48 protein-coding genes, 1 rRNA gene and 1 pseudogene (1 of these 50 running past the window's edge) are annotated in these 57,671 nt (G+C 43.5%); 24 read left to right on the plus strand and 26 right to left on the minus strand.

Annotated elements, in window-relative coordinates:
* Positions 1-98: ribosomal RNA gene (locus QK890_RS18080) — 16S ribosomal RNA — on the minus strand; the annotation flags it as partial.
* A gap of 1,713 nt (positions 99-1,811) precedes the next feature.
* Between QK890_RS18080 and QK890_RS18085 the strand changes: the two genes are divergently transcribed.
* The 6 genes from QK890_RS18085 to QK890_RS18110 all read left to right on the plus strand — a co-directional run bounded on the left by QK890_RS18085 (position 1,812) and on the right by QK890_RS18110 (position 11,073).
* A complete protein-coding gene (locus QK890_RS18085) occupies positions 1,812-2,309 on the plus strand; it encodes an RNA polymerase sigma-70 factor (RefSeq protein WP_005821941.1) in 498 nt (165 codons plus the stop codon).
* Positions 2,310-2,382: 73 nt separating this feature from the next.
* Positions 2,383-3,351, plus strand: a complete 969-nt coding sequence (locus QK890_RS18090; protein WP_367627495.1) for a FecR family protein — start codon at positions 2,383-2,385, stop codon at positions 3,349-3,351.
* A 184-nt stretch (positions 3,352-3,535) separates the two neighbouring features.
* Positions 3,536-6,976: a TonB-dependent receptor gene (locus tag QK890_RS18095; protein ID WP_367627496.1), complete on the plus strand. Its 3,441-nt coding sequence runs from the start codon at positions 3,536-3,538 to the stop codon at positions 6,974-6,976.
* A 22-nt stretch (positions 6,977-6,998) separates the two neighbouring features.
* Positions 6,999-8,618 (plus strand): RagB/SusD family nutrient uptake outer membrane protein, encoded by a 1,620-nt coding sequence (locus QK890_RS18100; RefSeq protein WP_367627497.1) that lies wholly within the window; start codon positions 6,999-7,001, stop codon positions 8,616-8,618.
* A gap of 36 nt (positions 8,619-8,654) precedes the next feature.
* Positions 8,655-9,029, plus strand: a complete 375-nt coding sequence (locus QK890_RS18105; protein ID WP_367627498.1) for a hypothetical protein — start codon at positions 8,655-8,657, stop codon at positions 9,027-9,029.
* A gap of 7 nt (positions 9,030-9,036) precedes the next feature.
* Positions 9,037-11,073: a BNR-repeat neuraminidase N-terminal domain-containing protein gene (locus QK890_RS18110; RefSeq protein WP_250717078.1), complete on the plus strand. Its 2,037-nt coding sequence runs from the start codon at positions 9,037-9,039 to the stop codon at positions 11,071-11,073.
* A 95-nt stretch (positions 11,074-11,168) separates the two neighbouring features.
* On the opposite strand, the gene QK890_RS18115 is transcribed toward QK890_RS18110, so the two are convergent.
* From QK890_RS18115 to mdh, 4 genes are all read right to left on the minus strand, one after another.
* A complete protein-coding gene (locus tag QK890_RS18115) occupies positions 11,169-13,358 on the minus strand; it encodes a M56 family metallopeptidase (protein ID WP_367627499.1) in 2,190 nt (729 codons plus the stop codon).
* Between the two features lie 3 nt (positions 13,359-13,361).
* Positions 13,362-13,736 (minus strand): BlaI/MecI/CopY family transcriptional regulator, encoded by a 375-nt coding sequence (locus QK890_RS18120; protein ID WP_005782501.1) that lies wholly within the window; start codon positions 13,734-13,736, stop codon positions 13,362-13,364.
* A 234-nt stretch (positions 13,737-13,970) separates the two neighbouring features.
* On the minus strand, positions 13,971-17,252 hold the full coding sequence (locus QK890_RS18125; protein ID WP_367627500.1) for a S41 family peptidase: 3,282 nt from the start codon (positions 17,250-17,252) through the stop codon (positions 13,971-13,973).
* A 103-nt stretch (positions 17,253-17,355) separates the two neighbouring features.
* Complete coding sequence (gene mdh, locus QK890_RS18130) at positions 17,356-18,297, minus strand: malate dehydrogenase (RefSeq protein ID WP_005782497.1); 942 nt, start codon at positions 18,295-18,297, stop codon at positions 17,356-17,358.
* Between the two features lie 186 nt (positions 18,298-18,483).
* Here mdh and QK890_RS18135 point away from each other — a divergent pair, with 186 nt between their 5' ends.
* A complete protein-coding gene (locus QK890_RS18135; protein ID WP_005782494.1) occupies positions 18,484-19,356 on the plus strand; it encodes a hypothetical protein in 873 nt (290 codons plus the stop codon).
* Between the two features lie 124 nt (positions 19,357-19,480).
* On the opposite strand, the gene QK890_RS18140 is transcribed toward QK890_RS18135, so the two are convergent.
* The 3 genes from QK890_RS18140 to QK890_RS18150 are packed head-to-tail and all read right to left on the minus strand — an operon-like array spanning position 19,481 to position 23,564.
* Positions 19,481-20,422, minus strand: coding sequence for a FecR family protein (locus tag QK890_RS18140; RefSeq protein ID WP_220576117.1), 942 nt, complete (start codon positions 20,420-20,422; stop codon positions 19,481-19,483).
* Positions 20,403-20,957, minus strand: coding sequence for an RNA polymerase sigma-70 factor (locus QK890_RS18145; protein WP_220576116.1), 555 nt, complete (start codon positions 20,955-20,957; stop codon positions 20,403-20,405). The genes QK890_RS18140 and QK890_RS18145 overlap by 20 nt, the downstream gene beginning before the upstream one ends.
* A gap of 39 nt (positions 20,958-20,996) precedes the next feature.
* A complete protein-coding gene (locus tag QK890_RS18150) occupies positions 20,997-23,564 on the minus strand; it encodes an outer membrane beta-barrel protein (RefSeq protein ID WP_220576115.1) in 2,568 nt (855 codons plus the stop codon).
* A gap of 132 nt (positions 23,565-23,696) precedes the next feature.
* Here QK890_RS18150 and QK890_RS18155 point away from each other — a divergent pair, with 132 nt between their 5' ends.
* The 14 genes and pseudogenes from QK890_RS18155 to QK890_RS18220 all read left to right on the plus strand — a co-directional run bounded on the left by QK890_RS18155 (position 23,697) and on the right by QK890_RS18220 (position 40,405).
* Positions 23,697-23,882, plus strand: coding sequence for a transposase (locus QK890_RS18155; protein WP_186993680.1), 186 nt, complete (start codon positions 23,697-23,699; stop codon positions 23,880-23,882).
* A 22-nt stretch (positions 23,883-23,904) separates the two neighbouring features.
* Positions 23,905-24,205: pseudogene (locus QK890_RS18160) on the plus strand (transposase).
* 408 nt (positions 24,206-24,613) lie between these two features.
* A complete protein-coding gene (locus QK890_RS18165) occupies positions 24,614-26,125 on the plus strand; it encodes a hypothetical protein (protein WP_233481204.1) in 1,512 nt (503 codons plus the stop codon).
* Between the two features lie 170 nt (positions 26,126-26,295).
* Positions 26,296-26,661 (plus strand): hypothetical protein, encoded by a 366-nt coding sequence (locus tag QK890_RS18170; RefSeq protein WP_005811130.1) that lies wholly within the window; start codon positions 26,296-26,298, stop codon positions 26,659-26,661.
* Between the two features lie 891 nt (positions 26,662-27,552).
* A complete protein-coding gene (locus QK890_RS18175) occupies positions 27,553-29,007 on the plus strand; it encodes a TolC family protein (RefSeq protein ID WP_367627501.1) in 1,455 nt (484 codons plus the stop codon).
* A 61-nt stretch (positions 29,008-29,068) separates the two neighbouring features.
* Positions 29,069-30,061 (plus strand): HlyD family secretion protein, encoded by a 993-nt coding sequence (locus tag QK890_RS18180; RefSeq protein ID WP_005782476.1) that lies wholly within the window; start codon positions 29,069-29,071, stop codon positions 30,059-30,061.
* Complete coding sequence (locus QK890_RS18185) at positions 30,058-31,239, plus strand: ABC transporter permease (RefSeq protein ID WP_005782473.1); 1,182 nt, start codon at positions 30,058-30,060, stop codon at positions 31,237-31,239. Before QK890_RS18180 ends, QK890_RS18185 begins: the two co-directional genes overlap by 4 nt.
* Entirely contained in the window at positions 31,239-32,489 is a 1,251-nt protein-coding gene (locus QK890_RS18190) for an ABC transporter permease (protein ID WP_005821957.1), read from the plus strand. Before QK890_RS18185 ends, QK890_RS18190 begins: the two co-directional genes overlap by 1 nt.
* Positions 32,490-32,661: 172 nt before the next feature.
* Positions 32,662-34,611, plus strand: a complete 1,950-nt coding sequence (locus tag QK890_RS18195; RefSeq protein ID WP_022011314.1) for a glycoside hydrolase family 97 protein — start codon at positions 32,662-32,664, stop codon at positions 34,609-34,611.
* Positions 34,612-34,734: 123 nt separating this feature from the next.
* Complete coding sequence (locus QK890_RS18200; RefSeq protein ID WP_080715638.1) at positions 34,735-35,442, plus strand: SGNH/GDSL hydrolase family protein; 708 nt, start codon at positions 34,735-34,737, stop codon at positions 35,440-35,442.
* A gap of 17 nt (positions 35,443-35,459) precedes the next feature.
* Positions 35,460-36,209, plus strand: coding sequence for an SGNH/GDSL hydrolase family protein (locus QK890_RS18205; RefSeq protein ID WP_005821960.1), 750 nt, complete (start codon positions 35,460-35,462; stop codon positions 36,207-36,209).
* A 147-nt stretch (positions 36,210-36,356) separates the two neighbouring features.
* On the plus strand, positions 36,357-36,722 hold the full coding sequence (locus tag QK890_RS18210) for a BlaI/MecI/CopY family transcriptional regulator (protein WP_005782465.1): 366 nt from the start codon (positions 36,357-36,359) through the stop codon (positions 36,720-36,722).
* 20 nt (positions 36,723-36,742) lie between these two features.
* Positions 36,743-38,464 carry a M56 family metallopeptidase gene (locus tag QK890_RS18215; protein ID WP_032531440.1) on the plus strand — a complete coding sequence of 574 codons (1,722 nt, stop codon included), beginning with the start codon at positions 36,743-36,745 and terminating at the stop codon, positions 38,462-38,464.
* 39 nt (positions 38,465-38,503) lie between these two features.
* Entirely contained in the window at positions 38,504-40,405 is a 1,902-nt protein-coding gene (locus QK890_RS18220) for a thioredoxin domain-containing protein (RefSeq protein ID WP_367627502.1), read from the plus strand.
* A gap of 90 nt (positions 40,406-40,495) precedes the next feature.
* Here the strand turns inward: QK890_RS18220 and QK890_RS18225 are convergent, their stop codons facing one another.
* The 8 genes from QK890_RS18225 to mnmA are packed head-to-tail and all read right to left on the minus strand — an operon-like array spanning position 40,496 to position 48,198.
* Positions 40,496-41,602 carry an Mrp/NBP35 family ATP-binding protein gene (locus QK890_RS18225; protein ID WP_005782459.1) on the minus strand — a complete coding sequence of 369 codons (1,107 nt, stop codon included), beginning with the start codon at positions 41,600-41,602 and terminating at the stop codon, positions 40,496-40,498.
* 8 nt (positions 41,603-41,610) lie between these two features.
* Complete coding sequence (gene trmB / locus QK890_RS18230) at positions 41,611-42,369, minus strand: tRNA (guanosine(46)-N7)-methyltransferase TrmB (protein ID WP_220654661.1); 759 nt, start codon at positions 42,367-42,369, stop codon at positions 41,611-41,613.
* A gap of 9 nt (positions 42,370-42,378) precedes the next feature.
* Positions 42,379-43,185, minus strand: coding sequence for an MBL fold metallo-hydrolase (locus QK890_RS18235; protein ID WP_005782455.1), 807 nt, complete (start codon positions 43,183-43,185; stop codon positions 42,379-42,381).
* 11 nt (positions 43,186-43,196) lie between these two features.
* Complete coding sequence (locus tag QK890_RS18240) at positions 43,197-44,216, minus strand: branched-chain amino acid aminotransferase (protein WP_005782453.1); 1,020 nt, start codon at positions 44,214-44,216, stop codon at positions 43,197-43,199.
* A 45-nt stretch (positions 44,217-44,261) separates the two neighbouring features.
* Entirely contained in the window at positions 44,262-44,474 is a 213-nt protein-coding gene (gene xseB, locus QK890_RS18245; protein WP_005782452.1) for an exodeoxyribonuclease VII small subunit, read from the minus strand.
* 8 nt (positions 44,475-44,482) lie between these two features.
* Positions 44,483-45,727 carry an exodeoxyribonuclease VII large subunit gene (xseA, locus tag QK890_RS18250; protein WP_032542426.1) on the minus strand — a complete coding sequence of 415 codons (1,245 nt, stop codon included), beginning with the start codon at positions 45,725-45,727 and terminating at the stop codon, positions 44,483-44,485.
* 3 nt (positions 45,728-45,730) lie between these two features.
* Entirely contained in the window at positions 45,731-47,086 is a 1,356-nt protein-coding gene (locus tag QK890_RS18255) for a S8 family serine peptidase (protein WP_005811149.1), read from the minus strand.
* 23 nt (positions 47,087-47,109) lie between these two features.
* Entirely contained in the window at positions 47,110-48,198 is a 1,089-nt protein-coding gene (mnmA, locus tag QK890_RS18260; RefSeq protein ID WP_122200420.1) for a tRNA 2-thiouridine(34) synthase MnmA, read from the minus strand.
* Between the two features lie 1,030 nt (positions 48,199-49,228).
* Between mnmA and QK890_RS18265 the strand changes: the two genes are divergently transcribed.
* Positions 49,229-50,089, plus strand: a complete 861-nt coding sequence (locus QK890_RS18265; RefSeq protein WP_367627503.1) for a hypothetical protein — start codon at positions 49,229-49,231, stop codon at positions 50,087-50,089.
* On the opposite strand, the gene QK890_RS18270 is transcribed toward QK890_RS18265, so the two are convergent.
* The 4 genes from QK890_RS18270 to QK890_RS18285 form a co-directional block, all read right to left on the minus strand.
* Positions 50,086-51,051, minus strand: a complete 966-nt coding sequence (locus QK890_RS18270) for a metallophosphoesterase family protein (RefSeq protein ID WP_367627504.1) — start codon at positions 51,049-51,051, stop codon at positions 50,086-50,088. The genes QK890_RS18265 and QK890_RS18270 overlap by 4 nt on opposite strands.
* Positions 51,052-51,125: 74 nt before the next feature.
* Complete coding sequence (gene ispF / locus QK890_RS18275; RefSeq protein WP_005782445.1) at positions 51,126-51,605, minus strand: 2-C-methyl-D-erythritol 2,4-cyclodiphosphate synthase; 480 nt, start codon at positions 51,603-51,605, stop codon at positions 51,126-51,128.
* A gap of 39 nt (positions 51,606-51,644) precedes the next feature.
* Positions 51,645-52,259, minus strand: a complete 615-nt coding sequence (locus QK890_RS18280; protein ID WP_032541021.1) for a fumarylacetoacetate hydrolase family protein — start codon at positions 52,257-52,259, stop codon at positions 51,645-51,647.
* A 3-nt stretch (positions 52,260-52,262) separates the two neighbouring features.
* On the minus strand, positions 52,263-52,925 hold the full coding sequence (locus QK890_RS18285; protein ID WP_005811161.1) for a redox-sensing transcriptional repressor Rex: 663 nt from the start codon (positions 52,923-52,925) through the stop codon (positions 52,263-52,265).
* Between the two features lie 176 nt (positions 52,926-53,101).
* Here QK890_RS18285 and QK890_RS18290 point away from each other — a divergent pair, with 176 nt between their 5' ends.
* On the plus strand, positions 53,102-53,452 hold the full coding sequence (locus QK890_RS18290) for a translation initiation factor (protein ID WP_005782442.1): 351 nt from the start codon (positions 53,102-53,104) through the stop codon (positions 53,450-53,452).
* Positions 53,453-53,588: 136 nt separating this feature from the next.
* On the opposite strand, the gene tsf is transcribed toward QK890_RS18290, so the two are convergent.
* From tsf to rplM, 4 genes are all read right to left on the minus strand, one after another.
* The gene (gene tsf, locus QK890_RS18295) at positions 53,589-54,581 is read right to left on the minus strand and encodes a translation elongation factor Ts (RefSeq protein WP_032531434.1); all 993 of its coding nucleotides are present in this window, start codon (positions 54,579-54,581) and stop codon (positions 53,589-53,591) included.
* A gap of 122 nt (positions 54,582-54,703) precedes the next feature.
* On the minus strand, positions 54,704-55,540 hold the full coding sequence (gene rpsB, locus QK890_RS18300) for a 30S ribosomal protein S2 (RefSeq protein ID WP_005782438.1): 837 nt from the start codon (positions 55,538-55,540) through the stop codon (positions 54,704-54,706).
* A 117-nt stretch (positions 55,541-55,657) separates the two neighbouring features.
* Entirely contained in the window at positions 55,658-56,044 is a 387-nt protein-coding gene (rpsI, locus tag QK890_RS18305; RefSeq protein ID WP_005782436.1) for a 30S ribosomal protein S9, read from the minus strand.
* A 6-nt stretch (positions 56,045-56,050) separates the two neighbouring features.
* On the minus strand, positions 56,051-56,512 hold the full coding sequence (gene rplM, locus QK890_RS18310; protein WP_005782434.1) for a 50S ribosomal protein L13: 462 nt from the start codon (positions 56,510-56,512) through the stop codon (positions 56,051-56,053).
* Positions 56,513-56,530: 18 nt separating this feature from the next.
* Between rplM and QK890_RS18315 the strand changes: the two genes are divergently transcribed.
* Positions 56,531-56,767 carry a hypothetical protein gene (locus tag QK890_RS18315; RefSeq protein WP_005811169.1) on the plus strand — a complete coding sequence of 79 codons (237 nt, stop codon included), beginning with the start codon at positions 56,531-56,533 and terminating at the stop codon, positions 56,765-56,767.
* An 82-nt stretch (positions 56,768-56,849) separates the two neighbouring features.
* Here QK890_RS18315 and QK890_RS18320 read toward each other — a convergent pair whose 3' ends face one another.
* Positions 56,850-57,338: a DUF4488 domain-containing protein gene (locus QK890_RS18320; RefSeq protein ID WP_005782431.1), complete on the minus strand. Its 489-nt coding sequence runs from the start codon at positions 57,336-57,338 to the stop codon at positions 56,850-56,852.
* A gap of 157 nt (positions 57,339-57,495) precedes the next feature.
* On the minus strand, positions 57,496-57,671 hold the end of the coding sequence (gene asnS, locus QK890_RS18325) for an asparagine--tRNA ligase (protein WP_005782430.1). Its footprint extends 1,228 nt past the window's final position; 176 of the gene's 1,404 nt are visible here — the last part of the coding sequence; the start codon falls outside the window, past its right edge; it ends in the stop codon at positions 57,496-57,498.

Raw genomic sequence — 57,671 nt, forward strand, 5'->3', positions numbered from 1 at the left:
AGCAAAGAAAGCAAGCTTTCTTCCTGATGCCCCTCGACTTGCATGTGTTAAGCCTGTAGCTAGCGTTCATCCTGAGCCAGGATCAAACTCTTCATTGTAAAAGTATTGTTATATATCCCAATAAGGGACAATATTAGCTCTGTTCAGGATGTCGAAAATTTATTGACGGTCATTTTTCATATACCTATATAATAAGTATTGACGGTTCTAAATTTACTTGTACTACTTGTATTGTTTATCAATTTTTCAAAGAACTCTTCTTTCGATTGCGCTTCGTTTCAAAAGCGGGTGCAAAGGTAAAAGGTTTATTTTAAAACACCAAATGTTTTTGGAAGTTTTTTTTTAAAATGTTTTCCCGGTCTGTTCTCTGGCTCTCTTAGCGAAAGGGAAAGGCACCGGAATAAACGCCTTTTATCGCGAATCGGACTGCAAAGATAACGAATTTTAATATTAAACTCCAAAGAAAAAGGAGATTATTTTTGTTGTTCGTTAAGGCAATCAATACGCACTTGCAACATGTCAATTTCAATCGGCTCTCCGTCTCTTGGAAAGCGGGTGCAAAAGTACGCGATTTACCAATACAAGGCAAATATATAAGGAAGTTTTTTTGAATAAAAATATAAATTTAGATGTAAAGGACTGAGGGAGAGGTAGGTTTTAAAACATACTTTTAAAAGAGGGGGAAAGGGAGAGCAAAGGGGGACACATTATTATAATATATAAGGGGGAATACTTGGAAAACAAGGAGGGGGGATTGATTGGGGAGGGAGGGGAATCTCTGTGTTGGGAACGAACCGCCAGGCGGTTTCAAATTTCTCCGGGGGGGATATGGGAAAGGGATTCTCAGGGGGCACCCGGATAAATGTGTAACTGGGTCAGCAGTTAAATATCATTGATAATCAGAAGAGTATATTTACCTGAATTTTATTCTTGATGTAAAGCCATTTACCCGGGCATGTAAAAGCATTTACCTCAGCATGTAAAGCCATTTACCTCGGCATGTAAAAGCGTTTACCCCGGTTGGTAAATGGAACCCGCATTCAAGGTTACGGGGGTACGCGCGTAAAGGCAGCGTCAAGGCAACGTATGCTTCGGACAGACCATGCTTGAGGGAAAGCGCCGGCGGAAGGAAAGGCGGGAGGACAAGGTAAAGGACAGACACCGTCTATTCAGGAAGGCGGGAGAAAGGGAATAGCGGACAGGGAATGGCGCGGACGGGGGCAAAGAATATCCCAAGCGGCAAATAACAAAGGACTTCCGGAAAAAAGCAGAGCATTTTCAAACAAACAAGCGGGGATATGAAAATGCTTTTTAAGGGGAAAACTGACAAGAAATAGAAAGTATACTTCTGAATACGAGGGAATTAAGAAAGATTTTCAAGCGATGGCAGAGGGTGGAAGATGGAAGATGAGGGTGGAAGATAAACGGGCTGAAAACGCGATCTTCCACCAGGGTAAATAAATGATAATCAGATAAAAAGATTGAAAAAGGTGGAAGATGGAAGATAGAAATACATTTCACGGATGAGAGGACAGAAAAGGCACTGTCCACGATTTTACCCCTATTCAACCGTATTCCAATAAAAAAGAGCATTTTCCGAAAAAACATATTAAAGAAAGATGCTTCACAATAAGCAAAATAAAAATTAAAACTACTCTCCTACATTGCAAACTATTTAGTTATATTTGCAATCTAAACATATCTTATACTATAGATAAAAGAAATAAGTCCGCTAAAAAGAATGCAGCCTAATCATCTTACTGGAAACACAGAAAAGCTTTTCAGACATATATTCTATATATTATGTAAGAATGCTCCGCTTCTCACAAACCTATGTCATTGCAGAAGAGGATGCAGAAAACATAGTGCAGGATACCTTTCTTTATCTGTGGGAACATCTGGACCTACTGAAAGACATAGAACATCTGGATGCCTTTCTTTTCACACTGATCAAAAACAGATGTTTAAACTTTCTGAAACACCAGTCGTATATTCAGGCTAAAACCTGTTCACTGAAAGCAGACGAAGAGTTGGAATATCAACTGAACCTATATGCTTTGGAACAGTTCGACGAAGCTGTCTCCTCCATTCCGGAAGTAGAAAATCTATTAAGCCAGACAATGCAAAAGTTACCTGAACGTTGCAGAGAAATTTTTCTCCTCAGCCGGATAGAAGGATTAAAATATAAAGAGATAGCCGAGCGTCTGAACATATCCGTCAATACTGTTGAAAATCAAATATCTATCGCATTACGTAAACTCAGATCAGAACTTAAAGACTATCTTCCCTTACTTGTTTTTATTATTTAGAAGATTTTTTTATATTTCCTTTGGTGGTAAATGCATCCCCGATTGTCTTTACTGTAAAACCACTCAAGGAACCATGAATGATGAACTAAAAAAATACTTCACAGGTGCCATGTCAGCCACCGAAAAAGCGGATTTTTTGAATAGACTCCGGAATAATCCGGAAGCTAAAAAAGAATTTGCACGCATGAAAGCTGTATGGGCCATCTCCGGACTCACATCACAGGAAGGAGACCGGGAAAAGACCGCAACAGGTATAGCTGAATTCGGCAAACGACTGAAACGACGTTCTATACGCCGCTTCCGTATCGGGCTTCTAAAGTATGCAGCCGCAATCTGTCTGCTGGTCACCACTACCTGGTTTATTAGCAACAGATATGCACAGATCGGACAAAAAGACTTATGTACAGAAATCAATGTCCCTAAAGGGCAGCGAGTCAACATGACTCTTCCGGACGGTACTTCCGTATGGCTAAGCCCTCAGAGTAAAATCAAAATCCCCAATGCATTCAACCGGAAGATCCGTACGGTAGAGCTAAATGGCGAAGGGTATTTTGAGGTGACCAAAAATGCCAAAAAACCTTTTATCGTAAAAACGCAACGGTTCAACATACAAGTATTGGGTACCCGATTCAACGTATTCGCTTATGCCGGAAAAGAGAATAAGTTTGAGACCTGCCTCGTAGAAGGCCGTGTGTTGGTCTATAACAAAACCAACAGGAACGAGAAGGTATACCTCAATCCTCACGAGAAAGTATCGTTGGTAAACAACCGCATGGTAGTGTCGACCTCTAACTTCGATAATGAAGAATACCTAAAAAGCGGCATCTTTAGTTTCCGTTCAAAACCCTTCGGAGAGATTCTGAATTACCTGACCCTGTGGTACAACGTACAGTTCAAATTCACCGGAGATGTGAAGCTGGATGAACGAATCTCCGGTAAAATCCGGCAAAGCGAGGATGTGGACAATATCCTGATAGCCCTGCAAGGAGTATACCACTTCAAATTCAAAAAAACAGATGACGAGCATTATGAGATTTATTAAATACCAATGTCTAACCTTTAAAAACAAATCAGCACTATGACTTAGATATTTTTCACCCCAACAATGGATAGTGTGACAAAAAAGGGTGAGCGCTACCAACACTCACCCCCGAAAGAGTCAATACTATCTTTTATCCATCTCGAAATAGACCTATAGTATTAATCTTTAAACGTACGACAAAGTTGTGAAAAAAAACTTGTTGCAGAAATGGTATGTCCATCAACAACTTGAATTAACACATATTATACGAATTATGAAACTGTCCGTGTTCTTTATATTCGTTTTTCTCTTTCAGCTCCAGGCTGGTAACGTAAAATCGCAGGAGGCTCGTGTAACTCTCTCCAAGAGTAGTCTGACTTTCGGTGAGTTAATGCGTGAAATCGAGAAACAGACTAATTATCTGTTCATGTATCGTGATGCCGAAATTGACCTTTCACAGGAAGTCGAGGTAAAAAACACCCATGCCACTGTAACGGAAATCCTGAAAACGGCACTCAGAAACAAAAAACTGACGTATAAGTTCTCCAATAACTACATTTCTCTGTATGTAGACAAAGAAAAAGCGTCCGAAACGACAATCACCCAGCAAGAGCGCAGAATCAAAATCAAAGGTGTGGTGATCGATCAGATCGGTGACCCGATTATCGGAGCCAACATTTCGCTGAAAGGGCAACCGGGAACAGGAGATATTACAAACATTGAAGGAAACTTCACGCTGGAAGTGCCAGAGAAATCAGTATTAGTGATTTCATACATCGGCTACCTGACTCAGGAAATACCGGTGAATGGCAAATCGTCTTTCAATATCCAAATGAAAGAAGACACTAAAACCCTGGACGAAGTAGTGGTAGTAGGCTATGGCTCACAGAAAAAACAGACTGTGACTGCTTCAGCCTCTACGCTAAAGGTATCTTCGCTCAAGAATGTACCTACTGCCAATCTGGCCTCCTCACTCGGAGGACGTGTCAGCGGGGTGTTGATCCAGCAAACCGGCGGTGAAGCCGGATACGATGACCCGACCATCATTATCCGTGGTTCCAGCTCACCTACCTCCTCTTCTCCCTTGATTGTAGTGGATGGTATCATCGGACGCAGTATGGCTCAACTCGACCCCAGTGAAATCGAGAGCATGACGGTATTAAAGGACGCCTCTGCCGTAGCCCCTTACGGTGCACGCGGAGCAAACGGTGTAATCCTTATCACTACAAAGCGTGGTAAAAGTGGCAAAGCACAAGTAGACTATAACTTCAAAGTAGGTTTTGGTACCCCCACCCGTATGCCTGAGATTGCCAGTTCTTATGATCATGCACGCTTCATGAATGAGGCTTGGCGCAACAAAGAAATGGATTTGGGCGAAGACCCGGGTATGTATGGCATTTATAATGAAGAGGAGTTACAGAAGTTCAGAGATGGTTCCGACCCCTACGGTTATCCTAACACGGACTGGAACAAAGAGGTATTGCTCCCTCGCGCCTGGCAACAGATGCACAGCCTGACGGCAAGCGGCGGTTCTGATAAGGTGAAATATTTTGCAGGATTCGGCTATGTGAAACAGGATGCCCTCTATGGTGACACACGTACCAATGAATCGACCTCCGGTTTCAACCGATATAACGCACGTGTGAATATAGACGCCAACATTGTGGACAAATACCTGAATCTATCGGCAGATATGGCCTATCGCCAGGAAGACAGAAACAGTATTGCCGGCAGTACTTCCGATGTATTCAATAATATGCACCGTAACCCGCAGACAGATCCGGGACGCTTTCCGGACGGCAACTTAGGTAAAGTGTCACTGGGTGTCAATCCTATCGGCCTGGCTACCGAAGGAGGTTGGGTCAAAGATCGTAAAAGTGTATTAAACACACGCTTCATGTTGGATTTCAATGTCCCGGAACTCGAAGGTCTGAATCTGAAGGGTATTTTCTCCTACGACAAAATATTCAACAGCATCAAGAGATGGACCACTCCGGTAGACTTCTATGTGTGGAACAAAATTACAGGAGAATATGACGGACACTCACCGAACCGCGAAGGTGCGGAACTGAAACAAACGTACTCTACAAGTCAGGCCATGACGTTTGAGTTCCAGGCAGCCTATAATAAAACCATTGGGCAGGATCATCAATTGGGAGCATTATTTGTATTCTCACGTTCGGAAGGAGCCGACGAAAACTTCTGGGCCTCACGTACCAAATATCGTATTTATTCCATCCAGCAACTGTTTGCCGGACCAGACAAAGACAAGGATAATAGCGGCAGTGCTTCCGAAACCGGTAAGATCGGTTCGGTATTCCGTCTGACCTACAACTATAAAGAGAAATACATGCTGGAAGCGAACGGACGCCTCGATGGTTCGGAAAAATTCCCGAAAAACAAACGTTATGGCTTCTTCCCTTCTGTATCGGCTGCCTGGCGTATATCGGCAGAACCTTTTATGGAACCCTTCTCGGAAGTGCTTAGCAATCTGAAACTAAGAACTTCATGGGGACGTGCCGGCACAGACAACATCGGACAGTTCCAATATATGTCTGCTTATGGTACAGGCGGCGATGCCGTATTCGGCGGTCAGAATCCGGAAATCGCTCCGGGATATACTGAGACCCGTTTCCCGAATCCTAACATTACATGGGAAACTTCTGAAATGTTCAATATCGGTATAGATGCCTCGTTCTTCAACGGAAAACTCAATCTGGAAGCGGATTGGTTCTATAAAAAGACAAACGACATCCTGCGTGAACGTACAGATATGCCGGCTATCCTGGGATATAAATTACCGGCTGCCAATGTAGGTAAAGTAGACAACAGAGGTATCGACCTGAACATTACGCATCGCAATCATCTGCGCGATTTCAATTATTCCGTTGCAGGTAACCTGACCTGGGCCAGAAACAAAGTGATTGACCTGCTGGAACCTGCCGGAGAGAAAAACAACCCGAGACAGCGCAGTACCGGACACTCCATGAGTCAGTACTTCGGTTACGAAGCACTGGGACTGTTCCAATCTGACGAGGAAGCCAATAACTGGCCTCAACCGCAATTCGGCAAAGCCAAGGCAGGCGACATTAAATACAAAGACCAAAACGGAGATGGCATCATCGACGCAGAAGATAAAATAGCTATCGGACGCAGCAATTATCCGGAATTGGTATACGGACTAAACCTGAATGCCGAATGGAAAGGTTTTGATGTAACCTTCTTCTTCCAGGGGGCAGCGTTGGCAGACTTTTACTACAATGGTTACCTGGCCTTCCCATACATAGAGGGACGCGGAGGAGCTTTGCTTGAACATCACATCGGTAACACCTGGACACCAGAGAACCCGAAAGCGGAATTTCCACGCCTGTATTACGGAGGCAACGCCAATAACCAGTTGTTTTCTTCCTTCTGGATGCGTAATGGTTCATACCTCCGCCTGAAGAATGTAGAAATAGGTTACGACTTCAAGAAACTGCTACTGTCCAAGGTATCCGAAATTCAAGGATTGCGTCTTTACTTCAGCGGTTCTAACCTGCTGACCTGGTCGCAAATAAAATATTTCGACCCTGAGTTGCGCTCTACTGACGGAAGTGCTTATCCTCAAATGAAAACCTTTGTGTTTGGTGCTAACATTACATTCTAAACTTAAAAATTGAAACGTGATTATGAAAAAGATAAATACAGCCCTGTTCTGCATATTTGTATTGCTCTTCTGTTCGTGCGATGTATTGAACAAAGCTCCACTGGACGAAATCGCCGACGATTCTTTCTGGTCGGACGAAACACTGGTGAAATATTACGTAAACGATCTATATAGTGAGATTTCCGTAGACGGACTGCAATTACAGGAAAACCGAAGTGACAATTCTGTCTCAGCACAACGGGATAAATATCGTGCAAGCTGGTTCAAATTCAACTATGATATGGTCAGCGCTTCCGCCCCTCAGGATGACGATGTATGGGAAGATTATTACGTAAAGGTACGTAAATGCAACCGTTTTTTCGAACGAATCGGTACGTCTACCATCGAAGAAAGCGAGAAGTCAAGACTTACGGGAGAAGTTCACTTCTTGCGTGCCATGTTCTATTTCGAAATGGTAAAGCGATATGGCGGTGTCATTCTACTGGATAAAGTACTCACCATGGAGGATAACTGGGAAATTCCCCGTTCGTCCGAGAAAGAATGTTATGACTTCATTCTGGACGACCTCAAAAAGGCAACCGAAATGTTGCCGGCGTCTTATGGTTCAAGAGAAAAGGGACGTGCCACCAAAGGTGCTGCTTATGCACTGAAATCAAGAGTGGAACTGTATGACAAACGCTACGAAGACGTGATCAAGAGTTGTGCCGAAGTATACAAACTGGGATATGAACTGGTAGATGGCACTACTCCGGAAAAATACCGTTCTATCTGGTGGACTACCAACAAAGATAACAAAGAAATCATCTTCGACATCCAATACAAAAGCCCGGATGTCTACAACAACATGATGGTGTGCAACATGGTGACGTATATCAACGATAAATATGGTGATCGCGGATGGGGCGGCCTCGGCCCGACCCAAGAACTGGTTGACGCATTTGAAATGGCAGATGGCTCACCTGCCACGCAATACTCACAGGCTCCCGCCGATCAGGTATTCGACATCAATACTTGTGGCATCTATGAAGGACGTGAACCAAGATTCTATGCCAACATCGTTTTCCATGGTTCCCAGATTTTCTTCAATGCAGATAAGGGTGCTGTAACTGTAGACCGCTATCTGATGGATACTCCTGATAAAGGCGATGGTTCACTTACCGGATACAATGTTTGGAAATGGATCGATTATGATAACTATAACTATCCGTACGCAGGCGCCAGCAGTCCGGACTTCAGTACCAACTGGATCATCCTCCGTTACGCAGAGATTTATCTGAATGATGCAGAAGCGCGCCTTGAGACCGGTGATGTAGAAGGTGCCCGGAAAGCCGTCAATGTGATTCGTCAACGAGTAGGCTTACCTGCGCTTACCGAATCCGATCCGGCAAAATTGCGTGAACTGATTCGGAAAGAGCGCCGCATCGAGTTTGCTTTCGAGGAACAACGTTTCTACGACGTACGCCGCTGGAAAGTCGGTCCCGAAACCCAAACGACCCTGCATGGAGTGCGCTTTGTCTCACCGACGGAATTTAAGATAACCAAAACAGACATCCGTACCTGGAATGACCGTTTGTACCTGACACCGATTCCTCACGGTGAAATTGTCCGCTCCAGCGTACTGACACAAAACCCGGGATATTAACGATTAATTTCATCACATTTTAAATATAGCATGATTATGAATAAAATAATTTCTATACTGATTTGCTGCTTTGTTGCCGGCTGCCTCTTTGTCTCGTGTGAACAACCCGACATACCGGACGTACCGAATTATGACAAAACGGAAATATTGACTTTTAAAGTGTATAACCAGGATAAAGAAGAGATCGGTACCCCTGTTATTCTTTCGGATGAAGGTATCGTCTCCATTACCGTAGAAAACGGCACTGACCTGTCCAACGTCTTTGCCACCTGCACACTCTCTTCCGGAGCCACCCTGTCCCCTTCACTCGGAGGCTATCAGGACTGGAGTGGACTGAGCAAAGAGTTTACTATAATTTCGGCCAGTGGTAAACGTTCAAAACCATGGACCGTGACTTTCAAAACCAAATAAATTCATAATGAAATATGTAATAATATTCATCCTCTGCATCTGCTGCTCCCTGCAGATGCAGGGTAAACTTCCTGCCTCAAAAGGCGGGAAGTCTAATCTCGCCCTCTGCCTCGACGGGAAAGACAATAACGTACGGACAGGTATGGGAATTCTGGAACCTTCGTGGACCTTGGAGTCCTGGATTAAAGGTAACGACTGTAAATGGGACAGTCTTGAAGTTATCATCGGAGGAGGTGAATACAGTGAATTGAACTGGGTGGACTATCTGCCTTTGGTCGTAAAAGAAGGCAAACTTCACTCTACCCGTGCCAATCTTTCGGTACCGGAAGCATTGGATGACCAATGGCACCATGTGGCACTGGCTTGTGACGGAAAGCAGACCATACTTTATCTTGATGGAAAACAAGTGGCCAAAGCCGATACGGCAATTTCCATCCTTCCCGGTGCTATCGGAGTTCACGATGTATATTATACTTTCGGCGGATTGATTGATGAAGTACGCATTTGGCGCAAAGCTTTACCGGAACAAACGATCCGTCAATGGATGAATCGCCCCGTAGAAGCCAGTCATCCCGCTTTTAAATCCTTGTGGGGATATTATAACTTCGACGACCTGAAAGAAGAAACATCCATCAATTGGGTAGGTAAAGGACATCAAGCTTACCATATCCGCAATGGGCGCAACAAATACAATGGAAAAGCTCCGCTGGCTTATGCAGTCCCTAACGATAATACCGCATTTAAAGAGTATGACGGAAAACAACAGTTATTCAATGCAGTAGTCATCCAAAGTGAATGGGATGTTGATCAAGGAAGCAAAGACGACCAGGCACTAAAACTGAGAATAGCCGTACAAGGTTCCCGGAAACCGCTGAAACTGACAGAGCTGAAACTCGATTTCACCGGCACGACCACTCTTGCAGATATTGAGCAAATCCATATTTATTCTACCGGAAGTGAGGCACGATCCGTGCAACGCAAAGAACTGTTTGGCAACGGGCATACCCCCGAACAGTCAATGACTCTCTGCCCGGAGCAGGGAGAAGAGATCCTGTTACAACCGGGGATCAACTATTTCCTTCTTACATTCGACGTCAGAAAAGAGGCAACTCCCGGACATACATTATATGCCTCCGTACCTTCTTTCCGCCTAAACGGAAAACAGTATATTCCCGAAACAGCTACCGAAGAGGTCCGTAAACAAGTGACTTGCAACAACCAAACACATTCCAATATAGTAAAAGTGCTTCAATGGAACATCTGGCATGGAGGTATTCATCTGGGTAACGAGGGGCAGCAGCGAGTATTCGACCTGATCCGAAGCACCCATGCAGACGTGGTCATGATGCAAGAAGCATATGGCATCCAACAAATGCTGGCAGATTCATTAGGGTATCATCTCAAAACCCATTCTCTTAAAGATAACCTGGCCATGTACAGCCGCTTTCCGTTGGAACCCATAGCATGGCGGGAACCCTTCAAATCGAACCCAGCCAAAATAACCTTACCAAACGGTAAGCGGATAATGCTTGTAGACTGTTGGCTCCGTTATGCCTACCGTCCGGAATATACAAGTGGTTACGCTGAGAAAGGACTGGATCCTTCTGTCTGGGTCGCTGAAGATTCCATATTGGCACTGCCCGATATCCGCAATATCTATACAAAGGATATTGTACCGAACCAGGAAACAGACATGCCGGTCATTATCACCGGTGACTTCAACTCATGTAGCCATCTTGACTGGACAGAACGAGCCAAACCATTGCATCACGGATACGGTCCGGTGGCTTTCCCCGCTTCCCGCTATATGTTGGAAAATGGTTTCAAAGATAGTTTCCGTGAGAAGAATCCGGACGAAGTTGCATATCAGGGAGGCACTGTTGCCGCCATCTACGGGCAAATGCAAATGTCACGTATCGATTTCATCTATTATAAAGGAGGGCTGAAAGTATTATCATCCAAAATAGTACGTACGGCTCCCGAGATAGATTATGTGTGGGCATCAGACCATGCAGCGGTACTTACCGTCTTTGAGGTTGAATAAAATGATAGGCACGGATCGTGCAGATTCCACAGAATCAAGAGTATCTGTTTATCTGCCACATCCGTGCCTAAAATAGATCAATACTGTAGAGCAGGCTACAATATAATGCGTTTATAGGGTTCCTTCTGATAATCTTTAATCTTTACTTTCCGCCAATCCCAGCTGCTTCCATTGCTTGGTGAAATAACTCCGGCATCCGGATATTTATTATAAAGATCGATTGTTTTTACTTTCTTTGGCAACTTCGGGAAAACGAGTGTCAACAACACAGAACGTCCTTCACAGCCTTCTACCCACAGTAATTTATTCATTTCAATGCCATGCGCCTCTTCCAGAATCGGATATTCATCACCTGTTCTGGAATCAACAAGACACAATCCCTTACCTATGACCAACCAATGACGGTCAAAATGAATAGGTATATTCAAGACAACCAACGTCTTCTCCGGTAAAGTTTCAATTTTCTGAATTCGAGACTTTCCGTCACCCCGGCGTGAAGAAACGGCTAATTGACTTGCATTAAGAGTTACTTCTTCCAATTTATCGGAACGCAGTGGACGCCCCTCTCTATCATACTCAGCTATTCGGGCGGCAGTCGGAAGGAAATCGTCAACTTTCAGATTCTCCAACCTCCATGAACTGCCATTGGGAGGTGTCAATCCCCTTTCTTCCGGGAAACAATCGCGGATACTAATCTTTTTTACCTTTCGGTCAAGAGGAGGAAAGACCAGTGTAAACTCCAGCATTTGCTTTTCTTGTCCCACAACCCAATAAGTCTGATTTAGTTCAATTCCGCGGGTAAGTGAACGAATCTTATAAACATCTTTCGTATCTTCGTCTACTATGGACAATCCCTTTTCGAACTGTAACCAGTGCCGGTCATAATATATCGGTATGGCCAAAGTAACGCGTGTATCTTCTTTCGTCCGTTCAATAAAGCGTACATATATACTTCGTTTATACGGTGCACGCGACAATACAACCTGATCTGCAGGTAAATCGACGCCAACAGTATAATCAGCCTCTTTTCCGTGCAGAGAAGTCTGATTCGGTTTCTCCTCCGAGAGCGTATCCAGCATTTTCGATACAGGAGTTGTAACCTTAGCAAGTAGTTGACTGGATCCGGATTTAACTAAATGCGCCTCTCCCGACTGTATGTAATGAACTATCTTTGGGGAGTCCAAAAGCAGAAAACACTTTTCATCACCTACGCTATCCATCTTTTTTTCGTTAGATACGACTTCGGGAGTTTCTGCTTTCATCGAAACAGATACCATCGGCAATACAGGTTCAATCAGAACCGGCTTTTCCGTAAAAGAAAATAAAGCCAATACACCCGCACACAAAGGAAGCAACGCTATTTTGCGCACTCCGGCGAAACGTTCTTTATATTGATGTTTCATCATGATAAATCGTTTTTTAATTAATGAATTATGAAAACCATTTGCAACCTTCGGGCTGTATCCCATCAACTCTTCGAATAAGATGCTTTGATATTCAAATAATTCAATCTCACCGGAAAGCAAACAACGGTCCACTTGAAATTCATGGAGAGCCCGCAGTTCACGCTTTACCAGCCAGACAAACGGATTAAACCAACATAAGATGGATAAACCTTCAATAAATAAAGTGTCCCGATAATGATGATTACGAATATGTGCCTTTTCATGGAGCAGAACTATACGCAACACTTCTCCTTCTAACTTCCGATTGATAAAGATCATCCGGTAAAACGAGAATGGTGAAACGACTTCATTGTTACGCACGATACAAATCCCATCAGCCTCCATCGTACAACTTCCCCAACGCTTCAAACGCCAGATACGTGCCATTTCTACCAATAAATGCATCAAAAGGACAAATACTCCCAATCCATATACAATCCAGACTATTTGCCAGTAATCCCACGAAGCATAAAAAGGCTCTTCCGCTATTTCTTCTTCCACTCGGGGTACAATTGCTTCACTAACCTCCGCCTGCACTGCTGCGAGCGTATCCGGTTGTATCCCATCATTTTCTACTTGTACCAATGAAGTCTTATCCATTTGTGTTTCTTGCTTTACAATCACCCGTTCCATCTTTATCGGCCGCACCACCTCCACCGGATAAACCGGGATGCGTACCACCGATACAGCTCCGGCCAGCAGTACCGAAAAAAGCAAATAATTCCGGCACTGGTTAAACGGGGCTTTTCGATCGAACAACAAGTAATAGCACAGCCATAACACAAATGAAGCTCCTATGAAACGAAGAATAGCCCATTCGCTACAATCAATATCGATCATACCTTATTCCTTTTTGTTTTCCTTCAACATTTCAATCAGTTCGTCGATCTCCTGTACCGACATCTTTTCTTTTTTGGTAAAGAACGAAACCATCGCCTTCACCGAACCACTGAAAAAGTTATCTACGACCCGGTTCATAAAACGATTCGTATAGCTCTCTTTTGAAACCAACGGATAATACTGATAATTCTTTCCGAAACTACGATAAGCTACAAAGCCTTTGTTTTGCAATACACGTAGTACGGTAGAAACTGTATTATACGCCGGACGCGGCTCTTCCAAATCCTGTAAGATTTCATTCACAAAAGCATTTTCTTTCCGCCAAAGCACCTGCATGATCTGGAGTTCTGCTTTTGTCAATTCTTTCTGTTCACTCATACCAAGTAATTTTAGATTATACTTCTATTCATCAAGTATTTGGGATACAACCTGAATGGAATGGCACAAATATATAACTATAAATATAGACACAAAACTATATTTATAGTATTTCACATTAAAAAGCAAGTATTTAACAATAAATAGATCATTTTATCCACATAATAAGAAAAGGCCACCTTTAAACAAAGGTGACCTCTCCATTTTAATCGAGCATAAAACGCAATTACCCCATCATTTCTTCGGCAGCTCCTTCAACAAGCAATCTACCGCAGCTTTCAATTGTGCATCTTCTCCCTTCAACGAAGCAGAAGGTTCATTATAAATCAGCACATCCGGTTCGAGTGTCTGATTTTCCAGATAGTTACCCTGCATATCCATGCAGCCTACCTGCGGAATACCAAATACAAGACTCGGATCAATCTGGCGTTCCCACCATACAGCTGTCATAGTTCCGGCTACAGGAGTACCTACCAGTTTACCGATACCTAATGTCTTATATACATAAGGAGTACCATGCGCATTACTGTAATTGTCTTCACAAACAAGCATACATGAGGGCTTCAGCCACTTATTGAACGGATCGCTACCTATATATTGTCCGCGAGGAACAAAACGCTGATATTCTTTGCCACTAAGGAGAGTCACCACATCGTCGTGCAACCAACCACCACCATTGTGGCGAACGTCTACAACTACGGCTTCTTTGTTACGGTAGCGCCCCAACAGTTCGGAGTACATCTTACGGAAACTCTGACTATCCATGCCCTTGATATGTACATATCCCAAACGACCGCCTGATAACTCTTCTACTTTCTTGCGATTGCGCTCTACCCATCGTTTATACAGCAATTCGCGCTGCGCACCGTAACTAATCGCCTTCACTGTCTCTTCAAAATGCTTTTTTGTAGCAGGATCGTAAACAGAAAGCAGCACTTTACGCCCTACTTTTCCTTCAAATAACGGGAAATAATCTTCTCCTTTTTTGATTGGAGTACCATCTACTTTTTCAATGATACAACCCGGCTTTACATCTGTTTTCTTCAAAGTGAAAGGACTCTGCTCTATGATTTCCTTTATTTTCAACCCGTCACCGGTATAAGTATCGTCATAAAATACCCCCAATGAAGCTGTAGGTAACGCCCCTCCTACACCAGAGTACCGAGCTCCGGTATGTGAAGCATTCAACTCTCCGAGCATCTCGCTCAGCAGTTCGGCAAAGTCATAATTATTGTTGATATGTGGCAGGAACTTTTCATAAGTCTTCTTATACAAAGGCCAGTCTACTCCCTGCAAATCCTTCACATAGAACTTATCGTCTACCTGCTGCCAAACATGATCAAAAATGTAAGCACGTTCACCACCCGGCTGATAGTCGAAGAAAGATTCAAATGCAATAGGCGTTGTCTTGCTACCGGCTATTTCAATTTTCTTCATACCTCCACCGGTACACATAAAGATATTCTCACCTTTCTTATCGGGCAACAGCGAACCGCCTCCGACACCTTTCAACAGAATCTTTGTTGAATTCTCTTTCAAATCGTGTTCCCACAAATCATAACCGCTTTCAAACGCTGCCAGATAATAGAGCTTATCACCTTTCGGAGTCAAAACAGCATCACCCATGAAAGAAGAGTTGACAGTCAGACGCACAATACGATCGAATCGATTATCAAGATCGAATTTCAGTGGCTTCACTTCCTCCTTCTTTTCTTCCTCTCCATCCTTCTTACCTTTGGCGTCTTTTTTCTTATCACCTTTTTTATCTTCTTTCTTTTTCTTCTCAGCTTTTTCTTTCTCAGCCTTTTCCGCTTTCTCGGCTTCTTCAAGCAAAGCAAGGTCTTCCTTATTCATGCGGAAACGATCGTAAGCATCTACATCAAAAAACATGATGTAAGCGTCATATTGAGCACCCCAGCTGCCATGACTACGGTATCCGGCACGGTCACTGAACCAGACCATTGCTTTGCCACCCAGAACCCATTTCGCATTTCCGTCTGAGTAACCGCTTTCGGTCAGATTATGCATTTCTCCCTTACCATCGGCGTTCAGCAACACAATATCTTTATTGTTCCAGCCACCGATACCAATAAATTCGGAAAGAATCCATTTACTATCCGGACTCCACTCAAACCACTGGTCACCATCACTGTACGAATACTGATATTGGGCATCCATTACCGTACGTACCTTCTTAGTTTTGAGATTGATGACGCGAATTGCCGTACGGTTTTCAAGGAAAGCAACTTCTTTTCCGTCCGGGCTATACTTCGGATTGAACGAAGCTATATCCGAATTGGTCAGACGTTCTTCTTTTAACTCTGTAGCATACGTGAACTGTTTCTCATCTTTCCGCACGATACTTGAAGTATAGAGCTGCCAGAGTCCTCCACGTTCCGAAGCATACACCAAGCTACGCCCGTCGGGTGCAAAATCGATTCCACGTTCCTGACAAGGAGTGTTCGTTATCTGTTTTGTCGTTTTATATTCTACCGAAGTCACATACACATCTCCTCTCAAAATGAAAGCAACCTCTTTACCATCAGGAGATACAGCCATTTCAGTAGCCCCACTGGTCTTTATCTGGCGAATCAAATCTTTATCATTTCTGTCTGACAGAATTTTCACAGATACTTTCTGCGACTTACCACCGGGAGTCAACGTATAAATCTCACCATCAAAACCATAACAAAGATTACCATTGGAAGCCATACTGAGGAAACGTACCGGATGCTGCGTGTGATGCGTCACCTGCTTGGATGCATTCGATCCCGGAATACGCTGGTAGATATTGAACGAACCATTCTCTTCACTCAAATAGTAGAACGACTTTCCGTCCGGTGCCCATACCGGTTCACGGTCTTCACCGATGAAAGTGGTTTGTTTTTCATAGCGTGGAGTCTGTCCAGGCTGAAGCATCCATATATCACGGGCAATCGGTGACTTCTGGTGCTTACGCCAGTAATCCTCATATCCTTTTTTATCTTGATAAAGAATAGCCCCTTCCTTATTAATGGAGATGCACTCCATCGGCATAGATGAAAACATCACAGGACGTCCTCCCGTAACCGGAATCTGATATATCTGCTGGAATTGTCCATTCGAAGGAAAACCGGCATCTTCGGCAGAAGGCATGATGTCGGCAGTAAATAAGAGCTGTCCCGCATCACTGAAAGCTACCGGAGTTTCACTGCCCGAGAAAGTGGTCAGGCGGCGAGGCTCGCCTCCTTCTTTCGACACAATGAATACATCCAGACTTCCCATACGGTCGGACGCAAATGCAATCTGTTTACTATCGGGACTCCAAATCGGGGTTGTATCAAAAGCCGGATTGGTAGTGATCTGTGTAGCTTTGCCACCGGACACCGGTACTATGAAAATATCACCTTTATAGGTGAAAGCAATGGTAGTTCCATCGGGAGAGATAGCACAATGACGCATCCACAACGGACCCTCTTGTGCCCAAAGTGCTCCGGCAAACAAAAGAGCCGCAGCACTCATGAAGAGTTTTCTCATAATGTATTATTTAAGTATATTAAAAAGCAAACCTCACAGCCCTTTTGAAAAGAGTTGTGAGGTCCGCATATTCTATTTTCAGATTAAGAATCCGGCATTCAAATTAGAGAGCACCAACTTCTTTCAGAGCTGCGTTAGTTCCATGAACAGCCTTTGCGCTTGCCGCAAATTTTGCTTTTTCGTCAGCAGTCAATTCCAGTTCAACGATTTTCTCGATACCGTTCTTACCCAGGATTACAGGAACACCGATACAAAGATCAGATTCACCGTATTCACCTTCAAGCATTACTGAGCAAGGAATCATCTTCTTCTGGTTGTGGATGATAGATTCTACGACATAAGCTCCTGCCGCACCCGGTGCATACCATGCAGAAGTGCCCAGCAACTTAGTCAGAGTAGCACCACCTACCATAGTAGAAGCAACTACTTCGTTCAGCTTTTCTTCGCTCAGCAGTGTGCTGACCGGCTGTCCTTTGTAAGTGGCCAGACGAGCCAACGGAATCATAGTAGTGTCACCATGACCACCGATCACCATACCTTCTACTTCGTTTGCATTGCAACCCAAAGCCTGAGACAAGAAATATTTAAAACGTGAGCTATCCAAAGCACCGCCCATACCGATAACACGGTTTTTCGGCAATCCGAGTGATTTCAATGCCAGATAAGTCATTGTATCCATCGGGTTAGAGATAACTACGATAATAGCATTCGGAGAGTATTTCAAAAGATTTTCTGCTACTGATTTCACGATACCGGCATTTACCCCGATCAGTTCTTCACGAGTCATGCCCGGTTTACGAGGAATACCAGAAGTGATCACAACCACGTCAGAGTTAGCAGTCTGAGCATAATCATTTGTGCAACCAACGATTGTTGTGTCGAAACCCAACAACTGAGCAGTCTGCATCATATCCATTGCTTTACCTTCTGAAACGCCTTCTTTTACGTCCAGCATTACTACTTCGTCTGCCACTTCATTGAAGGCCAGTACATTTGCACATGTAGCACCTACGTTACCTGCGCCTACTACGGTTACTTTTGACATAATACTTATATTTTAATAAAGTTGATAATTAGTTCGTATCGTTTTGGTGACGGCAAAAGTACAACGATAATCGAAATTAAAGAAATTTTTCCATAATAATTTTAGTTAAAGAAAAGTGAATAGACTGTGTTACTCTGTATTGAAATGATTACTTTTGCAGCGTTTTATCATTCAACCTTATAGAATATGAATAAAAAGAATCTGCTGATCATTGCCGTATCTGTTTTGGTGCTCGCGCTCATCGGTCTTACTTATCTGTTATTCTCCGAAAAACAGACTAACCGTGAACTGGTTCAGGAATTCCAATTGGACAAAGAAGATCTTGAAAATGAGTACACTCGCTTTGCACAGCAATATGACGAACTGAAACTGACTGTATCGAACGACTCTTTGGCAGACTTGCTGGCTCAGGAGCAGGTCAAGACGCAACGCCTGCTTGAAGAACTCCGTACGGTAAAGAGCAGTAACGCCACAGAGATAAGACGCCTGAAAAAAGAATTGGCAACACTGAGAAAAGTAATGATCGGTTACATCAATCAGATTGACTCGCTGAATAAACTGACCGCCCAGCAAAAACAAGTGATAGCAGAAGTAACGCAGAAATACAATGCGGCTTCACGCCAGATCAATAATTTGTCTGAAGAAAAGAAGAACCTTAATCAAAAAGTTACATTAGCTGCTCAGTTGGATGCAACCAATATCTGGATTGAACCTCGCAACAAACGTGGCAAAAAAGCTAAAAAAGTAAAGGATATCGTAAAACTGGCCATCGGTTTTACGATTGTCAAAAATATCACTGCCGAAACCGGAGAACGGACACTCTACATCCGGATAACGAAACCGGATAACGATGTATTGACCAAAAGCCCGTCAAACACTTTCCCTTATGAAAACCGTACGTTAGGCTACTCTATCAAAAAGTACATCGAATACAATGGGGAAGAACAAACTATTAACGTATTCTGGGATGTGGAAGAGTTTCTGTATGCCGGCGACTATCGGGTAGACATCTTTGCTGACGGAACGATGATTGGATCGCAGAAGTTCACATTGGACTAAAACTTTAAAACCATATACTTTAAAAGAGGATGCGCCAGAATGGTTACTAAGTAACCGGCTTCTGGCACATCCTCTTTTTTATTACTTCAATTCTATCTTATTGAATGTTTTCCATTTCAATAACTCATGATAGTGGTGATACGATTATTTTGTTCCCTTCCACTATGAATCTCGCAATTTGCAAATCATTCAAAACATTTAATATTTCCCCGACAGGAAGATGACGACTGGCAGAAAAATAAATCCGTTCCTCCAGCAAAGAATGGGAACAGAAAACAATATTTGTGTTATACCATGCCCCAATTTCCTGCATAACATATCTCAGAGTGACATTATCAAAGATAAATAGACCTTCTGTCCAACTCTTTTGCATACAGATATCAGCCTGAGAAATACAGATATCACCTACTCTATCCAGATAAACCTGTTCACCCGGCTTTATCTTACAGACTTGTGTGCTGGCTTTATCGCTGACTTGCACCGAACCTTCATACAGGACAACTTTAGAAGTAGTACCACATCCATAAGAATCAACATCAAATACCGTACCCAATACACGCGTCTGTAAACTCCCGGTCTCTACAATAAAGGGATGTAGAGCATCTCTTTGAACATTAAATCTCGCAGCACCTTCCAACATTACCTGCCGAAGATCACCGGTAAACACTTTCGGGTATTCCAGGCGGCTATTGGCGTTCAACAGCACTTCAGTACTGTCGGGCAAATAAATGGTAACAGTGGTAGCGGGTGGTGTTCTGACTGCAATGATCCCTTTAGCCTCTGTCATCACCAATTTATCAGGCGAATTTACAGAAGCAAACACTTCGACTTCTTGTGATAAAAAGTTTTCCCGGGACAAACCCAAAAACAAAAGTAATGCCACGGAAGCAACTGCTGCAAAGCCGAATAACAAAGTTCGGACTCTCTTCTGCCGTCGGCGAGAGGCAAATGCCTGCCAAGCGATTTCTGTCTCTTCGACAGAAGGCAGGTCACCAAGAGCCTCACCGAAAATATTTTCGAGCCTACGGGGGGCTACATCGTTTTTATTATCCTCTCTCTGTTCCATTTGTTTCCTCCTTTCCGTTCATTTCATTACGTAAAATCCGTAAAGCTTTCGATATATGTTTCTTCACCGTATCCGGACTTATTTCCAACCGTTCTGCCACTTGCCTATAGGTCAGTTTCTCCCAATAACAAAGTCTCAAAATGGTACGCGTCGGTTCGGGCAGGCCGTAAGCAATAGTTTCCGCTTGCCGTAACTGTGCCTCATGCTGTCGATATCCGGTATTCACATCCATCCGCGTAACCTCACGTAAAGCATCCAAATGCTGTTGTTCCACGCGCAGGTGCTTTAACCGATTCAGGCACGTATTACGTGTAGCTGTATAGAAATAAGCATTCTGCGTTTCTGCTTCCAGTCTATCAAAACATTTCCAAGCCTCTTCCATCACTTCGCCAACAATGTCCTTCGCTTCTTCCCGATCGCCCATTAACTGAATGGCATAACGCACCAGACGGGGATATATCTCCACAAACAATTGCCTGAAGCGTTCTTCCCGTGAAACATGTCCACGAAACCGGAATATCGTTAATTTTGCCATAAGCCGACAAAATTAGTGATAATTCTTTTATCAGGCAGATTAAAGGCGCTGCTTTTCACTCTGTCCCGCACCGGTACCTTTATACTTACTCTTAGTTGCATTAAATTTATAAGATATCTGAATACCCAAACGTTGATTATCATTATATGAACGGGTCAGTATATGACTTCTGACTCCATATCCATCCATATAATGATAACGGGTATGAAAAATATCATCGGCTGTAAGTGTTATCATCAGAGCATCTTCCAGAAATGATTTCGACAGACGGGCATTTACCGTACCCTCTCTGTGTCTCAAAGAATAACTTTGTTTGGCTGCTGTCGAAATATTCCCGTTCACATTCAAAAACCAACCATCAGGAAAAGTAAAACTATTGTCAAGCTCAAAATAAAACTGAGGTTCGTTCCAATGCTGGGTTATCCCCAAAGAACGAACATCGGCATCATAAAAATACATGCCTCCATTCAATTGCGGTTGCCAACACCCGATTTTAGGAGAAACATTAAAATTCATTCCATAAGTATCTGTAGTAGGTATGGAGGCCATGGTAAACAACAACACCCCCGGATGGGTTTCATCATTATAAGGTTTGAGGAACCTCGTATATAAATCCAATGTCCTATCAAAAAAGAGATTTACAAACGCCCATCTCGATCCGGCATCCAATATAAAGACATGGTGTTTTTGTGGAACCAGTAAGGGATCTCCGCTACGATACATATATTTACTTGAATATGTAATTGAGCTTGAAAGCATGTGATAGTCGGGATTATTCCTTATTAAGCGATAAGAAAGGGATGCATGCCAGCCTTTATCCTCATATCCTACTAAAGCGACAGGGACTATATCATTATACACCGGACTTTGTTCATCTTGATGAACCCCATATTCATAATAATCCGTTTTTTGATGTTCATAACGCAGCCCCACATCAAAATTGAATTTATCCAAGTGCAGCGAGTAATCGGCAAACACAGAATAAATAGACTGTTTGATATGATCATCGGCGTTGTCAGAAAAACCACTTTGAACAAATATGTCGTGTCTGTTCGTAAACGTTTCCTCCGTACCCAACGACAATGTCCCTTTTCCGAAAGAGCGTTTTACAACCATACGCATAGCATACAAATAGTTTCGGACTTCATTTTCTGATTGGGCAGCTTTATCATCGTTGTTGAGAACTTCATTTGTGGAATTATTCTTTCCCAATAAATAATCAGCATTGAAATCCACATTCCATTGACCGAACGCTCCATTATAGTATCCATTCACCGAATGAGTCCAGGTAGGATAAGTATGTGCATACTGCGAAGAAGATATTTCTTCTGTCTTTTCACCATCCTTATACACAAAATTGTTGCCAAGGTTAGTCTGATTCACAGAACCTACATTCGTACCCGGCATATAACGAGCACCCAAAGAATTCTTGTCATCTAACTCATAGTTGAAACCTACCTCACCGGAGAAATAAACGGCTTTACGAAAACTGGTAGTTCCTCCTCGGACCTCCCATCGGGAAGAAGCGTCAGTTTCCTGATTTAAAATTGATTCCTGGTAATAATTTCCATGTTTCAAGTCACCTTTCACAAATAGATCCAATCCACCCGTACGGTAATTCAAATATAGATTCTCACTGGCATTATAGTCATGTCCCTGAGAAAAAACACCTCGAAAGCCGCCGCTTATCCCTTGTCCTCGCTGACGGATCGTACGGATACGAATGACTGAAGATACATCCGAACCATATTCCACTCCTGGTGTAGTAATCACTTCCGCCGATAAAATATCGTCAGCACGCAAACGCTCCAATTCTCCCTGATCACGTACCTTACGGCCATTGATATAGATAACAGGAACTCCATGTCCCAGAACCATGTATTCCCCCACCCCTCCCGTTACAAAAGGGAGATGGGATATCATTTCCGCAGCAGAGCCCATTTTAGCTAAAGGAGTACCAACGACATTAGCCAATAAACCATTATCTTTATGTACTATTAAAGGATGATCGACACTAATAACCACTTCTTTCATTAATTGGGCATCGGAAAACAAACATACTTTATTCATTGCACCGCAAGGTTGGACTTTGGTCTGATAACCTATATAAGACGTTTTCAAAAGATAATCTTTCCCTTCTTCACCCGGTATCCGGAACGAACCATCCTGATTCGTAACCACTCCGCTCACAAATGTGGAATCAATTCTATTCAGCAGTAGCACATTGGCGCAAACCAAGGGGTTATGTTCCTCGTCATAAACCGTACCTTGAATAATTACCAGACGTTTGTCTATCCCCGCTTTCTGAATAACAAAATAGTTTTCTCGTTCTTTATAAATGAACGGGGTATTTTTCAGAACGATGGAAAGTGCTTCCGATTCGTTTTTTTGATGAATAGAGGCAGTAACATGGTAAGTCTCAGTCTCGTTATAGGAAAAAATAATATGCTTCTCCCCTGCTTTCTCAATCAATTTCAAAACAGCAGGCAGTGGCTTGTCTCTAAGCTCCAACGTGATTTGACCGGCATTCTGAGCCGAAAAAGGATATGCGCACAATAATAATATCACAGCCATCCAGCCTCTTCTGTCGTGTATTCCCCAATTCATTGTTTTTCTATTTTTTAATTAGTTGTTTATTATACTACAACCAAAGTATGCAATCGGGTACGCAATATTACGAAAAAAATAAAGTAGCGACAATCATACATAAATTAGAATATTCCAAGATGTTTCATAGCCTTGACAATATTCCTCAAACCGGTTTGTTTCGGAGAATGTTCAGGTATCAGTTTCATTGACAGTACATGCATTCCTGCCATCCATAACAGGAGACAATATTCCATGAAAGTATGCAAAGACATAGCAAAAAAAGGTAAGAGTACAATGGGTGCTATATCGGCTTTAAACTTCATTTATTGTGTATGAAAGAGGAGAGATTGTCAACGTTGTGCTGACCGGGGCCAATGTTGACGATCGAAACAAAAATGTAATTGATACGCTGACAAACAAGATGTTTGGAAAGCTTTATACCGACAAGGGGTCTCTCTCAATCACTTTTTGGGAAACTTTTTAATGATGGCATTCATATCGTCACCGGTCTTCGTTCAAACATGAAGCAACGCTTGATTTCGATTTATAACAAACTAATGTTACGTAAACGGAGTATTATCGAATCACCCAACGATGCATTGAAAAATAAAAACAATTTATACACATTCACCACCGTAGCGTACATAATTTTCCGATGAACTTGCTTTCTACAATGGAGGCATATTGTTTTTTCAATGTCAAGCCGGAGGTTAACTTCGACTTTGACATAGCCCCATCAGACGGACAGCTTACCATTTGGAATTAAGTCAGTAGAACAATAAAGATTCGGGCGACCATACTTTGGCCGCCCGAATCTTTATTGTCTTGTGATTTTGAGGATTAAAAGGAAATCTTAACCCGAACTCGCGTTCAATAGGGAGTTTACGTAAAAAAACTGTCTTTATAATAAATCAATATTAAACCTGCTTCATATATATTGAAAGAATGATAAAATATTAACTTCTTTTTCATGTTTCGAGTTGAGTACGGTTTTAGTATGAATTGTATTATATGTAACATGAACTATTAGTTTTTGATAGATTCTAATTAAAAACAGACGAGTGATTGTGATTAAGAAAAATATTATAAACAGAAAAACAGACATGAAAAAAGTGAAAATCAATTTATTTTTATTTCTTTTTTTCTCTATCATCTTAGAAGCATGCTCCGACGATTATGCAACTTACAACAATGAACCCACTAAAAATGTAACAACAAGAAACGTCAAAAGCAAAGAACAATATATGGAGCGATTTGCTGAAATATTATCAAAAGCCGTTTTCGAGGAACAAAGTGTCAGGCACTTTTTAAAAGAGGAAGCTTTAAAGAAAATAGATAACGGATATAATATTTTTTATCCCATTGCCAGAGATGGGCAAATAAACAATTGTTCTTTCCGAGATATATTAATAAAGTACGCCAAAGATAAAGAGGAAATAGAGAACATCGAGACAAATGTACCTTTACTAAATATCCACATACCAGAATACGGGAATCTTTTAATAAAAGACATGGATGATGGAGACTTTGAAGTACCGGTTCTATTAGATAGGACATTATACTATAATGGAGTCATAGTAGATACAATTGCTGCTAATGAAATACCTGGATTTAATTTGTTTGTAGTTTGTGAAAGTGCCAGTATAAGAAAAAAACATATACAAACTCGAAATCTTTCAGCTTACCCTTTAAATGAAAATTATGAATTTGTTGATCAGTCTTTTGATCCTACATACTCCGAGAGGACTGCAGGAGTAACACGTGCTTCGGCATATGAAGAGCTTAGTGAAAAATATAAAGATGAAGGCTATGTCCCAATAAAAGATATAGATCCATTGTTGGTGGCAGCCTATAATAAATCCTCCCAAAAGCCCAGGGCGACGAGATCACTTATGTACTATGGCTTAAATAGTATAAGCGAAACTCCCAAAGAAATTCGTCCAGATATCAAAGATTGTATTTTTAGATTTAAGATTGCAGCAGATGCGTTTTCTCGCTTGGAGGATATAGCAACAGGGCAAAACAAGCCATTATTCTATGATAAAGTACAGCAGAAAAAAGGCTCTTTAAGCAGAGAAGAAGTTTTAGGACGTATCTTAACGGGAAGAGCTTTCTGTTTTCTTTTCAGGATCGAAGGAAGTGTAAACGGAAACAACGTAATATCTGAAGGAATGAAGATTTATGTTACCCCTGAAAAATTATTCAATCTTAAAATCAATGAACATAGAAGACATAAAACGATGTTTAGACGTACAAAGTATACCTATACAATTGATAGAAATGGTATTAAGTCCAAATGGTTCTATCCTTTAGATTACGGACACGATACAAGATTGAATGAATGGAACATAGCTAAAGATCCCATTAACAAAAAGGTTGTAGTATATCTTATTAACCCGGATGAAGGAACAACCGCAAAAATCACAGAAACATATTCTTTAACTTATATATCCAATAAAGGAATAGATGGAAGCATTTCTGCTCCAATCATTAAAGGAATCACCCTAGGAATAAATGGAAAATTAGATAATACAACGACAACTCAAAAGACAGTAACAACAGAATATTCTATCACCTAAAGTAATGAACGTATTGACGAGTTCTACTTTGATTTTTTTAATGACTATCCCATTGAATCTGTTTTATCCAATAACGAGTACGTAATTCCTATTAGAAAAGGTAAAGGAATAATAGAAACAAGTATTTTACCAATATCAAATAGTTTCTTTACATTTAAACGATTTAAAAGATGAAAAAACAAGTAACTTTCTTTATCTGCACAATTATTTTGTTGGCTTTGTCGTCTTGTCATAAGGAAGCAGATTATTCTTTAAATAATTCAATCTGGATACATCAATTTCAAGCTGAAGAACGGGTAGAAGGTGGTGTAAAAGCAGTAGGACTTTTCTTCGGAGCAAAAACAATTGAAAAGTATAGCCTTGATAAAGACTACAAAGCATTAAAACTTTTGAACACATTTAACTATGTAAAGGAAGGTAATGAAATTATAATCAATGGTGCATTCAGACAAACAGTGGGAGATAATTATCTTACTTTTGGTGATGGAATGTACTATCGTTCAGAAAAAAGCAAGGGCTCTTTTTTCCAAAAGTAATAAAGAAGGAGGGAGCAATTAAGAATAGGTATTGAAGGAGCAGAGAATAAATAATTCCTCTGCTCCTTTTAATTAAATATTCGTACTACTGCCACTTTTGATCCGAACCATATCAGTAAATCGGGTAAATACCCCCTATTGGGTTGCTCCCGGTCCAGTTATGCGAAGATGCTCAAAACGCAATCTGGAAATCTCCAGATATAAGAATAAAAAGGTTATTGTCTACTATTGCCACGAAACTTTCCTTTCTGCTTCTCTGTTCGTGTTATTGAAAAACAGAAACCTTAAATAAGGTTTTTGAACCAGTAAGCTAAATACCAATTCGCAATAGTTGTTTATTATACTACAGCCAAAGTATGCAATCGGATACACAATATCACGAAAAAAATGATTCGGGAAGACAGGATCAATCCATAGTTGATAAATAAGCAAGTATACAGGCTTTCAGCCTGCTAAGTCTTATTGGATAGAAAAAGACACGATGATACTTAAACAGATGAAAGACAAGACATTCAAAGCACTAAACTCTTGCTGGGAAAAGACTTGCTTTAACACAGTGTTAAAGCTTGCTCTTTAGATTCAAATAACAAGTCATTTAAATGCAAAAGGCTTGTTATTTGCATTTGGAAAAGAAGAAGCCCCAGAATGCGATTAACAATGTTAATTGAAAAAGCGAGAATACATCGCCCGGTATTCAAACATCGGGCCTAAATAACAAAAAAAATTAAATCGTTTTGCTTTTTAAGATTAACCCTTTATATTTGCATCGTTGTTTATGCAATTATTGTTTCTTGTCCTAACAAGGATAACAAGAACAAAACCGGATAAACAAACAACCCGCAAGCATTGTTCTTTAAAATGAAGTATTACCTTTATAATGTATAAGATGCGATGAAAAAAATCCTGTTTCTGTTTTTTCTCCTGACAACTACTTTCTCTCTGAAATCACAGGGAATCCTATCCTTAGATAGTTGCCGTGCATTGGCCATTGCCAACAACAAAGAGTTGTTGATAAGCGGAGAGAAAATAAATGCTGCACACTATCAAAACAAAGCAGCTTTTACGAACTACTTACCCAACTTCTCTGCTACAGGGGCCTATATGCGTAACCAAAAAGAATTCTCGCTGCTCAACAGTGATCAGAAAGCTGCCCTATCGGGCTTAGGAAACAGCATAAGCGGACCACTGCAGCAGGCTGCACAAGTCATCGGACAGCTCCATCCTGAACTGGCCCCGGTTTTGTCGCAACTGGGAGGGGCTATCGTACCGGCCTTGAACGAAGCCGGAAGTTCTATTGTAGACGCATTCCGTACCGATACCCGCAATGTATATGCAGGGGCCATCACCCTGACACAGCCATTATACATGGGCGGCAAAATCCGGGCATACAACAAAATCACTAAATACGCTGAAGAGTTGGCTCGCCAACAGCACAATTCGGGTATGCAAGAGGTGATTCTCAGCACGGATCAGGCCTATTGGCAGGTTATCTCGTTGGTCAACAAGAAAAAACTCGCGGAAAGCTACCTGAAGCTATTGCAGAAACTGGACAGTGATGTAGAAAAGATGATTGCCGAAGGGGTAGCCACTAAAGCGGACGGACTCTCGGTTCGGGTGAAGGTAAACGAAGCCGAAATGACACTGACAAAGGTTGAAGACGGACTCAGCCTTTCGCGGATGCTACTGTGCCAACTGTGCGGCATCGATCTGAGTACCCCCATCGTATTGGCCGACGAAGACATCGACGACATTCCGTTAATGCCTGTTACTACCGACTTTGAGGTTGAAACAGCCTATGCCAACCGGCCTGAAATACGGAGCCTGGAACTGGCAACCAAAATTTATCAACAAAAAATAAACGTAACCCGCTCCGAGCATCTTCCGTCTTTAGCACTGATGGGAAACTATATGGTTACTAACCCTTCCGTATTCAACAGCTTTGAAAATAAATTCAAAGGAATGTGGAATGTAGGCATCATGCTTCAATTACCCATCTGGCACTGGGGAGAGGGCCTCTATAAAGTAAAGGCAGCCAAAGCAGAAGCACGCATCGCTCAGTATCAACTGGAAGATGCCAAAGAAAAAATAGAGTTGCAGGTCAACCAATCGGCCTTCAAAGTGAACGAGGCAGCAAAGAAACTGACCATGGCGAAAAAGAACCTTGAGAAAGCTGACGAAAACCTGCGCTACGCCACCCTTGGATTCGAAGAAGGAGTAATTGCTCCAAGCAACGTACTTGAAGCCCATACTGCCTGGTTGTCGGCCCAATCGGAAAAGATCGATGCACAGATTGATGTGAAGTTAACAGAGATCTACCTGCAGAAGTCATTGGGAACACTGAAATAAAATGAATAAGTAAATTTAGAGAAAGCCAATCTCAATCGTAAATCGTAAAATCGTAAATAAGATGACATCACAAAAATCACAGAACAGCAATATGCTGCTTGCATTCCTCACTCTGCTGGGAGTTATTGTACTGGTTGCAGTTGTCGGTTTCTTCATGCTCCGCAAAGGTCCGGAAATTATTCAGGGACAGGCCGAGGTGACCGAATACCGCGTTTCGAGCAAAGTTCCCGGACGCATTCTGGAATTCCGTGTGAAAGAGGGACAAACAGTACAAGCGGGAGACACTCTCGCCATACTGGAAGCTCCGGACGTAATGGCAAAAATGGAACAGGCACGTGCAGCTGAAGCCGCTGCTCAGGCACAAAACGAAAAAGCAATCAAAGGGGCACGTCAGGAACAGATCCAGGCAGCTTATGAAATGTGGCAAAAGGCGATAGCCGGTGTTGATATAGCAGAGAAATCATATAAGCGTGTTAAAAATCTGTTCGACCAGGGAGTCATGCCTGCGCAAAAACTGGACGAAGTCACTGCGCAACGTAATGCAGCCATCGCCACAGAAAAAGCAGCAAAGGCCCAATATACCATGGCTAAAAACGGTGCCGAACGTGAGGACAAAATGGCTGCCGCCGCTTTGGTAGACCGTGCCAAAGGAGCTGTTGCCGAAGTGGAATCGTACATCAAAGAGACTTATTTGATTGCTCAGACAGCCGGAGAGGTTTCTGAGATATTTCCCAAAGTGGGCGAGCTGGTAGGCACAGGCGCACCGATTATGAACATTGCAGTGATGGATGACATGTGGGTGACATTCAATGTGCGCGAGGATTTATTGAAGAACCTGACAATGGGATCTGAATTTGACGCTATCGTGCCCGCACTGGACAACAAAACGATTCGCCTGAAAGTATACTACATGAAGGATCTGGGTACTTACGCTGCCTGGAAAGCAACTAAAACTACAGGACAGTTCGATCTGAAAACTTTCGAAGTAAAAGCTACTCCGGTTGAAAAAGTAGACAATCTGCGTCCGGGAATGTCAGTCATCCTTAAAAAATGAAAGAAAGAGAAAAGAAATATATAGCCCTCTGGCTGGTCATGAAGCGCGAATGTCGCCGTCTTGTGTCCCGTCCGCTCTATCTCTTCTGCATGGTGATAGCCCCGTTATTCTGCTATATTTTCTTCACCACGCTGATGGACTCGGGGCTGCCCACCGACATGCCTGTCGGCGCTGTCGATCTGGACAACTCAACCAGTTCGAGAAATATCCTCCGCAATTTGGATGCCTTCGGGCAAACGGCTATCGTGGCCCGTTATGGAAGTGTGAATGAAGCCCGCACTGCAATGCAGGAAGGCAAAATTTATGGGTTCTTCTATATTCCCAAAGGGTTGTCGGCCGATGCTCAAAGCCAACGACAACCCAAAATATCTTTCTATACCAACAACTCGTACCTGATTGCCGGCTCACTGCTTTTCAAAGACATGAAGATGATGTCCGAGCTTGCATCAGGGGCAGTCAGCCGTTCGGTACTGTACGCTAAAGGTGCAACAGAGGACCAAGCCATGGGATACCTCCAACCGATAGTCATCGATACACACCCGATACAGAATCCATGGTTGAACTACTCGGTCTACTTGTGCAACACCCTTGTACCGGGAGTACTTATGCTGATGATATTCATGGTAACGGTATTCTCCATCGGCGTGGAAATCAAAGACCGTACCGCACGTGAGTGGTTGCGGCTGAGCAATAACTCCATTTATATCGCATTGGCAGGTAAACTTCTTCCACAAACGGTAGTGTTCTTCATCATGGGTATATTTTATAATGTATACTTGTACGGATTCCTGCATTTCCCATGCAACAGTGGCATCCTCCCTATGCTGCTGGCCACTTTGTGCCTTGTACTGGCTTCACAATGTTGTGGCATCGTGATGATAGGCACTTTGCCTACACTCCGCCTCGGATTGAGTTTTGCATCATTATGGGGAGTCATCTCTTTCTCCATATCGGGGTTCTCTTTCCCGGTAATGGCTATGAATCCGGTATTGCAGGCATTGAGCAACCTGTTCCCACTACGGCATTACTTTCTCATTTACGTAGACCAGGCACTCAACGGATACAGTATGGCTTATTCCTGGTCCAATTATATGGCGTTATTGATTTTTATGTTACTTCCTTTCTTCGTGGTTCACCGGTTGAAGGAAGCTTTGATATACTATAAATACATGCCCTAATGAAAGATATAAAATTAAAAGATAAAATAACACAAGGAGTCAACGACCTGTTTTATATCTGGAAACGGGAGTTTGGAACCACCTTCCGTGACCAGGGAGTATTGATTTTCTTCGTACTCGTGCCATTGGTATATCCGTTGATTTATAGCTTCATCTATACCAACGAAGTGGTGCGCGAAGTGCCCGCAGTGGTAGTAGACGATTCACGCTCTTCACTCAGCCGCGAATATCTGCGCAAAGTGGACGCCACTCCCGATATAGAAATCGTAGCGTATTGTGCAGATATGGAAGAAGCCAAACAAATGCTGAAAGACCGTCTGGCTTATGGCATCATTTATATCCCCAAAGAATTTAGTGATAACATAGCACAAGGTAAACAGACTCAGGTAAGTATTTATTGTGATATGAGCGGACTGCTATATTACAAAAGTATGCTTCTGGCTAACACAGCCGTATCTTTAGACATGAACGAAGATATCAAAATAACCCGTTCGGGCAATACCACCGACCGCCAGGATGAGATCACAGCCTACCCCATCGAATATGAAGACGTGGCAATGTTCAATCCGACTAACGGTTTTGCCGCTTTCCTGATACCGGCAGTACTGATCCTGATTATTCAGCAGACTTTACTGTTGGGTATCGGACTTTCTGCCGGCACCGCCCGCGAAAACAACCGCTTCAAAGATCTGGTGCCCATTAACCGGCATTACAACGGCACGCTGCGTATTGTAATGGGTAAAGGACTAAGCTATTTCATGGTCTATTCGCTCGTATCTGTTTACGTACTTTGTGCGGTTCCCCGCATGTTCAGCCTCAACCAGATCGGACAACCGGGTACATTAGCGTTATTTATCCTTCCCTATCTGATGGCTTGCATCTTCTTTGCCATGACTGCGTCCATTGCCATCCGTAACCGGGAAACGTGCATGCTGATATTCGTCTTCACGTCTGTTCCGTTACTGTTTATTTCAGGAATCTCCTGGCCGGGAGCAGCCATACCGCCGTTCTGGAAATATTTCTCTTATATATTCCCGTCTACTTTCGGCATTAACGGATTTGTGCGGATCAATAACATGGGGGCGACACTGAGTGAGATCCCATTTGAATATAAAGCGTTATGGATACAAACGGGATTCTACTTCCTGACTACCTGTTGGGTATATCGCTGGCAGATCATCAAGAGCCGTAAGCATGTCATTGATAAATACAAAGAAATGAAAGGCAAAGGAAAACCTATTCTTTCATAATCACATACACATATTTATTCCGGATTTATCCGGAAATACCTGCTATTGCAATTCAACCCGAAAATATATCGGACAGCTATTGTCTGAAACAAAGATAATTAGTACATTCGAGGCGTTTATATTTTCAAGTGGAAGATGTAAACACAACACATACAATAATAAAACACATGTTATGAAAAGAAAAATGATGTCCCTTTTGCTCGCATTGGCAGTAATAAGCGGAAATAGCGTGTACGCTAAAGTGATTGACATAATGTCTCCCAACGGAGCCATTAAAGTATCGGTAGATATCAAGGACCGAATCTACTATTCAGTGTCTTATGATAACAACCAACTATTAAAGGATTGTTATCTCAACCTCCAACTGCAAAATGAAACACTGGGGGACAATCCCAGGCTGCGGAGCACGAAACGTGGAACCATTGACGAAAGTGTGAAACGTGAGATACCTTTTAAAAATGCTATTGTAAAGAACCACTGTAACACGCTGAGGATGAACTTCAGCGGAAACTATGCCGTTGAGTTCCGGGTATTCGATAACGGTATGGCTTACCGTTTTGTTACAGACAAAAAAGAGGATAACATTGTAATGGGAGAAGATTTCGCAATTAATTTTCCTGCCAACTACAAAGCCCACTTATCACAACCGGATGGTTTTAAAACCTCTTACGAATATCCATATACTCATATAGATACGGAAAACTATGCTGCCACCGATCGTATGAGTTACCTGCCCGTACTGATAGAAACGGACAAAGCATATAAAATCCTGATATCCGAAGCTGACCTATTCGATTATCCTTGTATGTTCCTCAAAGGCACCGGCAAGAATGGGATGCAATCTCTTTTCCCAAAAGCACCTTTGGCATTTGGCGAAGATGGTGACCGTAGCCTCAAGATCACTAAAGAAGCTGATTATATTGCCAAAACAACCGGAAAGCGTTCATTCCCCTGGCGAATGATGGTAATCTCAAAAGAAGACAAAGAGATTATTGAAAACGAAATGGTATATAACCTTTCCACTCCTTGTGTCCTTGAAGACTACAGTTGGATCAAACCGGGGCAGGTGAGCTGGGAGTGGTGGCACGATGCACGTCTCTATGGGGTAGATTTCCGTTCCGGCTACAACATGGATTCGTATAAATACTACATTGACTTTGCTTCCAGATTCGGCATCCCCTACATCATCATGGATGAAGGCTGGGCCAAAAACACACGTGATCCGTTTACTCCCAATTCTACTATCAACCTCCCTGAGTTAATTCAGTACGGAAAAGAACGAAACGTGAAAATCGTACTCTGGCTACCATGGCTTACCGTCGAGAATCACTTCGATCTCTTTAAGACTTTTGCCGACTGGGGCATTGCGGGAGTAAAGATAGACTTTATGGACCGCAGCGATCAGTGGATGGTAAACTACTACGAACGTGTAGCCCAAGAAGCAGCTAAACATAAACTATTTGTGGATTTCCATGGTGCCTTCAAGCCTGCGGGACTGGAACGGAAATATCCGAACGTACTCTCTTACGAAGGTGTATTGGGCATGGAACAAGGTGGCAACTGCAAACCCGAAAACAGTATCTATTTACCCTTTATGCGTAATGCTGTGGGTCCGATGGACTTCACTCCGGGGTCAATGATTTCCGCTCAGCCGGAAGACAACCGTTCTACCCGCGCCAACGCCATGGGCTCAGGAACACGTGCTTTCCAAATGGCTCTTTTCATCATCTTCGAAAGTGGTCTGCAAATGTTAGCCGACAACCCGGTTTACTATTACAGGGAACTTCCCTGTACCGAATTTATCGCAAGTGTTCCCGTCACCTGGGATGAAACCAAGGTCCTTTATGCTAAAGTAGGTGAAGCAGTCGTCGTAGCCAAACGAAAAGGAGAACAGTGGTTCATCGGAGGTATCACCGGCAATCAACCACAAAACATCGAGATCGACCTTGGATTCCTTCCGGCAGGACAATCATTCACATTAACCTCATTTGAAGATGGCATTAACGCTGACCGTCAAGCAATGGATTACAAGAAAAAGGAGTCTACCGTGAACAATCAAACCCGCATGACATTGAAAATGGTACGCAACGGGGGATGGGCCGGAACAATTAAAATGAAATAGAATATAAATCAAGTTCACCACAGAGTGACACAGAGTCCCACAGAGAAACTTTTTTCATAAATATTCCATTAACAAGAGATGAAGACTCTGTGTCACTCTGTAGTGATATAGCATATTACAAAAATGAAAAAACAAATAATACACCGCTGGATGCTGATGGCTGTCTTCTGCCTCGGAGCATCATTTATAGGAATCAATGCCCAAGAAAAAGACTGGGCCAGCCTGCAACGCTATGCGCAGCAAAATGCCGAACTCCCCAAGCCGGAGAAAAATGAAAAGAGAGTAGTCTTCATGGGCAATTCCATCACGGAAGGATGGGTTAACACACATCCTGATTTCTTCAAAAACAACGGTTATATCGGCCGGGGCATCGGTGGACAGACTTCTTACCAGTTCCTGGTACGTTTCAGAGAAGATGTGATCAATTTATCCCCCGCATTAGTAGTGATCAATGCCGCCACCAACGACATTGCCGAGAATACAGGAACGTACCATGAAGACCGGACTTTTGGCAATATCGTTTCGATGGTGGAACTGGCAAAAGCCAACCATATAAAAGTGATATTGACTACCACTTTGCCGGCTGCTGGCTTTGGCTGGAATCCGTCCATCAAAGATGCACCACAAAAGATAGCCTCACTCAATGCACGCCTGAAAGCATACGCCAAAGCAAACAAGATTCCGTTTGTAGACTATTATTCATCGATGGTAAGCGGTAATAACAAAGCTCTGAATCCGGTCTATACTAAAGATGGAGTACACCCTACTTCTGAAGGGTACGACGTGATGGAAAAGCTCATCCAGCAAGCCATAAACAAAACGATACGCTAACCATTGAAATTAAAATCATGAAGTCATTTGTCTCCTTCTGCCTTTTATTGAGTATCTGCATAAGTAAACTATATGCGCAAGACATTAACATAGTATACATAGGCAACAGTATCACCCAAGGTGCTACACTGAAAAATCCCGGGACAGAAGCACCTCCGGTACAAGCCAGCCAATACATCGGACAAGTAGTAAAACAATCCGTCACCTATCGTAATTGCGGAGTGAGCGGTATGACTACCCTTGATTTCCTGCCGGTAGCCGGAAAACAATTCCCGAATGTCAAGTCTGCCGCACAGGAATTGAGTCAACATAAAGGGACACTGCTTTTTTCTATCATGCTGGGCACCAACGACAGTGCCTGTACCGGGCCCTTCGGGGCTCCGGTAGAACCGGTGTCCTATTATACCAATATGAAAACAATCGTTGACGAGTTGATTTCCCTGTATCCGAAATGTAAAATCGTGATTCACCAGCCTATCTGGTATAGTCCGAACACTTATAACGGTGCAGTCTATCTTGCTGCCGGACTAAAACGGTTGGAAAGTTACACTCCCATGCTTCATAAACTGATCGACCATTACACACAGACCAAGCCCAATCAGGTATTTCTGGGAGATACAGCTGCTTCCGACTTCTTCCGGAACAATTATCAGAGCTATTTTACTCCGGAGAATGGAAACGCAGGGACTTTCTATCTGCATCCCAATAAAGAAGGTGCCAAAATCCTCGGCAAATATTGGGCGGAAGCCATCCTGAAAATAATGTAAATGTGTCAAAACCCACACAGGCTTCCTCCTCTCCCCCAGCCTTCTCACTATATGCAACCTATTCATTTACATCATTTAACACACTTCGCTTTGTTTAGTTACGACCGTTTCGTAGCTTTGTGATATAAACGTAATTAAACATACTCCATGGAAAAGTTGACAATGCAAGAAGAAGAAGTGATGATTTACATCTGGGAACTGGAAAGTTGCTACGTGAAAGACATCGTTGCCAAATTTGAGCAACCCGTACCTCCTTACACTACGGTGGCCTCCATCGTGAAGAATCTCGAACGGAAAAAATATGTAAAGGCACAGCGCGTAGGAAATACGTACCTGTACACTCCGGCTATTAAAGAAAGCGAATATAAACGAAGTTTCATGAGTGGAGTCGTAAGGAACTACTTTGAGAACTCTTACAAAGAAATGGTTTCTTTCTTCGCAAAAGACCAGAAGATATCGACCAACGACCTGAAAGAAATCATCGACATGATCGAGAAAGGAAAAGAAAACTAATCGCTAATACCCTGAAAAACATGACTCCCGAACTGGCATACTTCCTGAAGATAAATATAGCAATTGCTTTATTCTACGCCTTCTATCGGTTGTTTTTCTACAAAGACACCTTTTTTCAGTGGCGACGGACTGTATTGCTTTGCTTCTTTGTCATTTCTCCACTCTACCCGGTGTTGAATATTCAGGAGTGGATCAGATCGCACGAGCCTATGGTAGCAATGGCCGATTTATACGCAACCATTGTATTGCCCGAAATTGAAATAACTCCTGAAGTTGCGACTACGGATTGGCAAAACATTATTTTATCTACAGTAAATATCATCTATTGGGCAGGAGTCGTATTACTTTTAATACGCTTCGTTGCCCAGTTTGCCAGTATTTTGCGGTTGCGTTTTCATTGTCAGAAAGATCAGATAGAAGGAATTCCTGTCTATTTGCTTGACAAAGAAAGTGGTCCGTTCTCTTTTTTCCATTGGATCTTCATTCATCCGCAAGCACATCCGCACAATGAGTTAAGCGAAATCCTTACTCACGAAGGAACGCATGCCCGGCAAAAGCACTCCATAGATGTTATCATCAGCGAACTGATGTGTATCGCCTGTTGGTTCAACCCGTTTGCATGGTTGATGAAACGGGAAGTACGGAACAACCTGGAGTACATGGCCGACAACCGTGTACTGGAAGCCGGGCATGATTCAAAATCTTATCAGTATCACTTATTGGGATTGGCCCATCAAAAAAGTACAATCACTCTCTCCAACAGTTTCAATGTGTTGCCACTGAAGAATCGCATCACAATGATGAATAAAAAAAGAACCAAAGAGATAGGACGGACCAAATATCTGTTATTTCTCCCGCTGGCTCTTGCCCTAATGATAGTAAGCAACATTGAAGCCGTGGCACGTACTACTAAAAACATCGCAAAAGAAATGATGCAAACAGTGGAAGAGCAGATTGAACAGAAAGTTCCGGCTGAAGAAAATACCCCATCCCATACGGCAGATGCTCCGCAACCTCAAACGGACAATACAGCCGGACAAACAACCTCCCAAAAACCAAAAGAACAAACTGTCTTTGAAGTAGTTGAGCAAATGCCGGAATTTCCGGGAGGAGTGACAGAAATGAAAAGGTTCATCAGCAGTCACCTCCGCTACCCCGCTATCGCTCAGGAAAACGGAATACATGGGCAAGTCGTTACCCAATTCATAATCCGGGCAGACGGAACGATTACCGACTGTACAGTAGCAAAAAGTGTGCATCCAATACTGGACGCCGAAGCATTACGTGTAATAAAAGAAATGCCTAAGTGGCGTCCCGGAAGACAAAGAGGAATAGCTGTAGCCACCAGAATGACCGTCCCGGTACGGTTTCACCTGATAGATGAGGCGCCCGATCCGGCAAGTACTTCCGATAAGAATCTTGAAAATAAAATTTTTGATGTAGTTGAACAGGCTACGGAATTCCCCGGTGGAATGAAAGCTTGTTTAGCATATATGTACAAAAATATAAAATATCCTACAGCTGCACAGGAAGCGGGCATACAAGGGCAGGTTGTCATACAGATGATTGTTGATAAAGACGGGCATATAAGAGACCCCAAAATAGTGCGGGGAGTATCGCCGGAACTGAATGCCGAGGCACTCCGCATAGTAAGCGGTATGCCCAAATGGATACCCGGGAAACAAAAAGGCAAGAACGTAGCGACCCGATTCACACTCCCCATCCGGTTCCGTCTGACCTAACCGTACTCCCAACCTGAAAATCACTTTAATAAAAATAGTATGAGAAAAATCACATTTATTGCCATTCTCTTGTTGTGCATCTGCAACCTTGCAAAGGCCAAAGAAAAAGTCATAGAACAGCCGCCATTCATAGCTTGGAGCAGTACCTCGATTCAAGTAGAAAAAGTCGTCCTCAGCGACACGGCTACAGTACTTTATATCAAAGCATTCTATCAACCCAAACAATGGATCCGGATTTCCGGACAAAGTTTCCTGAAAGACAATAACGGGGAAACCTACGTTTTACGTTCGGGGATCGGTATTAAACCCGACACGGAATTCTGGATGCCCGAATCCGGTGAAGCAGAATTCCGTTTAGTTTTTCCGCCAATACCGGCCTCAGCCACTTCTATCGATTTCTCCGAAGGGGACAATGTTCAAGGGGCATTCAAGATATGGGGCATTCAACTTAAAGGAAAAGCTCTTCCCGAACTTTTGTTACCCCAAGAAGCCATTGTGCAGAAAGTAGATATAAATAATACATTGCCCGAACCGAAATTCGAATACAAGGAAGCCACTTTCAAAGGAAAGATTCTGGATTATCGCCCGGGGCTCATCTCCAAAATAACACCGATTGTATTTGACCCGGTAAAAGGTGCCTACGAAGGAGCGGAAGTAAAAATAAACAATGACGGCACATTTGCCACTCAAATAAAAGTACCTGCCACTACTTCGGTCGCCCTCCGTATTTTCGGTAAAATGATTTCTTCCTACGTGGTACCGGGCGAAGAGAGCAGTATCATTATCAATACCCGCGAACTATGCCGGCAACAATCCAAGTTCCATAAGGACGACAAACCTTATGGCGAAGCTGTTTACTTTGGCGGCGCATTAGCCGGGCTGTCACAGGAATCTTTTAAATGTAACCTAAATCCTTCCGTTATGGATAATTACCGTCAACTATTCCGTGACATAGCAGGAATGGACGCCCAAGCCTATAAAGACTTTATTTATGGCAAACGGGCTACTATTCTTGAATCCATACAGAAAGCCTCAATCAGTCAAGCGCTCAAAACGGTATTAATCAATCAGGTAGACGCCGGTACTGCCCAGGCTATCTCTTTAACGGAAATGGCCATCAAGCAGGCTTATGCCATGGAGCATAAAATGAAAAACGAAGAAGTCAGGGAATACTTTAAAACGACTCAAATAAAACTACCTGAAAACTATTACGCGGATGCTTTCAGACCACTTGGCTCCCTCAACACCATGGCATTACTTTACAATCCCCGGTTGACCGAACTGGTTCCGTATTACCTGCGTCATTGGAGAGATGAACTGGTTAAAGCATGGGGAACCGATAAAGGAGTTTATTTCGATATTAATAAAGCAAACGAACTCTATTCATCTATCAAAGACTTTACACCCCTGACCGCCGAACAGGAAGTCCTGCTTGCCACTCTTCCACCCGCTTGCCAAAATGAACTGCGGGAGGGCAATGAACAACTTCTGAAAACCATTGAAGCCAATAAAAAGAAAACCGGATATACTATTCATGAAGTAGGGGAAGTCAGTGATGAAAACCTGTTTACATCCATTATCTCTAAATTCCGGGGTAAAGTAATCCTGGCCGATTTCTGGGCAACCTGGTGTGGCCCGTGTCGCATGGCCAATAAAGCAATGCTGCCGCTAAAGGAAGAGTTGAAAGGAAAGGATATCGTTTACCTTTACATTACCGGCGAAACTTCACCCCTGAAAACATGGGAGAACATGATTCCGGATATCCACGGTGAGCATTTCCGTTTAACGGATGCTCAATGGAGTTTCTTAGGTGATAAATTCGACATAAGGGGCGTACCCACCTATCTCATCATCGATCGGGAAGGAAATGTCAAACACCAAAAGACAGGATTCCCGGGTGTAGCCCAAATAAAAGAAGAATTGATGAAAGTATATGATTAACCCTCCGGACAACAAACAATAAACAAAGAACGATCGGCTCCTGCCTATGGGACAAGGAACCGATCGTTCATCATTTAAAAGCGCTTATCGTTACTTATGCAACTCTACAATCTTCGTGGGAGCCATTTCCACATTCCGTTTGTCCACCTGTCGTACTACACTGGCAGCCAACGAAAGAAATGCACGGCCGGTAACCGTATTCTCATCCAAAGCAACAGGGGTACCGTTATCGCCGCCCTCGCAGATACTCTGTACAATCGGAATCTGTCCCAACAACGGAACATTCATCTCTTCAGCCAGCTTCTTGGCACCTTCTTTCCCGAAAAGATAATACTTGTTCTCCGGAAGTTCTGCCGGAGTGAACCAAGCCATATTTTCCACCAGACCAAGAATAGGAACATTCACCTTATCATTAGTGAACATGTTGATCCCTTTACGTGCATCGGCCAAAGCCACAGCCTGCGGAGTACTAACCACAACGGCACCGGTCAAGGCCAATGTCTGAACTACGGTCAGGTGAATGTCACTTGTTCCCGGTGGCAGATCGATCAGGAAATAGTCCAGATCTCCCCAGGCAGCATCTCCGATCAACTGCTTCAGCGCATTGCTCGCCATCCCCCCACGCCATAAAGTAGCTTGGTCAGGATCGACAAAGAAACCGATAGAAAGTAATTTTACACCATACTTTTCAACAGGAATAATCATATCGCGTCCGTCTATTTTTTCAGCGTACGGACGGGCATCTTCTACCTGAAACATTTTCGGCATGGAAGGACCGAAAACGTCGGCATCCAGTAAACCGACTTTATAGCCCAACTTAGCCAACGCTACAGCCAGATTGGCCGACACGGTAGATTTACCCACCCCTCCTTTACCGGAAGAGATACCTATGATATTCTTTACCCGGGGTAACAATTTACCGACTTCGGGACGTGCAGCCTGTACGGTTTTCACACTGATATTTCCAGCTATCTCCACGTCTTTGCTCACATGGGTAAGAATAGCTGTTTCAGCAGCCTTTATCACCGACTTCATAAACGGATCGGTCGGTTTTTCAAAAATCAGGGAGAATGAAACCTTCATTCCCTCTATACGAATGTTATCCTCCACCATACCGGCCTCCACAAGATTCTTTCCGGTTCCGGGATAACGCACTGTAGCCAGTGCATCGAGTATCAATTTAGGATAGATTGTCATAGTTTGTATTATTTAGATGTCTGCAATCCGCTCCGCTTGCTACGGTTATAGCTCCGGTACGAATCGAGTTCAATTTCAATATCCGGTTCTCTCAATTCTCCTTCCTGCGGTAACAGGAATTTGATGTATTTAATGCTTAAACCACGATCGAGCCATTGTTGTTCATAATAGGTCTTGATGCCCAGAATGTCATCAACGAGATCGGAGTGATAAAGATCTTCGGTGATAAACTCCACCGGCAGTTTGTTCTCCTCAATCATATATTTGGTATAAGTGAACATAAAGTTACTGTCTGTCTTCAGATGGATAATACCCTTGGACACCAAAAACTTACGATAACGTTCCATAAAATAGGTAGAAGTCAGGCGTTTGGTCGCTTTCTTCATTTGCGGATCAGAGAAAGTCAGCCAGATCTCACTCACTTCGCCTTCCGCAAAAAAACGGTCGATGATCTCAATGTTGGTACGCAGAAAAGCAACATTCTTCATGCCTGCCTGAAGAGATTCGGTGGCTCCCGTCCACATGCGGGCTCCCTTAATGTCTACCGCAATAAAATTCTTATCAGGGAACATCCGTCCCAGTCCGACGGTATATTCGCCGCGCCCGCAACCCAACTCAAGTACAATCGGGTTATCGTTCTTAAAAAACTCTTTGTGCCATTTTCCCTTCATGTCAAAAGGCACATTGTCCACTGCCGAGTAAGGATACTCAAAAACATGCGGATAACTTGCCATATCGGCAAACTTCTCTAATTTATTTTTTCCCATTCAAAAAAGTTAAATCGTTTCTACCCAACCGGTATAGTTATAAAACACCCGGTCGTTAAATTGCTGGCGGAACAACGCATATTTGTCAATGCCCGTACAATGGCAGACTCCCAGACGTTTGGGAAGCTTCATGCCCAGAAAAGCGGAAATCACATTGAACTTTTCTATGCCTGCATTATGGATATGAAAGCCTCCCATCACCAGTTTCAGTCCCAATCCCGGAAATGCAGTCTGCACGGCACGAATAATATTGGTAATCCCCCGGTGCGAACAGGCACTCAGCACTGAAAGGGATTTTTCACTCTTCAATATCAATGCCAGTTCATCTTCAAAGGTATCGGGACGCATCTCGCCTCCTATCTCCACGAAGAAATGCTCAAAGTGCGTGTCGTTCCTGTCTACTATCCTGACATCCGGAAACGCAAATACACCCGGTACAATCTCCGTAGTTTCGTCGATCAGCCAAAAGCGGGACTTATCCAATGCTTCGGGATGCAACATTCCGTTTTCACGTTCATTCTTGAACTTCCTGCGGAACACTTCTTGTTTACATACCACCTTTGCCCTGCTGTTCATTTTCAGGAAAGTATGCAATCCACCTGTATGGTCACGATGTCCGTGAGACAGTATTACAAATTCCACATCGGTCAGATCGACTCCCATCAAACGGGCATTCCGGATAAACAAATCCGAAGCACCGGTATCAAACAGCACCTTGTGTTCCCCCGCTTCAACAAGCAGGGAAAGCCCATGCTCTCCCTGTAATCCCTTACCGTAAACACTGTTTTCTGCGAGGGTTGTTATTTTGTAGTTCATTTATCGAACGTTTATTCTACAATGGTCACCCATCCGTGAGTGTCGGGCTCGTCACCGTACTGGATACCGCGCAGCTTGTTGTAGAGTTTCTCACAAACAGGACCCGGCTTTCCGTCTTTCGAAATTACGTATGATTTACCATTCTCAAGGTCATCGATACGTTCGATCGGACTGATGACAGCAGCAGTACCGCAAGCTCCTGCTTCTTCGAAAGTGCTCAGTTCTTCTTCCGGTACAGGACGCCGCTCTACTTTCATGCCCATATCTTCTGCCAACTGCATCAGGCTCTTATTGGTGATGGAAGGAAGGATAGAAGTAGACTTCGGTGTAATGTATGTATTGTCTTTAATACCAAAGAAGTTGGCTGCTCCGCATTCATCAATGTATTTCTTTTCTTTGGCATCCAGGTAGAACTCACAGGAGTAGCCCAGATCGTGCGCTTTTTTGTTGGCACGCAGGCTGGCTGCATAGTTACCACCAACTTTGTAGATACCGGTTCCGTGAGGAGCGGCACGGTCGTACTCGCGGATAATGACATAAGGATTGGTAGAAAAACCACCTTTGAAATAAGGGCCTACCGGTGTGACAAACACGACAAACATGTATTCATCTGCCGGATGAACCCCTACCTGGGCACTGGTTCCGATAAGCAACGGGCGAATGTACAAGGACGCCCCACTCTCATAAGGCGGGATGAAGCGTTCGTTCAATTTCACTACTTTCAGAATAGCTTCCTTAAAACGTTCGGTCGGCAATTCTGCCATCATGATGCCCTGACAGGTGGATTGCAGACGTGCGGCATTCTCTTCCAGACGGAAAATACGTACCTTACCGTCTTTACCACGGAAAGCTTTCAAGCCCTCGAAAGCCTCCTGGCCATAGTGAAGACAAGTGGCAGCCATATGCAGATTCAGCACTTCGCTGCTGCTTATCTCAAGTTCGCCCCATTTGCCGTTACGGAAATTGATTCTCACATTGTAATCTGTCTTCATATAGCCGAATGACAGATTGGCCCAGTCTATTTCTTTCATATCGTTAGTTATTAGTTATTTTCGATTGAGCAACAAAAATAACCTTTATTCTTCAGATAGCCTCCTTTCTTGCAGTAATTTTTCAATTTCCCGATCCGCCTTTGTCAGCTTTCCGGCGCAGAAAGCTATTATTTCATTGGCTTCTTTTATTTTTTCACTCAGTTCGTCAATCTCCAGTTCGTTACTGTCAATCTGGCGAACGATCTTTTCCAGACGTTCCATGGCCTGTGAATAGGTTTCTTTTTTCTTTGCTGGCATATTTATCATTATAAAGGAATACTTTCTACTTTCGATTTCACTTCACCTTCGTAAAGACGGGTAATCAACTCGTCTCCCGGTCGCAGACAGGCAGCATTCTTCACCGCCTTCCCCTCTTTCAGCGTTATGCTGTATCCCCGTTTCAGTAGTTTTTGTGGTGAAGCATCCGCAATGCGGTTTTGTAAAAGTTCCAACCGATGATGCTGACGGGCCAATAAGGTCTCAGCAGCATGAGAGAGGTTGCTCTTTGCCATTTGCAACTTTATCCGCGATTCCGAAAGCTTGCGCATCACTTGTGAAGGAATGCGCGACTGTAACAGTGAAAGTCTCTTTCGCTCTTGCTCCAGACGGTGATAAATGCGGGCATGCAATTCTCCGGCCAACTCTTCAAGCCGATCCGCGGCCTCTTCCATCCGGTTGATTAACAATTCGGCCGCAGCTGTCGGAGTTTTCACCCGGGTATGTGCTACGGAATCGAGCACGGTATCGTCCCGTTCGTGCCCGATTCCGGTTATAACAGGCAGCGGAAACTGGGCACAGGCAGCGGCCAGCAGGTAGGTGTCGAATCCGGAAAGGTCGGAAGTTGCCCCTCCTCCACGAATAATGACAACTACGTCGAACTCTTCCATCCGGGCATTTACTGCATCGAGAGCGGCCAATACGGACTCTTCCACCTGATTGCCCTGCATCAGAGCGGGGAAAAGTTCCGTATTGAAGTAAAATCCACGGGAGTTGTGCTGCAATTGATGGCAGAAGTCACCATACCCCGCAGCCGTAGCCGAAGAGATGACCGCAATGCGTTGCGGCAGCAAAGGCATTTCCAGTTCTTTGTTCAGCGTCAACACTCCTTCTTCTGCAAGTTGCCTGAGTATTTCCCGGCGCCGGCGTGCCATATCCCCCAATGTATAGGTAGGATCGATGTCCTGCACAGTCAGACTGTAACCGTACAATTCATGGAAAGCAACGGTCACTTTAACCAGCACCTTAATGCCGGAAGTAAACGACTGCCCGGTGGCTTCTTCGAAATAGGGCTTCAGCAGCCGGTAGATATTGGCCCAGATCGTTCCCCTCGCTTTGGCTATCAGATTATTGCTGCGGGGATCTTTCTGGACAAACTCCAGATAGCAATGGCCCGTACTGTTTGTACGGACATCGCTCAACTCCGCCTGTACCCAGTATTCATCGGGCAGGCACTGTTCCAGGCTCCGCCGGACCAAAGCATTCAGTTCGTGAAGAGAAAGGGTGTCTTGCATACTTTATTTTTTCTTAGAAGCAGATTGATAGGCCTTCCACAGATCGGGCACTCCGTATCCATAGATGTTATCGGGGAAATCCACCCGGTCGCCGGATTGACGCACCAGTTCGATGATTTCCTTAGCAGTCAGTTGCGGACAAGCTTGCCACAGGCAAGCCACCATGCCGCACAGGATCGGTGAAGCAAACGAAGTTCCGCTCGCTTTGCGCAAATTACCGTTTGTCCCCATCACATCCGAGTTCAGTCCCACGGCAACCACATCGGGTTTCACGCGATTATCGGCTGTGTTGCCGATAGAAGAAAACGAAGCCAACACACCTCTACGGTCGATAGCACCTACCGTCAGCACATTCTCCGCATCACCCGGTGCCGTGATCTTCTTCCAGGAGGAGGCGCCCGAGTTACCGGCACTGCATACCAGTACGATTCCTTTATCTGCCATTTTCGACGCCTGGCGGGACATCAGTGCATGGTGTCCGTCCAGGTCACGATATTTATAGTTCTTGGTAGAATCATCGAACGTGAAATATCCCAGCGAAGTATTCACCACATCCACTCCCACACTATCGGCAAACTCTACGGCCGCCGCCCAATAGTCTTGCTCTACCAGGTGTTCGGACGCTTCATCTTCACTGCGAAGCAGCCAGTAGGAAGCTTCGGGAGCCGTACCCACCATCACGTAAGGTTCGTTCATTGCCATGCAAGACAAAACGGCCATCCCATGCGAGCCTTTGGCATAGATATCGCTTCCCGGTTCGACAAAGTCCTTTGTACCCAGGATACGGATATTCTTCATCGCATCAATCTTGTCTACGTTATGGTATCCGGCATCGATCACGGCGATGGTCATGCCTTGCCCCTTGAATCCGGCTTCATGCAGTTTCTCGCCATTGCTGGTCTCTATTTGCCGGAAAGCGGGACCATAATAGGCTTCGCTCCTGGCCGGACTGTTCACCAGAGAGTCGCGTTTATCTTCCGCAGCAGGTTTCGACGGGGCAACCCACACCTTCTCCGTAGCGCGCACAAAAGGCAGCGCAGCTATTTCGCTTATCACAGTACTGTCGTTGCAAGATACGGTGACGAAATTATCCCATTTTCCGGTGACTACGATCTTCACTCCCTTGTCGCGGATGGCATCCACATACTGACGGCATACGGGCAAATCGGTCGAATCGATGGGCAGCTGTTGACGTTGGCGGCGGGCAATCGCCTTTTCTGACAGAAACTTCTCGGGATGCTTCAGTGAGTAGGTTGTGGCAGCCTTATCTTTCAGGCTGATGCGATACTTCAACGTATCCTGTTGTGCCGATGCCTCCAAGGCTACGAAGGCTAAGGCAATAAGTGCTAATTTTTTCATTTCGTATTTTTATTTTTCCGTATTTATTCCCAGTTTTTGTTTTGTTCTATCACCAATCCGATGCCGCGTTGCGAAGCGATAAATGCTCCACCTATCACTCGCCGTCCGTCATAGAACACGGCCGACTGTCCCGGAGCAATCGCCGAGGCTTCTGCGAGAAAACGAACCAAAAGGCGTCCGTCTTCAAGCCTTTTCACCCGGCAAGGAATCGGACGGCTACGGTAACGGATACGTACTGCGAGTTCCGGGCACGAAAACAGTTCGTCCTCATCCACAATATTATCTTGTTCCACCACCATATATCCGGCTTTCAACTGTTCGGCATCCCCCAGCATGACAGTGTTCTTCTGCGGATTAATTTTCAAGACATAAGCCGGTTTGCCCAGTGCGATCTCGAGTCCTTTACGCTGGCCGATGGTATAATAAGGAAAACCCCTATGTTGCCCCAGCTTCACGCCTTCGGAACTGACAAACCATCCCGGGCCGATCTCCGCATCAAGTTCCGGGCACTGTTCACGAAGAAAGTCCCGATAATCACCTTTAATGAAGCAGACTTCCATGCTTTCCCCCTCTTTCGACTTGGCTTCGTAACCTTTCTCACGCAGATAGTCGCGCACAGTCTGCTTGGTGTAGTTGCCCAAAGGAAAGATACAGCGTCGCAGGACGTCCTGCCCCAATCGCCAGAGGAAATAGGACTGGTCTTTCTTTTCATCATCACCGGCAACAATATAGATGTACCCGTTCCGTTCTTCCAACCGGGAGTAATGTCCGGTGGCTATCCAATCGCAGCCCAGTTTGTCAGCCCATTCTATCAACATGCGGAACTTAAATAACGGATTGCACATCACGCAAGGGTTCGGCGTACGTCCCTGCCGGTACTCGCCTATAAAGTTTTTGACAATAGTATCTTTAAAAGGAACACGTTCGTCGGCCACATAATGTTCTATCCCCATACGTACCGCCAACTCTCTGGCATCCTGCGGCTCATCGCCCCAAACACGCATGGTGACACCTACTATCTCGTATCCCTGCTCTTGCAGCATCAGGCAAGTGGCGGTACTGTCTATTCCCCCGCTCATGCCGACAAGAACACGTTTATTGGATTCTTTCATATTCATTCTCTTTTTACGAAGAATGCAAATGTACGAGATTCCCGGCAGAATACAATCAATTGGACAAGTTAGTATACAAACTTTAAAACTAAAGGATGTATAATCGATGCGATACCATGAGGGTGTGTCGAAACTTCTTTCACCACGGAGTAACACAGAGTATCACAGAGTCTTTTTATTGATAATCAACAACCTAAAATCATCTCTGTGTTACTCTGTGTACTCTGTGGTGAGTTTTGACACAGTCCCCTTTTGTCTGTTTGTCAAATTGATAACAGAACCTCTCCACGTTTCAGTTTTTCGAAGCTCCGGCAAGGTTCATGGAGAAAAACGGCTTATTTCCGGTTAGGAGATTATCCTTTTAGCAGGGAATCAGGAAAGAGATAAGCCGTGAGACAGAAAAAGAAACAAAACCGGAACATAGGGACAGTGTAACAAGAAATACAGGTTCTTTTTATTACTTCAGCAAGCTCTCTTTCCCACTGACAACCAGAGAAGATTCAAACACTTCGGAGGCCAGATTCCGGCACAATAGGAGTTATTAGGAAAAACATATAGAGATATTTGGAAAACATATAAGCATTTTCGGAAAATGTAACCGTCTTTTGGAAGAAATGCTTCCTTCTTTTTCGGAAAACCAACCGTCTTTTACTCCCAAACCCCGGCTCTAATCTTTCAAAACCCCGGCTTTCCGTCATCAAAAGCACCGTTCTTCCGCCCCATCCCCTCCAGTTTGCAGTTCCAGAAGGAAAGGGCTGTTAGCAAAAACTATATTATCATTACTTTTTGCACACAAAACAGGCTGAGATATATCAAAATCACAATTTCATTTAATCAGCGCAGACAATGGTTCTCTTCTCCGTCATTTCCAACTGTCACTGCCGGGAAGCTCCAAAATGTTATTACATTATCTTCACTCTTTCCGCAATAATAAAAGAGATACAAGAAATACGAAGAATAAAAAAAACAGCTAAAACCATTTGCTTTCTTCAAAAAGAATCTGTATATTTGAGTAATAAGAAGCTCAGATATGGCAAACCCAAAACTACCGGGAATACCCGAAGCTGAACAAGCTCTGTTGTATGCCAAACTGAATGAATACAACCGGGGCCGCATGTCCTACAAAGAGGCAGGAGCCTACTTTGTGGTTCTGCCGAGACCGGGACATCCCACCTATTCGGTTTGGGTTTACTCTCCCTCACTTGAAAAGAACAGACTTCTGTTTATCCACGAGCTTTCCGCCGACATCAACGAATCATTACGGATGGCAAGTACGCTGTTTTTCTTCTCCAGACGCTGTCTGCTGATCGTGGAATACAATGAAAAAAGAATGCAAAACAATGGAGACGACATTATATCGTTCGGCAGATATCACGGACATTATTTACACGAAATCCTGAAAATCGATCCGGCTTACCTGAGTTGGATAGCCTACAAATACACTCCCAGAATCCCGAAACAGGAGCGTTTTGTTGCAATCGCACAAGTATACCACTCGGTGCATCTGGACATCATGCAACGAAAAGCACGCCAAAAGCGCGAAACCAGCCGCTTTCTGGGTAACGAAGGGGAAAAATTAGAGAGTCTGAATCTCAAAGTAGTGAAGGTACGGCTTGAAGATGATCCATATAAAACAAGAGTCTTGGGAAGCGCCGTTCAGTTCTTTGTACGGCAGATAGTGACACTGACCGACCCATCGGGAAATCTGGTGATAATGAAAATTTCCTCAAAGACACCCAGTCCTGTATCTTGTCAGCTCCCGGCCCTGGAACATGAGTTCCGTCCGGGTGAAATAGTTCACATCGCCTCGGCGAGGGTAGCGCGCACTTACGAAAGTTATGGCTCAAAGTATACACGTTTGAGCCATGTGAAGTTTCGTCAGGTAAGTTAACGCTTTGTCCAGTCGTCTTTTACATAACTGGACGGATAGGAAGTAGAATCTACTGTCCCGCCTTTCTGACGAATCCAGGTATCAAACGTACGACTACCTTCGTTCAACACAATAATGCGCGCACCATTAGGCAAATGATTGTACTCTGTATTACCACCGGTAAAACGACCGTAGACCAAAAGGATGTTCTTCCACATCACAGCATAATCGTTATCGTGATCATGTCCTACGAAAACACCCATCACATCACCCGCCTCTTTCATGGCAGCAAACATACCGGTATTCAATTTCGGTGCGCAGGCTTTCTCCATACGGGTACCACGAAGAATGGCATTTTCATTGGCAGCAGCTTCATTATACTCCGGAAGGGGAATATGGAAAAAGGCCAGTGCCGGATAAGGTTTACCACCGTTCTGCGCTGTATAAGCGGCGCTTTGATCACGATACCACGAGATCTGACCGAAAGTCAGCCATGCATATCCGTCTACATCCTTGAGTGAAGAGTAAGAATGTGAGTCCATACAATAGAGCAATGCGGCATCCTTTACGGCATCGGCAGAGGATTTCACTGTCAGTACATAGTCGGGCGAAGGAGAAGCGCCACGATCGGGCAACAAATTGCCGGGTACACCACGAATCAGGTCATAGAGTTCGGCACGGGTCTTTCCCTGTTCATTATCATGGTTGCCAAAAGTAACAACGAATGGAAGCTTACGGCGTTCCACTTGTTCAAGTACCTGGAGCATACCTTTATAGGCAGGAGAAGAATAAACAACATCACCGGTGAAAATTACGAGATCGGGATGTTCGGCATCCAACACTTCCCCTATACGCTCAAGGGCTATATCTGAAGCCGGGTTGCCATACTTAAAATGTACATCGGTAAACTGGACGATTTTAAATTTACCGTCTTTATTGAATCGTAAGACGGAACTTTGGGCAACACCATCATTTATTGCCATGAAAGAAAACAAAACAGCCAATAAGGTCCCAAGAATCTTTTTCATACTATATTACGTTTAGGAGTTGAATTTAATCACACGCGATTGATCAGCACGGTTGCATAAGCGGAGATGCCTTCTTCCCGCCCGGTAAAACCGAGCTTCTCGGTAGTAGTGGCTTTAATCGAGATATCATCCGCATCAATGCCCATCACTTCGGCAAGCACCTGCTGCATAGAAGGGATATGGGCTTTTAGCTTAGGACGCTCCGCACAGATCGTTGCGTCGATATTACCTATTTGGTACCCCTTGGTGGCGATCAGTTCCACTGTTTTCTTCAATAAAATCTTGCTGTCTATATTCTTATACTCACCGGCATTGTCGGGGAAGTGATAGCCGATATCGCGCATATTGGCAGCACCCAGCAAGGCATCGCAAATAGCATGTACCAGTACATCGGCATCCGAGTGTCCTAACAACCCTTTTTCATGTTCCAAAAGAATGCCCCCCAACCAAAGTTCACGCCCTTCTACCAACTGGTGGACGTCGAAACCAAAACCTACTTTTATTTTCATAAGAGTTATTTTTATAGATGAATAAAGGAATTCCCGGATTTACCGGATATAGAAATCGAGCAACTTCTCTGCTTCAAGATACCCCTCCAAGTGCTGGCCGATACTGACCGGACCCACTCCCATAGGAGTCCCGGTAAAGAGCAAATCGCCGATTTTCAGGGTCACAAAACGACTGACATAAGCAATAATATCATCTATCTTAAACAGCATATCAGCCGTATCCCCTTGCTGCACGGTGTTTCCGTCTATATCCAGATGAAAACGGAGATTCTGCACATCGGCAAAGCGTTCTACCGGTACAAATGTACCAATCGCAGCGGAACTATCAAAACCTTTGCACAACTCCCAAGGATTGCCGGCTGCACGGAACTGACGCTGCAAATCCCTCGCAGTGAAGTCGATACCGACCGTTAGTGCATCGTAGTAACGATGAGCGAAGCGCGGAGCAATATTCTTCCCCAAGCGGTTGATACGTACCACCAGCTCGGTTTCATAATGCACTTCATTTGAGAAATCGGGAATAAAGAAAGGCTTCCCGTCTTTGAGGATAGCCGAATCGGGTTTCATGAAGATTACCGGCTCTTTATTCTCCAACGTATGTCCCAGCTCTTCGTTGTGCCGGGCATAATTCATTCCAACAGCTATAATCTTCATGATCTATTCTGTTTCATTAAAGTTCAAACGGTTAAACATGACAGCAAGATGGGCATAAAGTGACGTATTCTGCACCACAATATCTTCCGGGACGCGAATACGGAAGGGAGTAAAATTCCAGACGGCTTTAATACCACCGGCTACCATCGTGTCCGTAATGCATTGGGCAATCTCGATGGGCACAGTCAGCACACCGATGTGTACACCATACTCTTTCATCTTCTCCAGAAAATCATCGGAATGGAAAATCGGAATGCCATTAAGCGTAGTACCTACCAATGTCGGGTTCACATCAAAAGCTGCCACAATCTCCAGACCGAAATGGCTAAGACCGGAGTCACGTAGCAACGCTCCTCCCAGACTACCCACACCGAAAAGGAAAGCCTTGTGCATATTCGTAAAGCCAAGAAAATCTTCCAGAACAGCAATCAGCGCATCTACCTCATAACCCACACGAGTACGGCCGGAAATATTAACATACGACAAATCTTTCGCAATCTGTGAAGCATCGATGTTTATTTCTTTAGATATCTGAGTGGAAGAGACATAGCGTTCGCCTTTCTGCTTCAGCAACTTTACATTCGAAAGATACCAAGGCAACCTACGTAAAGTAGGCTCCGGAACCTTTGTACTGTCTTTATGCTGTATCTGATTATTCATAGTCACTTCATTCTGCTTTTACATTAGCGATTGACAAAATTACACTATTTTTTCCGAAATGCCATAAGGATGTCATAGAAGCTTAACATAATTTCTACATACAAAAACGCCCGGGGACACTTAAGAGTTTGCAAGGTTCGGAACAATATATTATTTTTGAGCTTAATTAATAGACTGGAAAAATGAAGAACAGCGATTGGAAAGACCGGCTGAACGTGGTTTACTCCACTAACCCGGATTATAATTACGAAATGGATGATGACGAAGAGCAAGTAACCTTGGAACCGCCACAACAGAACTTACGGGTACAGTTGGACCGGAAGAACCGGGGCGGTAAAGTCGTGACCCTGATTACCGGCTTTGTCGGCACCGAGAACGATCTGAAAGATTTGGGAAAACTCCTCAAGACGAAATGCGGAGTAGGCGGATCGGCCAAAGACGGAGAGATGATCATACAGGGAGACTTCAAACAAAAAATAGTAGAACTGCTGAAGAAAGAAGGGTATACGAAAACAAAAGCAGTAGGAGGATAAATCCATTCACTTTATGTACAAAAGCACTGTCCCGGATTCTGTATAAACAGAGAACCGCAACATTATGGACAGCTACAAAAAAACGGCCGCTACAGAGTTTCTGTGCGGCCGTTTCTATATACTTGATTCCTTGAGATTATTCAGCTCTCAAAGTGAAACGTTTGAAGTCAACGACTTTCAATTCAGGATCAGCTTCTTTCAACACTTCTCTTACTGTCTTCTTGGCATCCATGATATCTTCCTGGTTCAGCAAGCAAACTTCCTTTAAGAACTTGCCCAAACGTCCTTTAGCAATGTTCTGAATCATTTGTTCAGGCATATTTGCAGCCTTTTCAGCAGAAACAGTAGCAATGATTTCTTTTGCCTTCGCAACATCTTCGGCTGTAATCCAGCCTTTAGCCATATTGCTTTCCATGTGGTCTTCGCTGTCCACATGAGTCGGATTGATATTAGCTTTCTTCAAAGCAGCTTCTACAGCCTTCTGTACCTGTTCAACTTTTGTCTTCTCAATGGCAACTTCGATTTCCTTCTGCTTCACTTCTTCAGAAACACCATCCTCGTCAACTGCAATCGGATTCATAGCGGCAACCTGCATAGCCACTTGCTTAGCCAGCTGTTCGTCAACATTCTTATTGAAAGCAACCATAGTGCAAAGGCCGTTTCTGTTCATATGGTTGTAAGCAGAAATTGTAGCACCTTCCAAAACCATGTAGCCATCCAGTTCCATCTTTTCACCGGTAATACCGCTTCTGTCTGTTACAGCCTGAGCAACAGTAGCGTCACCCATCGGAAGAGCCAAAACTTCTTCCAGAGTTTTGCACTTGTTAGCTACAGCAGCGTCCAGAATATCCTGAGTAAGTTTCACGAAATCAGCATTCTGAGCAACGAAGTCGGTTTCGCACTTCAAAGCGATGATAGCACCAAAGCCATTTTCAACTTTTACCAGAACACAACCTTCAGAAGCTTCACGGTCAGAACGTTTTGCAGCAACTGCCTGTCCTTTTTCGCGAATAATCTTCATTGCTTTGTCGAAATCGCCCTCAGCTTCAGTCAACGCGTTCTTGCAGTCCATCATACCAGCACCGGTCATTTTACGGAGCTTGGTTATATCAGCCATTGTTACAGCCATAATATCTTTTATATTTTAAAATGAATAATCGTTTGAATAAACAAAATGTGCCAATCTGCCAATCAAAATGCCAACACCCTTACAGGTGCACCGGCACATTAGCAAATTGGCACATTATTATATTAAGCCTCTTCGTCTTCCTTCAGGAAAGCAGCAGCTTTAGCTGCATTAATTGCTTCTTCGTCAGATTTATCGAGTCTTGCCTTAGCTGATTTCTTCTTGCCTTTGTTAGCAGGAGCTTCACCGGCAGCTTCCATATCGATCTTCTCAGCTTTTCTTTCTTCCAGACCTTCGATCATTGCAGCGCAGCAAGCATCGAGAATAACTTCTACTGATTTAGTAGCGTCATCATTTGCCGGAATAACGAAGTCGATGTTTGTAGGATCTGAGTTAGTATCAACGATACCAAATACAGGGATACCCAAACGGTTAGCTTCGCGAACAGCGATATTTTCTTTCATTACGTCGATAACGAACAGCGCAGACGGCAGACGAGTCAGATCAGCGATAGAACCCAAAGTCTTGTCCAACTTAGCACGCTGACGAGAAATCTGAAGAACTTCTCTCTTAGACAAGTTTGAGTAAGTACCATCAGCTGTCAGCTTGTCGATTGTAGTCATCTTCTTCACTGCCTTACGGATAGTAGGGAAGTTAGTCAACATACCACCCGGCCAACGTTCGATAACATAAGGCATGTTTACAGATGCAGCTTTTTCAGCAACCACCTGTTTAGCTTGTTTTTTAGTAGCAACAAAAAGGACTTTCTTGCCTGATTTTGCAATCTGTTTCAAAGCTTCTGCAGCTTCGTCAACTTTTGCAACAGTTTTGTGGAGGTCAATGATATGGATACCATTGCGTTCCATGAAAATATAAGGAGCCATTGCAGGGTTCCACTTTCTTTTAAGGTGTCCGAAGTGGCAACCGGCTTCCAGTAATGTATCAAAATTTGTTCTTGACATCTTGTTTTTTCTTTAAATCGTTTACTTTCTTTTTTGTTTTTTCTAAACCAACCGCCGGGTAGCCTGTTTAAGAGTCCCGGTAGTTTAGATACTAAACATATTCCGTCAGACAGCCCATTAACGCTTGCTGAACTGGAATCTTCTACGAGCTTTCGGCTGACCCGGTTTCTTACGTTCAACAGAACGCGGATCACGTGTCATGAAGCCTTCCGAACGAAGAGCTGACTTATCTTCAGCGTTGATCTTAACCAGTGCACGGGCAATAGCTAAACGCAAAGCCTGAGACTGACCAGTGAAACCACCACCACACAGATTAACCTTAATGTCATACTTCTCAGCAACACCAAGTTTGTTCAATGGTTGTTTAACAACATACTGAAGAATAGTTGATGGAAAGTACTCTGCAAGGTCTCTCTTGTTAATAGTAATCTTTCCTGTACCTTCGCTTACGAATACGCGTGCAATCGCACGTTTACGTCTGCCTAATGCATTTACTACTTCCATTATATCTTATTTAAGTGAGTTTATATCAATTGCTTTCGGGTTCTGAGCGTCGTGCTTGTGTTCGCTACCAGCGTATACATACATATTGCTCAGCAACTTAGCTCCCAATCTGTTTTTAGGAAGCATGCCCTTCACTACTTTTCTCAGTAATCTGTCTTCACCGTTAGGTTTGGCAATCAAACGAGCAGGAGTCATTTCTCTCTGACCACCGGGATAGCCGGTGTAAGACAAATAAACTCTGTCATTCCATTTATTACCACTTAATTTTACTTTGTCTGCATTGATGATAATAACGTTATCACCGCAGTCTACATGAGGAGTAAAGTTTGGTTTATACTTTCCTCTCAACAGTTTCGCAACTTTTGCTCCCAGACGACCTAATGTTTGGTCTGTAGCATCAACGATAACCCATTCTTTGGTTACAGTTGCCTTGTTTGCAGAAATGGTCTTGTAACTTAAAGTATCCACTCTTAATTTGTTTTTTAAATGTTACTACTAAAAATTTTCTTCACCACTTATCAACCTTCCCCGGACAAAGGAAGATTAACTTGCTATGAATTAATCTCTTATCCTTTTGAGATAATAATCGGCTTGCAAAAGTACGGCTTTTCTTTGAATTGGCAAACTATTTCTGCCTTTTTTTGGATTTATCCGATTGATAACGAGCACCAAGCTATCGACTATGAACAGCAGCCGGCAGACAAAAAAAGAGACTGCAAGTAACAATTCACCACTCAATCAACGCCACAAGGCATAATCGGCAGCTTGCTACCTGCAGTCCGTAAATCCGTTGTTATAATCTGAATTATCTTACAATATCATCCGGGAATTTATCAGGCATCTCAATGCGTTTCCAGGTTTCATTATACCAGCAGTTCAATTCATTGCCATTCAGGTCCTTCTCTATAAAGTATTTAAGATGCAAGATTTTATCATCGATAAGTTCAAAAGTAAGAACGTTATCCTGATTATCGAGCATCGGCAAATGAATATTCTTTTCAATACTTTCAGCATAAGTATGGTCTGACAACTGTTCATAGTTGCCATAGCCGGTTATAATAGCATCCGATCCCGGACGAATCGTAAAGTTCACAATTCTTCCATCATCACTCAGCACTTTGAAAGTGTTACTCGGTTTAAGCACTCCCGGAGCATCCGGACTCTCTGAAACATAATGGCACAATTGCCAGATTCCTTTCAGATTAGCAGGTTTAAAGTTACCCTTTTGTGCCATCACATTCGTTACCGCAAACAGCATTGCCGCCAGCATGGTAAAAAAATAAAGTTTTTTCATATCTGTACGATTTTAGTTAACACTTTAATTCGTCTGTCTGTCACAAATATAAAGATTTCTTTTATAAAATAAGCAATCTTAAGACATAAAAAAACTCGCATAATCAAAAGAATATGCGAGTTTCTTATCATTTGTATGAATATTCAGGTATGATTCATCAAAAATCGGCATTACGCGGAGTACGCGGGAATGGAATTACATCACGGATATTAGACATCCCGGTTACAAAGAGCAATAAGCGCTCAAATCCCAGTCCGAATCCGGAGTGCGGACAAGTACCGAACTTACGGGTATCCAGATACCACCACATATCCTTCATCGGAATATGCATCT

Origin of the sequence: Bacteroides sp. NGMCC 1.200775, from assembly GCF_040798045.1 — a bacterium.
In the GTDB taxonomy this organism is placed as follows: Bacteria; Bacteroidota; Bacteroidia; order Bacteroidales; family Bacteroidaceae; genus Bacteroides; species Bacteroides hominis.

Excerpts from the sequence above, each read along its gene's own strand:
- mdh (WP_005782497.1), bottom strand. The coding sequence starts at position 18,297 with ATGTCAAAAGTAACCGTAGTAGGCGCAGGTAACGTAGGTGCTACATGT.
- QK890_RS18290 (WP_005782442.1), top strand. The coding sequence starts at position 53,102 with ATGAAGAACAGCGATTGGAAAGACCGGCTGAACGTGGTTTACTCCACT.
- ispF (WP_005782445.1), bottom strand. The coding sequence starts at position 51,605 with ATGAAAATAAAAGTAGGTTTTGGTTTCGACGTCCACCAGTTGGTAGAA.
- mnmA (WP_122200420.1), bottom strand. The coding sequence starts at position 48,198 with ATGAAAGAATCCAATAAACGTGTTCTTGTCGGCATGAGCGGGGGAATA.
- QK890_RS18185 (WP_005782473.1), top strand. The coding sequence starts at position 30,058 with ATGAAAGAAAGAGAAAAGAAATATATAGCCCTCTGGCTGGTCATGAAG.
- QK890_RS18170 (WP_005811130.1), top strand. The coding sequence starts at position 26,296 with ATGAAAAAACAAGTAACTTTCTTTATCTGCACAATTATTTTGTTGGCT.
- QK890_RS18270 (WP_367627504.1), bottom strand. The coding sequence starts at position 51,051 with ATGGCAATAAATGATGGTGTTGCCCAAAGTTCCGTCTTACGATTCAAT.
- QK890_RS18280 (WP_032541021.1), bottom strand. The coding sequence starts at position 52,259 with ATGAAGATTATAGCTGTTGGAATGAATTATGCCCGGCACAACGAAGAG.
- QK890_RS18140 (WP_220576117.1), bottom strand. The coding sequence starts at position 20,422 with ATGGAACAGAGAGAGGATAATAAAAACGATGTAGCCCCCCGTAGGCTC.
- QK890_RS18240 (WP_005782453.1), bottom strand. The coding sequence starts at position 44,216 with ATGAAAGAAATAGACTGGGCCAATCTGTCATTCGGCTATATGAAGACA.
- QK890_RS18235 (WP_005782455.1), bottom strand. The coding sequence starts at position 43,185 with ATGAACTACAAAATAACAACCCTCGCAGAAAACAGTGTTTACGGTAAG.
- QK890_RS18220 (WP_367627502.1), top strand. The coding sequence starts at position 38,504 with ATGAGAAAAATCACATTTATTGCCATTCTCTTGTTGTGCATCTGCAAC.
- QK890_RS18150 (WP_220576115.1), bottom strand. The coding sequence starts at position 23,564 with ATGAATTGGGGAATACACGACAGAAGAGGCTGGATGGCTGTGATATTA.
- QK890_RS18200 (WP_080715638.1), top strand. The coding sequence starts at position 34,735 with ATGAAAAAACAAATAATACACCGCTGGATGCTGATGGCTGTCTTCTGC.
- QK890_RS18210 (WP_005782465.1), top strand. The coding sequence starts at position 36,357 with ATGGAAAAGTTGACAATGCAAGAAGAAGAAGTGATGATTTACATCTGG.
- QK890_RS18190 (WP_005821957.1), top strand. The coding sequence starts at position 31,239 with ATGAAAGATATAAAATTAAAAGATAAAATAACACAAGGAGTCAACGAC.
- trmB (WP_220654661.1), bottom strand. The coding sequence starts at position 42,369 with ATGGGAAAAAATAAATTAGAGAAGTTTGCCGATATGGCAAGTTATCCG.
- rpsI (WP_005782436.1), bottom strand. The coding sequence starts at position 56,044 with ATGGAAGTAGTAAATGCATTAGGCAGACGTAAACGTGCGATTGCACGC.
- QK890_RS18135 (WP_005782494.1), top strand. The coding sequence starts at position 18,484 with ATGAATAAAAAGAATCTGCTGATCATTGCCGTATCTGTTTTGGTGCTC.
- QK890_RS18315 (WP_005811169.1), top strand. The coding sequence starts at position 56,531 with ATGTTACTACTAAAAATTTTCTTCACCACTTATCAACCTTCCCCGGAC.
- QK890_RS18110 (WP_250717078.1), top strand. The coding sequence starts at position 9,037 with ATGAAATATGTAATAATATTCATCCTCTGCATCTGCTGCTCCCTGCAG.
- QK890_RS18145 (WP_220576116.1), bottom strand. The coding sequence starts at position 20,957 with ATGGCAAAATTAACGATATTCCGGTTTCGTGGACATGTTTCACGGGAA.
- QK890_RS18115 (WP_367627499.1), bottom strand. The coding sequence starts at position 13,358 with ATGATCGATATTGATTGTAGCGAATGGGCTATTCTTCGTTTCATAGGA.
- QK890_RS18085 (WP_005821941.1), top strand. The coding sequence starts at position 1,812 with ATGCTCCGCTTCTCACAAACCTATGTCATTGCAGAAGAGGATGCAGAA.
- QK890_RS18265 (WP_367627503.1), top strand. The coding sequence starts at position 49,229 with ATGGCAAACCCAAAACTACCGGGAATACCCGAAGCTGAACAAGCTCTG.
- QK890_RS18125 (WP_367627500.1), bottom strand. The coding sequence starts at position 17,252 with ATGAGAAAACTCTTCATGAGTGCTGCGGCTCTTTTGTTTGCCGGAGCA.
- QK890_RS18255 (WP_005811149.1), bottom strand. The coding sequence starts at position 47,086 with ATGAAAAAATTAGCACTTATTGCCTTAGCCTTCGTAGCCTTGGAGGCA.
- QK890_RS18180 (WP_005782476.1), top strand. The coding sequence starts at position 29,069 with ATGACATCACAAAAATCACAGAACAGCAATATGCTGCTTGCATTCCTC.
- QK890_RS18225 (WP_005782459.1), bottom strand. The coding sequence starts at position 41,602 with ATGACAATCTATCCTAAATTGATACTCGATGCACTGGCTACAGTGCGT.
- tsf (WP_032531434.1), bottom strand. The coding sequence starts at position 54,581 with ATGGCTGTAACAATGGCTGATATAACCAAGCTCCGTAAAATGACCGGT.
- QK890_RS18175 (WP_367627501.1), top strand. The coding sequence starts at position 27,553 with ATGAAAAAAATCCTGTTTCTGTTTTTTCTCCTGACAACTACTTTCTCT.
- QK890_RS18215 (WP_032531440.1), top strand. The coding sequence starts at position 36,743 with ATGACTCCCGAACTGGCATACTTCCTGAAGATAAATATAGCAATTGCT.
- QK890_RS18320 (WP_005782431.1), bottom strand. The coding sequence starts at position 57,338 with ATGAAAAAACTTTATTTTTTTACCATGCTGGCGGCAATGCTGTTTGCG.
- rpsB (WP_005782438.1), bottom strand. The coding sequence starts at position 55,540 with ATGTCAAGAACAAATTTTGATACATTACTGGAAGCCGGTTGCCACTTC.
- xseB (WP_005782452.1), bottom strand. The coding sequence starts at position 44,474 with ATGCCAGCAAAGAAAAAAGAAACCTATTCACAGGCCATGGAACGTCTG.
- QK890_RS18120 (WP_005782501.1), bottom strand. The coding sequence starts at position 13,736 with ATGAGTGAACAGAAAGAATTGACAAAAGCAGAACTCCAGATCATGCAG.
- QK890_RS18090 (WP_367627495.1), top strand. The coding sequence starts at position 2,383 with ATGAATGATGAACTAAAAAAATACTTCACAGGTGCCATGTCAGCCACC.
- QK890_RS18100 (WP_367627497.1), top strand. The coding sequence starts at position 6,999 with ATGAAAAAGATAAATACAGCCCTGTTCTGCATATTTGTATTGCTCTTC.
- xseA (WP_032542426.1), bottom strand. The coding sequence starts at position 45,727 with ATGCAAGACACCCTTTCTCTTCACGAACTGAATGCTTTGGTCCGGCGG.
- QK890_RS18195 (WP_022011314.1), top strand. The coding sequence starts at position 32,662 with ATGAAAAGAAAAATGATGTCCCTTTTGCTCGCATTGGCAGTAATAAGC.
- QK890_RS18105 (WP_367627498.1), top strand. The coding sequence starts at position 8,655 with ATGAATAAAATAATTTCTATACTGATTTGCTGCTTTGTTGCCGGCTGC.
- QK890_RS18205 (WP_005821960.1), top strand. The coding sequence starts at position 35,460 with ATGAAGTCATTTGTCTCCTTCTGCCTTTTATTGAGTATCTGCATAAGT.